Origin of the sequence: Butyrivibrio sp. AE3006 (assembly GCF_000424165.1) — a bacterium.
GTDB lineage: Bacteria > Bacillota > Clostridia > Lachnospirales > Lachnospiraceae > Butyrivibrio.
The window spans coordinates 57,672-115,342 of sequence record NZ_AUJJ01000008.1 but is presented as its reverse complement, the minus strand read 5'-3'; the positions used below and the strand labels follow the sequence as shown (position 1 = coordinate 115,342).

49 protein-coding genes and 1 other RNA gene (2 of these 50 cut by a window edge) are annotated in these 57,671 nt (G+C 43.0%); 7 read left to right on the top strand and 43 right to left on the bottom strand.

What is annotated here, in order from left to right:
- The 11 genes from G603_RS0104865 to G603_RS19270 all read right to left on the bottom strand — a co-directional run.
- Positions 1-42: the beginning of a substrate-binding domain-containing protein gene (locus tag G603_RS0104865; RefSeq protein ID WP_026523757.1), read on the bottom strand. It extends 1,050 nt beyond the left edge of the window; 42 of the gene's 1,092 nt are visible here — the first part of the coding sequence; it begins with the start codon at positions 40-42; its stop codon lies beyond the left edge, outside the window.
- A 31-nt stretch (positions 43-73) separates the two neighbouring features.
- Positions 74-1,468: a GGDEF domain-containing protein gene (locus G603_RS0104860; RefSeq protein WP_026523756.1), complete on the bottom strand. Its 1,395-nt coding sequence runs from the start codon at positions 1,466-1,468 to the stop codon at positions 74-76.
- 134 nt (positions 1,469-1,602) lie between these two features.
- The gene (locus G603_RS0104855) at positions 1,603-2,709 is read right to left on the bottom strand and encodes an acyltransferase (RefSeq protein ID WP_026523755.1); all 1,107 of its coding nucleotides are present in this window, start codon (positions 2,707-2,709) and stop codon (positions 1,603-1,605) included.
- 181 nt (positions 2,710-2,890) lie between these two features.
- Complete coding sequence (gene mmsB / locus G603_RS0104850; RefSeq protein ID WP_026523754.1) at positions 2,891-4,081, bottom strand: multiple monosaccharide ABC transporter permease; 1,191 nt, start codon at positions 4,079-4,081, stop codon at positions 2,891-2,893.
- Positions 4,074-5,630, bottom strand: coding sequence for a multiple monosaccharide ABC transporter ATP-binding protein (gene mmsA, locus G603_RS0104845; RefSeq protein ID WP_026669485.1), 1,557 nt, complete (start codon positions 5,628-5,630; stop codon positions 4,074-4,076). The genes mmsB and mmsA overlap by 8 nt, the downstream gene beginning before the upstream one ends.
- 116 nt (positions 5,631-5,746) lie before the next feature.
- Positions 5,747-6,940, bottom strand: a complete 1,194-nt coding sequence (gene chvE, locus G603_RS0104840) for a multiple monosaccharide ABC transporter substrate-binding protein (protein ID WP_026669484.1) — start codon at positions 6,938-6,940, stop codon at positions 5,747-5,749.
- A 257-nt stretch (positions 6,941-7,197) separates the two neighbouring features.
- Complete coding sequence (locus G603_RS0104835) at positions 7,198-8,301, bottom strand: substrate-binding domain-containing protein (RefSeq protein WP_026669483.1); 1,104 nt, start codon at positions 8,299-8,301, stop codon at positions 7,198-7,200.
- A gap of 85 nt (positions 8,302-8,386) precedes the next feature.
- Positions 8,387-9,988 (bottom strand): helix-turn-helix domain-containing protein, encoded by a 1,602-nt coding sequence (locus G603_RS0104830; RefSeq protein WP_026669482.1) that lies wholly within the window; start codon positions 9,986-9,988, stop codon positions 8,387-8,389.
- 74 nt (positions 9,989-10,062) lie between these two features.
- Positions 10,063-11,541, bottom strand: coding sequence for a sensor histidine kinase (locus tag G603_RS0104825; protein WP_026669481.1), 1,479 nt, complete (start codon positions 11,539-11,541; stop codon positions 10,063-10,065).
- Entirely contained in the window at positions 11,534-12,625 is a 1,092-nt protein-coding gene (locus G603_RS0104820) for a substrate-binding domain-containing protein (RefSeq protein WP_081669823.1), read from the bottom strand. Before G603_RS0104820 ends, G603_RS0104825 begins: the two co-directional genes overlap by 8 nt.
- A 60-nt stretch (positions 12,626-12,685) precedes the next feature.
- Positions 12,686-14,062 (bottom strand): MATE family efflux transporter, encoded by a 1,377-nt coding sequence (locus tag G603_RS19270; RefSeq protein WP_035792049.1) that lies wholly within the window; start codon positions 14,060-14,062, stop codon positions 12,686-12,688.
- 445 nt (positions 14,063-14,507) lie between these two features.
- Here G603_RS19270 and G603_RS0104805 point away from each other — a divergent pair, with 445 nt between their 5' ends.
- Positions 14,508-15,803: an MATE family efflux transporter gene (locus G603_RS0104805; protein WP_196808043.1), complete on the top strand. Its 1,296-nt coding sequence runs from the start codon at positions 14,508-14,510 to the stop codon at positions 15,801-15,803.
- A gap of 363 nt (positions 15,804-16,166) precedes the next feature.
- Here G603_RS0104805 and G603_RS0104800 read toward each other — a convergent pair whose 3' ends face one another.
- Both G603_RS0104800 and G603_RS0104795 read right to left on the bottom strand, forming a co-directional pair.
- Entirely contained in the window at positions 16,167-16,532 is a 366-nt protein-coding gene (locus G603_RS0104800; protein WP_026669478.1) for a PBECR2 nuclease fold domain-containing protein, read from the bottom strand.
- A 1-nt stretch (position 16,533) separates the two neighbouring features.
- On the bottom strand, positions 16,534-17,469 hold the full coding sequence (locus G603_RS0104795; RefSeq protein ID WP_026496215.1) for a hypothetical protein: 936 nt from the start codon (positions 17,467-17,469) through the stop codon (positions 16,534-16,536).
- A 107-nt stretch (positions 17,470-17,576) separates the two neighbouring features.
- Here G603_RS0104795 and G603_RS0104790 point away from each other — a divergent pair, with 107 nt between their 5' ends.
- On the top strand, positions 17,577-17,945 hold the full coding sequence (locus tag G603_RS0104790; RefSeq protein WP_026496216.1) for a helix-turn-helix domain-containing protein: 369 nt from the start codon (positions 17,577-17,579) through the stop codon (positions 17,943-17,945).
- Positions 17,946-18,180: 235 nt separating this feature from the next.
- On the opposite strand, the gene G603_RS19265 is transcribed toward G603_RS0104790, so the two are convergent.
- The 7 genes from G603_RS19265 to G603_RS0104755 all read right to left on the bottom strand — a co-directional run bounded on the left by G603_RS19265 (position 18,181) and on the right by G603_RS0104755 (position 25,766).
- Positions 18,181-18,477, bottom strand: a complete 297-nt coding sequence (locus G603_RS19265; protein ID WP_155832615.1) for a GNAT family N-acetyltransferase — start codon at positions 18,475-18,477, stop codon at positions 18,181-18,183.
- Positions 18,444-18,848, bottom strand: coding sequence for a DUF2441 domain-containing protein (locus tag G603_RS23110; RefSeq protein ID WP_155832614.1), 405 nt, complete (start codon positions 18,846-18,848; stop codon positions 18,444-18,446). Before G603_RS23110 ends, G603_RS19265 begins: the two co-directional genes overlap by 34 nt.
- Positions 18,849-18,894: 46 nt before the next feature.
- A complete protein-coding gene (locus tag G603_RS23285) occupies positions 18,895-19,170 on the bottom strand; it encodes a DUF1062 domain-containing protein (protein ID WP_050008154.1) in 276 nt (91 codons plus the stop codon).
- A gap of 219 nt (positions 19,171-19,389) precedes the next feature.
- Positions 19,390-21,216: a 23S rRNA (uracil(1939)-C(5))-methyltransferase RlmD gene (gene rlmD / locus G603_RS0104770; protein ID WP_051207474.1), complete on the bottom strand. Its 1,827-nt coding sequence runs from the start codon at positions 21,214-21,216 to the stop codon at positions 19,390-19,392.
- 63 nt (positions 21,217-21,279) lie between these two features.
- The gene (locus G603_RS0104765) at positions 21,280-21,774 is read right to left on the bottom strand and encodes a tRNA (cytidine(34)-2'-O)-methyltransferase (protein WP_026669476.1); all 495 of its coding nucleotides are present in this window, start codon (positions 21,772-21,774) and stop codon (positions 21,280-21,282) included.
- A gap of 51 nt (positions 21,775-21,825) precedes the next feature.
- Positions 21,826-23,262: a sensor histidine kinase gene (locus G603_RS0104760; protein ID WP_026669475.1), complete on the bottom strand. Its 1,437-nt coding sequence runs from the start codon at positions 23,260-23,262 to the stop codon at positions 21,826-21,828.
- Positions 23,263-23,492: 230 nt separating this feature from the next.
- On the bottom strand, positions 23,493-25,766 hold the full coding sequence (locus G603_RS0104755) for a beta-glucosidase family protein (RefSeq protein WP_026669474.1): 2,274 nt from the start codon (positions 25,764-25,766) through the stop codon (positions 23,493-23,495).
- 184 nt (positions 25,767-25,950) lie between these two features.
- Between G603_RS0104755 and G603_RS0104750 the strand changes: the two genes are divergently transcribed.
- Entirely contained in the window at positions 25,951-26,832 is an 882-nt protein-coding gene (locus G603_RS0104750; RefSeq protein WP_026669473.1) for a helix-turn-helix domain-containing protein, read from the top strand.
- Between the two features lie 54 nt (positions 26,833-26,886).
- Here the strand turns inward: G603_RS0104750 and G603_RS0104745 are convergent, their stop codons facing one another.
- The 8 genes from G603_RS0104745 to G603_RS19240 all read right to left on the bottom strand — a co-directional run bounded on the left by G603_RS0104745 (position 26,887) and on the right by G603_RS19240 (position 36,854).
- Positions 26,887-27,588, bottom strand: coding sequence for a response regulator transcription factor (locus G603_RS0104745; RefSeq protein WP_026669472.1), 702 nt, complete (start codon positions 27,586-27,588; stop codon positions 26,887-26,889).
- A gap of 41 nt (positions 27,589-27,629) precedes the next feature.
- Positions 27,630-30,011: an endonuclease MutS2 gene (locus tag G603_RS0104740; protein WP_026669471.1), complete on the bottom strand. Its 2,382-nt coding sequence runs from the start codon at positions 30,009-30,011 to the stop codon at positions 27,630-27,632.
- Positions 30,008-30,955 (bottom strand): 3'-5' exoribonuclease YhaM family protein, encoded by a 948-nt coding sequence (locus G603_RS0104735; protein ID WP_026669470.1) that lies wholly within the window; start codon positions 30,953-30,955, stop codon positions 30,008-30,010. The genes G603_RS0104740 and G603_RS0104735 overlap by 4 nt, the downstream gene beginning before the upstream one ends.
- 27 nt (positions 30,956-30,982) lie before the next feature.
- Entirely contained in the window at positions 30,983-32,356 is a 1,374-nt protein-coding gene (locus tag G603_RS19250; protein ID WP_051207472.1) for a S1C family serine protease, read from the bottom strand.
- A gap of 26 nt (positions 32,357-32,382) precedes the next feature.
- Positions 32,383-33,543, bottom strand: coding sequence for an aminotransferase class I/II-fold pyridoxal phosphate-dependent enzyme (locus tag G603_RS0104725; protein ID WP_026669469.1), 1,161 nt, complete (start codon positions 33,541-33,543; stop codon positions 32,383-32,385).
- The gene (locus G603_RS0104720) at positions 33,540-34,028 is read right to left on the bottom strand and encodes an Lrp/AsnC family transcriptional regulator (RefSeq protein ID WP_026523735.1); all 489 of its coding nucleotides are present in this window, start codon (positions 34,026-34,028) and stop codon (positions 33,540-33,542) included. Before G603_RS0104720 ends, G603_RS0104725 begins: the two co-directional genes overlap by 4 nt.
- 168 nt (positions 34,029-34,196) lie before the next feature.
- Positions 34,197-35,183 (bottom strand): AIR synthase-related protein, encoded by a 987-nt coding sequence (locus G603_RS0104715; RefSeq protein WP_026669468.1) that lies wholly within the window; start codon positions 35,181-35,183, stop codon positions 34,197-34,199.
- Between the two features lie 12 nt (positions 35,184-35,195).
- Positions 35,196-36,854: a VanW family protein gene (locus tag G603_RS19240; RefSeq protein WP_081669822.1), complete on the bottom strand. Its 1,659-nt coding sequence runs from the start codon at positions 36,852-36,854 to the stop codon at positions 35,196-35,198.
- Positions 36,855-37,041: 187 nt separating this feature from the next.
- On the opposite strand from G603_RS19240, the gene G603_RS0104700 reads away from it, so the two are divergent.
- Positions 37,042-37,662: a hypothetical protein gene (locus G603_RS0104700; RefSeq protein ID WP_026669467.1), complete on the top strand. Its 621-nt coding sequence runs from the start codon at positions 37,042-37,044 to the stop codon at positions 37,660-37,662.
- Positions 37,663-37,673: 11 nt separating this feature from the next.
- On the opposite strand, the gene G603_RS0104695 is transcribed toward G603_RS0104700, so the two are convergent.
- From G603_RS0104695 to G603_RS21315, 3 genes are all read right to left on the bottom strand, one after another.
- Positions 37,674-38,837, bottom strand: coding sequence for a galactokinase (locus G603_RS0104695; RefSeq protein WP_026669466.1), 1,164 nt, complete (start codon positions 38,835-38,837; stop codon positions 37,674-37,676).
- Positions 38,838-38,904: 67 nt separating this feature from the next.
- Entirely contained in the window at positions 38,905-40,071 is a 1,167-nt protein-coding gene (locus G603_RS0104690; RefSeq protein ID WP_026523731.1) for a toxic anion resistance protein, read from the bottom strand.
- A 104-nt stretch (positions 40,072-40,175) separates the two neighbouring features.
- Positions 40,176-41,558, bottom strand: a complete 1,383-nt coding sequence (locus G603_RS21315) for a 5-bromo-4-chloroindolyl phosphate hydrolysis family protein (RefSeq protein ID WP_051207470.1) — start codon at positions 41,556-41,558, stop codon at positions 40,176-40,178.
- A 214-nt stretch (positions 41,559-41,772) separates the two neighbouring features.
- Between G603_RS21315 and G603_RS0104680 the strand changes: the two genes are divergently transcribed.
- Positions 41,773-43,248, top strand: coding sequence for a nicotinate phosphoribosyltransferase (locus tag G603_RS0104680; RefSeq protein ID WP_026669465.1), 1,476 nt, complete (start codon positions 41,773-41,775; stop codon positions 43,246-43,248).
- Positions 43,249-43,418: 170 nt separating this feature from the next.
- Here the strand turns inward: G603_RS0104680 and ffs are convergent.
- An RNA gene (ffs, locus tag G603_RS21890) (signal recognition particle sRNA small type) lies at positions 43,419-43,518 on the bottom strand.
- Positions 43,519-43,631: 113 nt separating this feature from the next.
- Here ffs and tadA point away from each other — a divergent pair.
- A complete protein-coding gene (gene tadA, locus G603_RS0104675; RefSeq protein WP_051207468.1) occupies positions 43,632-44,189 on the top strand; it encodes a tRNA adenosine(34) deaminase TadA in 558 nt (185 codons plus the stop codon).
- A gap of 33 nt (positions 44,190-44,222) precedes the next feature.
- Positions 44,223-45,185, top strand: coding sequence for a radical SAM protein (locus G603_RS0104670; RefSeq protein ID WP_155832613.1), 963 nt, complete (start codon positions 44,223-44,225; stop codon positions 45,183-45,185).
- A gap of 59 nt (positions 45,186-45,244) precedes the next feature.
- On the opposite strand, the gene G603_RS0104665 is transcribed toward G603_RS0104670, so the two are convergent.
- The 11 genes from G603_RS0104665 to G603_RS0104615 all read right to left on the bottom strand — a co-directional run.
- Complete coding sequence (locus G603_RS0104665) at positions 45,245-46,336, bottom strand: PucR family transcriptional regulator (protein ID WP_026669462.1); 1,092 nt, start codon at positions 46,334-46,336, stop codon at positions 45,245-45,247.
- A 341-nt stretch (positions 46,337-46,677) separates the two neighbouring features.
- Complete coding sequence (locus G603_RS0104660) at positions 46,678-47,787, bottom strand: ABC transporter ATP-binding protein (RefSeq protein WP_026496236.1); 1,110 nt, start codon at positions 47,785-47,787, stop codon at positions 46,678-46,680.
- A gap of 235 nt (positions 47,788-48,022) precedes the next feature.
- Positions 48,023-48,736, bottom strand: a complete 714-nt coding sequence (locus G603_RS19230; RefSeq protein WP_051207466.1) for a YesL family protein — start codon at positions 48,734-48,736, stop codon at positions 48,023-48,025.
- A gap of 88 nt (positions 48,737-48,824) precedes the next feature.
- The gene (locus tag G603_RS0104650; protein ID WP_026669461.1) at positions 48,825-49,760 is read right to left on the bottom strand and encodes an alpha/beta fold hydrolase; all 936 of its coding nucleotides are present in this window, start codon (positions 49,758-49,760) and stop codon (positions 48,825-48,827) included.
- A 134-nt stretch (positions 49,761-49,894) separates the two neighbouring features.
- The gene (gene metG / locus G603_RS0104645; protein WP_026669460.1) at positions 49,895-51,949 is read right to left on the bottom strand and encodes a methionine--tRNA ligase; all 2,055 of its coding nucleotides are present in this window, start codon (positions 51,947-51,949) and stop codon (positions 49,895-49,897) included.
- A gap of 140 nt (positions 51,950-52,089) precedes the next feature.
- The gene (locus G603_RS0104640) at positions 52,090-52,965 is read right to left on the bottom strand and encodes a methionyl aminopeptidase (protein ID WP_026669459.1); all 876 of its coding nucleotides are present in this window, start codon (positions 52,963-52,965) and stop codon (positions 52,090-52,092) included.
- A 199-nt stretch (positions 52,966-53,164) separates the two neighbouring features.
- Positions 53,165-53,818 (bottom strand): ribulose-phosphate 3-epimerase, encoded by a 654-nt coding sequence (gene rpe, locus G603_RS0104635; protein ID WP_026669458.1) that lies wholly within the window; start codon positions 53,816-53,818, stop codon positions 53,165-53,167.
- Positions 53,819-53,955: 137 nt separating this feature from the next.
- Positions 53,956-54,897, bottom strand: coding sequence for a transketolase family protein (locus G603_RS0104630; protein ID WP_026496241.1), 942 nt, complete (start codon positions 54,895-54,897; stop codon positions 53,956-53,958).
- Positions 54,898-54,913: 16 nt separating this feature from the next.
- Complete coding sequence (locus tag G603_RS0104625; RefSeq protein ID WP_026496242.1) at positions 54,914-55,747, bottom strand: transketolase; 834 nt, start codon at positions 55,745-55,747, stop codon at positions 54,914-54,916.
- A 116-nt stretch (positions 55,748-55,863) separates the two neighbouring features.
- Positions 55,864-56,559 (bottom strand): L-ribulose-5-phosphate 4-epimerase, encoded by a 696-nt coding sequence (locus tag G603_RS0104620; protein ID WP_026669457.1) that lies wholly within the window; start codon positions 56,557-56,559, stop codon positions 55,864-55,866.
- 124 nt (positions 56,560-56,683) lie between these two features.
- A protein-coding gene (locus tag G603_RS0104615) for a xylulokinase (RefSeq protein ID WP_026669456.1) crosses the window boundary here: on the bottom strand, positions 56,684-57,671 show its 3' portion. The gene runs 608 nt beyond the window's last position; the window shows 988 of its 1,596 coding nt (coding positions 609-1,596); its start codon lies beyond the right edge, outside the window — the gene reads right to left on this strand; it ends in the stop codon at positions 56,684-56,686.

Genomic DNA, 57,671 nt, shown 5'->3' with positions numbered 1-57,671 from the left:
TATCACCCCGGCCATGAATAAACTGCCCATTTTCTTCTTCATATGCATTCCTCCTCGTGCCTAAAAGGTAGTTTTATCTCTTCTTTTCCGGATATTTCTCGTAAAAACTGTTCTTTTCCTTGCGCATCTGCTGGTAGGATTCTCTAAGGGCAGCTCTGATATCACCTGTATCCTCGTCAGTAAACCAGCCAATGGAAAGGTGAACACCCTCGGGATCGCTGCCAAGTTCCCGAAGCTTTCCAATCTTTTCTTCAAATTTCTCTTTGCTAATCCCCTCTGCAACAACAGAGAATTCTTCGCCCGCTGAGCGGAAAACCTGAGACTCCTTAAACACTCCCCTTAGAATCTCTCCTGCCTTGGCAAGAGCCTCGTTTCCGGCGTCGTGTCCACCCTCGGCGTTAAGGGCCTTAAGTCCGTTCATGGCGCATATTGCTACTCCGAAAGGAGCTTTTTGATATTTAAGTCTTGCATCCAGCTCATCAACCACTCTGTTCATGGCTGCTCTGTTGCGAACACCTGTAAGCATATCAAGGCTTGTGAGCCACTCAAGTCTCTTTAAGAACTCGCTGTTAGCCATTTCAGATGCAAGGAAAAGAGCCATAAGCTTGGCTGTTTCTTTTATTTCACTTTCTCTCTCCGCATCAAAACTGCTGATAATAAGATATCCCTTTGTCTGCTGCTCATGGGAAAGAGGAACAAGGCACACATTGCTTGCGCCTTCTGTTTTAAGAAGGTTAGCCCACTTATCGGGAATTCTGCTGTTGTTTTCAATTTCGCTCATATCCCTGATTATGAAGCTGTTACTGTCACCAATGATCTCATCCCAGGCTTCAACTATTTCAAAAGGAACCTCACTGAAAAGCTGCTCTGCTGCAATGGATCCATCTCTGATGCTCTGTCCTATGATCTCCGCCTTCTTTTTCTCGTTATCTGCAGAAACGACACAAACAGAAACAGCGTCTGCAAAATTTCGAAGATCATCCAATACTTCGTTGAGGTTAGCCTTAAAATCTGCACCTTTTTTAAGGCTTACGCTGGTTTTCATAACAAAGCCTGCGACAATGGGAGATATAGCAGAAAACTTATCCGGCTGCATCTCTTCGTCTAATCCATATATGAACTGGCAATATCCAGTTTTTCCATCTGATGAAGGTTTTAGTGGAAGAATAAGATTCTCAGACCATCCGCCATAGAGCTCCGTGGTGTCGATATACGTATGAAAACGCTCACCTTCGAAGGCAGATTTAAAGCACATGTCGTCAAACTCTGCTTCCTGTCTGATAAATTTGGTATATAGTTCGCCCTCTGTGTTTTCTCCTGTCATGCTGAATTTGTCATTAGCTGCAACAATCCTGATTTCTCCGCAGGTTCCATCAGGATTCTTCTCAACACTCATAACTGCACATGGATCAACACAGCTCTCAGCTATTATCTTAAGCTTTTCATAATCCGGATTATTAGAGCTCATTCTTCACCTCCTGGGCGGTCTGATAGATATTATTATTCTATCATAATTTGCATTATAGAAATAAAAATACGATAAACTGAGTATTTAATTTATCTAAATAATCCCGAGAGTCACTGTTTCTGCGGAAACTTAGGTTATGCTGTATACTTTCTTCCCTTTTGCCAGGTCTTATCCAAAAGTGAAATAAGGGGCTTTGTACAGAAGCTGTAGATCATATAAATCACAAAGCCTGCCACATAAATTCCTGCTGCGGATATAAGCATGGAAATAACTAAAAGCACAGGGCTTCCCTCAGCAAAAGCCTGAATATTGCAAAGAGGAAGGAACCTTACATGTACCAGATACACTGTAAATGACGCTGCCGAAAGCGTATTGATAACCTTGCTGCTTCCAATCTTCAGATTCTTGAATATAAGGAAAAGAAGCACCGCTTCTATGATCACAAGTGGATTATCGTAGTTCCAGGCTACACTTTCAAAAACGTCCTTTTTAAGAACAAGCTTATCAAAATACGTCCAAAGAATGATAATCGCCGCATCTAAGATAAACCAGACAAGAAGCTTTCCAGTAGTAATCTCCTTTGATGTGAAAGATTCGCCGTTTTTATCCATATCCCTAAGGGAGCATCCTATGAGATACATAAATACAAAGATCACAATGGTATAGCCTGACTGGGCGCCGTTTATTCCAACACTGCTAAGACCGTTCATAGTCCTTCCGGATACTGTTTTTGCAATCTCAATAAGTGTAGGATAAACCGAGAATACGATCAGCATCAGTGTCATAAGTCTCTTTTTCCCTGTCGCATCAAGGCCTTTCCAGGCAAGATTTATGTATGGTGAAAAAATATAGAGCGCACCGTAAATAAAGACGAACCAGTTTACGGGCATGAAGAATGATAAAAATACATCTGTATCAAATCCGCCGCCATTTCCAAATATAAATATTCCAAAGAAAACAAGACCCAGTATCAGGAGCTGTAAAATAAGCTCTATGGGCTTTAGCAGATCTCTCTTATTATTATCAGCAAGAAAATAACCTGATATAAGCACAAAAAGATTAACCGCACAGATAGAAAGCGCCTCAAAGAAAATCATGATGAATTCATTTACGCTGCCGGATGCTGCATAGCCAAATCCGCCGCCAATTGTAGCGTTATTGTAATGAAGCCATACAACTCCGCAGGCTGCAAGGATTCTCAATAATTCAATATTTGATTGTCTACTTTTACGATCCGCCACGTTTGGTGCTCCTATCATAGCTGTTTTGTTTCTAAATAAAACTTTAACGATTTATCAAACCTAATTATATATCTTTTCGCGCACGTTAGTCTATCGTGCTTTTTAATCATATTTACAGTACAAAAAATCCCCGGAAGAGATAACTCTTCCGAGGATAATATGCTTAAAACAATTATTTTTCTTAGTTCTTTGCGATCATCTTTCCGCCGCGCTTTGATACTACGTCGAAGATAACGGCTGCAAGAAGAACGACACCCTTTACAACCTTCTGCATGTTGGCATCAACGCCCATAAGTGACATACCAAGGTTGATAACACCCATGAGAACCGCACCAACGATAACTCCGGGAACTGTACCGATTCCGCCGTAAGCAGATGCTCCACCGATGAAGCAGGAACCGATAGCGTCCATCTCATAGTTCTGGCCGTATGTAGGCTGAGCTGATGTAAGACGTGCGATTGTGATCATACCTGCAAGTGCTGCAAGGAAGCCCATGTTGGTGTAAGCAAGGAAGTAAACCTTGTTTGTGTTGATACCGGAAAGCTTTGTAGCCTTCTCGTTACCACCTACTGCGTAGAAGTAACGTCCAACTGTTGTGTTGTTTGTAATGTAGCCATAAACAAGAACTACGATCATAACCCAGATAAGAACTGTAGGAATACCCTTGTGCTGTGCAAGCTTGTAAGCAAAGAGAATGATTACAGCTGAGATAGCGATTGTCTTTGCAAGGAATCCAGCGAAGTTCTCTACTTCGTAGTTGTTCTTTGTTCTCTTAACACGTCCTGATACTCTGAGGATTACGTAAATTGCTGTTGCAAGGATACCACCAAAGAGACATGTAAGGTTAAGTGCACCGTTTCCGAAGATGTCATGTACATAGCAGTCAGCACCGCCACCGAACAGGTTTACAAATGATGTCTTATCCTTGATAGAAACTGTAAGTCCGTTAAGAACTACGTTTGAGATACCTCTGAATGCAAGCATTCCAGCCAGTGTTACGATGAAAGGAGGAATTCTTACAAATGCGATCCAGAATCCCTGGAAAGCACCGATTGCTGTACCGATGAGGATCATGCAAATGATTGCAAGCGGGATCGGAACGTTGAGGTTAACCATAAGTGTTGCACCTACAGCGCCTACAAAGCATACAACTGATCCAACTGAAAGATCGATGTTACCACCGGTTAAGATACACAAAAGCATACCTGTTGCAAGTACGAATACGTATGCGTTCTGTGAAATCAGGTTACTTACGTTCATAGGCAGAAGAATTGCTCCGCCTGTTCTCCATGAGAAGAATGCTACTACTATGAGAAGAACAATTATCATAGTATTTTTCTTTAAAAAGCCAAGTACTTGGTTCTTATCCATTGTTTACCTCCTTATTTCCGGATGACTGTAATATCTTAGTCATTATCTTTTCCTGTGTTGCTTCTTTGCCATCGAGCTCTCCAACTATCCTACCCTCGTTCATGACATAAACTCTGTCACACATTCCCAGAATTTCCGGAAGCTCTGAAGATATCATAATAACTGATTTACCTTCAGCTACGAGCTGATTGATAATGCAGTAGATCTCATATTTAGCGCCGACATCGATACCTCTTGTAGGCTCATCAAGTATGAGAATATCGGGATCCGCAAACATCCACTTTGCAAGAAGAACCTTCTGCTGGTTACCACCTGAGAGGTTGCCAACGTTCTGTTCAACTGTGGGTGCCTTGGTCTTAAGCTTTTCTTTGTAATCAACAGCAACCTTATACTCTTTATCTTTATCGATGATCTTGTGGCTGCTGACTGCATCAAGATTAGCAAGTGTTGTATTTATCTTGATAGGATTGGAAAGGATAAGTCCGTTACCCTTTCTGTCCTCAGTAACGTAAGCAAGCTTGTGCTTGATCGCATCCTGAACAGTGTTCAGATGAACTTCCTGTCCCTTGATGAATACCTGTCCTGAGATGTTCTCGCCATAGCTCTTTCCGAATACGCTCATTGCAAGCTCAGTTCTTCCTGCGCCCATGAGTCCGGAAATACCCAGAACTTCACCTTTCTTTACCTTGATGCTTACGTTATTAACGATTTTTCTCTCATTATATAAAGGATGGTAAACATTCCAGTTCTTTACTTCCATCATGATCTCTTCGCCAACATGATGCTCTCTCTTCGGGAAACGATCTGAGAGTTCACGTCCAACCATGCCCTTGATGATTCTGTCTTCTGACAGGTCATCTACACCCTTTGTAAGGGTCTCGATTGTAGAACCATCTCGGATGACTGTGATCTTATCAGCTACATAAGAAATCTCATTGAGCTTATGAGAAATGATGATTGAAGTAAGATTACGCTCCGCTTTCAGCTTGAGAAGCAGATCAAGAAGTGCTTTTGAATCTGTCTCGTTAAGCGAAGAAGTAGGCTCGTCAAGGATAAGCAGTCTGGCATCCTTTGAAAGTGCCTTTGCTATCTCAACAAGCTGCTGTTTACCAACACCAATATCCTTAATCAGTGTCTGTGTACTGTCTTTAAGTCCGACAATATCCAGATATTTACGAGCAAGTGAACTGGTCTCGTTCCAGTTGATCTTAAATTTGGTTCCCCGTTCGTTTCCAAGGAACATATTTTCAGCGATTGTCATGTAAGGAATAAGTGCCAGCTCCTGGTGTATGATAACAATACCCTTAGCTTCACTGTCCTTAATATCGTTGAACTTACAAACCTCAGAATCGTATTTGATATCCCCTTCATAGGTTCCGTACGGATAAATACCGCTAAGTACGTTCATCAGTGTGGACTTACCAGCGCCATTCTCACCAACAAGCGCATGAATCTCGCCCTCTTCCACCTGAAGATTTACGTTATCCAGAGCTTTAACACCGGGGAAGGTTTTGGTGATATTTTTCATTTCCAATAATATCTTCGCCAAGATTACCCCTCCTTTATTCACAATAGGTTAATTATTTTTTACTGGTTTAAAAGTTTTGCATACAATGGGCGGGTCTAAAGCAGGCCCGCCCTATAAGTATTTTGTTTTAGATTAGCTTACTGAAGCTGATCCTCTGTGTAATAACCGGAGTCGATAAGGAGCTCTTTGTAGTTATTTACATCAGCGAATACGGGCTCGCAAAGGTATGAAGGAATAACACCTGTGCCGTTGTCATATGTCTCTGTATCATTTACAGGAGCATCTGAGCCCTTCATGATAGCGTCAACCATCTCAACTGTCTTAGCTGCAAGATCACGAGTATCCTTGAAGATAGACATTGACTGCTTGCCTGCGATCATGTTCTTAACGTTAGCTACGTCACAGTCCTGACCTGTGATGATTGGCCAATCACCTGTGTAGTTAGCTTCAAGTGAGTTTGTAGCACCGAGTGCTGTAGAGTCGTTTGAGCAAAGAACTGCATCAAGCTTTGTTCCGTCAGCATAGTTTGCAGAAATGATAGCATCCATTCTTGACTGTGCTGTCTCTGTTGCCCAGTTAGCTGTTGCAACGTCGTCGAACTCAACCTGTCCGGACTTAACTACAAGCTTGCCCTCGTCGATGTAAGGCTTAAGAACGTCCATTGCACCGCCGTAGAAGAATCTTGCATTGTTGTCACCGGGGTCACCTGTGAAGATCTCAAGGTTGTAAGGGCCATCTGTGTTGTCAAGATCAAGCTGATCTCTGATGTACTCACCCTGCTTTGTTCCAACCATGTAGTTATCGAATGTAGCATAGTAGCTAACAGCGTCAGAGTTCATGATAAGACGGTCATAAGCGATAACAGAAACGCCTGCTTCCTTAGCCTGCTCAAGAACTGTTCCAAGTGAATCACCATCGATAGAAGCGATTACAAGAACCTGTGCGCCTGAGCTGATCATGTTCTCAATCTGAGAAACCTGAGTAGCGATATCATTTGATGCATACTGAAGATCTACTTCATAACCTGCATCCTTGAGCATCTGCTCCATGTTTGCACCATCCTGGTTCCATCTCTGAAGATCCTTAGTGGGCATTGCTACACCAACCTTGCCGCCGCCTGCTGCTGTGTCCTCTGTAGCTGTCTCTTCAGTAGCTGTCTCCTCTGTAGCAGCTTCCTCAGTTGTCTCTTCTGCAGCAGGAGCTTCTGTAGCTGTCTCCTCAGCTGCACCTGTGTCAGTTGTTGCCGGAGCTGAGCTTCCGCCGCCGCATCCTACGAGCATTGAAGCTGCCATAGCAACTGAAAGAAAAGTACCTAAAAGTTTTCTCTTCATTTTGTTTCCCTCCCTATGAGAAATTATGAAAAATTTTACGGAATTTGTTTTCCGTTCCTTACAGTAAACAATCTATCATAAAAGCATTAGGAATAATTTACGACATTCTTCAAATTTTTATCATGGAGTGAAATAAAAAATCGATTGTGCTAGCATTTTTTTGCTATAAACAATCGATTTATTATAAAAATGTGCTATAGTTTACGGTTTTGCGTATTCTATAAAAGTGGCAAAACGCCCACAAACACTGGATTTATTTAGTTTTCAGGCATCTTTCCGGGAACGTTTAAGTAAACATCCTCTTTTAGATGGAATCCGCTCTTAATTATTACATCATTCATATTGTCAGCAGTTACGCTTACCGGCTGTATTTTCAGGTACGGTATAGTGTTACTTCCATCGTTAATTGTTGAGATTTCGCATCCCTCAGACTCAAGGCTTTCTGCATCAAGCTCTTCGCCATTTGCAAGCTTTACTGCGCATATAGCCGCTGTCTGTGCCAGCTTCTCAATAGGCTTATAAACTGTCATAAGCTGGGTTCCTTCAACGATTCTCTGGCAGGCCTCAAGGTCTGCATCCTGTCCGACTACAAGCTTTCTGCCTGCAAGTCTTTTCTCTGAAAGTGCCCTGAGGGTGTGGCTTGCAAGATCATCATTGCCGCACATTATGGCATCACATCTGATTATGGTACTTATATTATTGTAGACATAATCACCGGCAAGCTCTGCCTTCCAGCCATCTGCATAGGTTTTATCTATGATTTCGTTACCTGCTTCCTCCATGACTGCTTCAAAGCCTGTTTCCACCATGGGAACATTGGTATCATTGGGAGATCCGCAGATCATTACCACCTTTTTGTCTGTAAGACCTGCATCCACAAGAGCCTGTCCCATGAGCTCGCCGACCATTTCGTTATCAAAGGATATATACAGATCAGTTCCTGCATCAGCGATCATTCTGTCATAGGCTATGACCTTGATACCTGCGTCCTGTGCTTTTTTTACCGCATCCTTCATATGAATAGAATCTATGGCAACTATTACGATTACGTCCATTCCCTTTTTAATGAAGTAATCAATCTGCTTTTTTTGCTCATCCACATCACCGCCGGCAATCTGGATATTTACCTCTGCTCCAAGCTCCTTTGCCATTGACACAAAGACGTCTCTGTCCCTTTGCCATCTCTCGATTACAAAGGAATCAAAGCACATTCCGATCTGGATTTTTTTCTCTTCTGTCTCGCTCTCCTTTTTGCTGCTACTGCTCTCCTGATTACAGCCAGATAAGCTGCATGCCACAAGGGCCGCAATAACAAGGCATGAGGCAAGCCTCTTTAGTATTTTTTTGTAAAAATGCTTCATCGTTTAAGTCCGTCCCGGATTTTTTTAATATAAGATAGGAATCCGCAAATTTATAGTTTTCCGTCTTTCTGAGAAAAACAGGATTCTATGCTATTGGATTCTCTTTGTACTCTGTAGGTGTGACTCCCACATTTTTCTTAAAGCTTCTGCTGAAGTAGTTGGGGTCAGTGTAACCGCACATTGAGCAGATTTCCTTCATTGAATAGTCTGAGTTTGTAAGGAGCTCTTTTGCCTTATCCATGCGGATGTTGGTGAGATACTCGATAAAGCTCACTCCGCTGTCTTCCTTAAATATCTTACTAAAATAGTAGGGAGAGATGTTGACCACCTTGGATACGTCATCAAGGGATATGTCACTTGCGTACTTCTCTTCAATGTAGCGCTTGGCTGTCTTGATGATATCCGTGGATTTCTCCTCGCGTCTGTTGGCAATGTCGTGGCAGGCAGATGTAATCTTTGCTAAAAACCACTCCCTTAGAGCTTCAGGTGTATCAAGGTCCATTATCTCAGGAAGGTAGCTGTTTCTGGATGAATATCTGTAGGTCTGACCTCCGCTTTTGTACATGATGTGCTCTGCGTAAAGTGAAAACTCCAGCACCTTAAGTCTCATGGCCATGATGTCGCCTTCTTCCGCCATCTTGACCATCCAGTCTGAGTATTTATTGGCTATGGTGAGAGCACCATTCACATCTCCCTTGCCAACTGCCTCAAACAAGGGCTTTTCCAGATCGCTTGGATAGTCCTCCTCGTATGCCGGGCTAAGAGGCAGATCGTCCGCATGAGCTACGCCTCCTGTTGTGGCAATAAGAGCATTGAGAGCATCCCTGTAGGAATCTCCCAGCTCCTTTAAGGGCTTTACACCGCCTATTCCGATACGGAAGTTTACATCTGTCTTTTTCCTGAGGAACCTTACAAGGTCCCTGGTTCTCTCGATAAGAGAACTTCTCTCATCCAGTTCCATTTTATTTTTTTCATAAGGGATAAGGACAGCTATCTTGTTGGCCATTACGTTACCGATCTTGCAGTCAAAAAATTCCTTTACCCCTTCTCGGATTTCCTGATATTTGCCGGAGATTTTTACTGAGCTTCCAACGGCATTGGTCATGTGGTTTCCCTCCTGAGAGTCACCACTTACGATCGCCAGCATGTACCCGTAGTTTTCCTTGATGCCAAGAATCGTCCTGTAGCTGTCGACATCCTCTTCAAACTGTTCCTTCAAAAGAATATCGTAGATAAGTCCGTTTTCGATGATGGGTTCTACTGTCTCAAGCTTTTCCTTTATAAGAAGTTCGTTGCTTCGCTTTTCTCTCTCAGAATCAATCTGAGCCATAGCCTTTTTGATAACTGTTATGATCTTCATGCGATCCATAGGCTTATTGATATATTCGAGAACCCCGAGCTTTATGGCTTCTTTTGCATAGTCAAATTTGTCATAGGCGGACATTACTATGAAAACAGTATTCGCTGAAAACTGCTTTATCTCTTTCATGGCATCGATACCATTTATGCCGGGCATGTGGATATCCATGATGGCGATGTCAGGCCTGAAGCGCTCTGCCAGTTCTATTACGCTTCTTCCTGTTTTGGCAAACTCCACCTGGCAGGTATCACCAAATTCCTTCTCTATTATGAATTTCAGAGAATCAATTACGATTCCTTCATCATCCGCAAGCATGATTCGATACATGGCTTACTCCTCTTTTCTTAAAAGATAATTCTGTTTTGAATATCCCAATACTCCGGCAGATGTATTGATCAAGATCACTCATCAGCAGGAAGCGGCAGTCTGATAATGACTTCGCACCCTTTTCCCGGGCCTTCGCTCTTTATGTCCACAACATCCGGTCTTTCCGAAAACAGTCTGAGCCGCGAGATAACGTTGTCCATTCCGATTCCGTTGTGCTCATATTGCTCTTCTTTGTGGGCAAAGCTTCCGCCAAGGATCTTGTCGATATCCTCCTGGCTTATGCCTTTTCCGTTATCGCCGATACTGATGCAGACATTGCTGTCCTCTCTGTAGACCTTGAGCTTAATAACACCTTTATCACCCATCTCTCTGATGCCGTGATTTACTGCATTTTCAACAATAGGCTGCAGTGTCATAGAGGGCATCGCAGTCTTAAGAAGGCGCTTATCCACCTGTTTTTCATATTTGATGTCCCCTGAAAAACGGACGTTAAGGATCTGGATGTAGTTATCAACGAGGGTTACTTCCTCTTTTATGGTAACCTCCGTCTCCTGATTTTTAACATTGTATCTGAAAAAGTCAGCCACAGTCTGGACATACTCATAGGTCTTGTCCGCACCCTCCATCATGGCAAGCTGAGCTCCTGCATTTAATGTGTTAAAAAGGAAGTGTGGATTGATCTGTGCCTGCAGATATTTTAGCTGAGCATCTTTAAGGTGTGTCTCCATCATAAGCTCTTTTTCCTGGAGGTCACGCTCTTTTTCCATACTTTCCCTGAGTCGTACAATGTACTCCTTGATGCTGACCACCATCTTGTTGAAGGCACCGATAACTATACCGATCTCGTCATGGTAGAGGGGCTCGGGAAGGTCTGTATCAAAGTTACCTGTTGCGACTTCATCCGCAGAATCTGCGAGGTCCTTAAGCGGCCTTATGAGCATGCCTACGATGATTATGATGCTTATGATGTTTCCTATCATAACGAGAGTAAGAACAGCCACGCTGACCAGCTCGAAGGTTCTAAATGCGCTGGCTAGCTCGGTGTAGTGCTCTGAGTTACTGACAAACTGCTCAATATTAAGACTTGAGATATAGGCATTTATGTAGTCATAAAGCTCAGTTGACTTCTCGTAGTGGTTTCTGTATTTTTCTACATTTCGTCCGCGCTTGGCTTCAATAGTGAGAGATACTTCGCTTAAGTAATTCTCTGACATGTACTTGATATTACGTCTCATGCGGCTAAAGGACTCATCCGTAACCTGAACGCCTATGGCTTCCGACAGATTCTGGAATTTCTGCGCACTGTTATAGTAGTTTTCCAGGGAATCAGTGGTCTTGGAGCTAAGGTAACCGGTCATGGAATCCTGAACGTCCGCTATAGCCTCAGAGAGGGCATTAAGCTGTCTGTTGTCGTGATAAACCATCTCCATTTCCTGAGCCATGATATTGATCCCGAAAATCAGGAAAATATTAACTATGAAAATTAGAATATTGGCACCCATGTAGATGCCTACGATTTTTTTCTGAAGAGGGAGGTTAAAGAATCTATTCATCTATCTCCTCCTTTTTCAGGAAATCAGCCACATTGCTGCCATTAATAAGTGTTACATCCGCTGTAAAATACTGGCTGGTGGTACCAAATTCATGGTAGTCACTAAGGGCTTCCACGCAGTACTGGCCCATTTGCGCCGTATCAATTGAAATAGTGGCATAAACTATGCCCTTATCTATGGCACTTACGATTGATTCAGAGTCATAATATCCAAGGATGCTGACATCTCCAACTTTATTAAAATCAACTACCGCCTGATAAGCACAGACAGTGTTCAGCTCGTTAAGGCAGATGATCACGTCAGGGATTTTTTCATTAAGGAAAATATCTCTGATGGATTCCTCAACCGAGAAGGCATTTTTATTATCAACAGGCACAACCGAGATGTTGAACTCGGAATTCGTGGCATTTTCCTGGCTAAGAGTTTCCTGTAGCGCAGAAATGATGATGTTCTGACCGCTGTCCTGAGCGTCGGTATTAACGAGCACGGTTACCTCCATGCTCTTTCTCTGTTTCATTTTCTCAGAGTCTTTGAAGTCCTCGCGGCGTTTTTCCTTGATGATGTTGAAAACCTGTCTGCCGTACTCACGTCCGATGTTATAACTTCCGACACCCACAAAGCTTATTCTTCCTGAGTGGGTATTATCTCCGTACAGGGTTACAACCGGAATCCCCTCCTGTGTGGCTTCGTTTATTAGGTTAGTCATCTCATCCGATTCATTGGCATAAACGATGATCCCGTCAACTTTAGATGCGATGGCAATTTTCATAAGCTCCTCGCAGCTGTACTGACGATCAAGATTCTCACCAAGAAGATCTATATAAGTGTCTTGCTCCTTTGCTGCTTCAAAGGCACCTTTATATACTGACTGCCAAAAATCCGCCTTGTAGTTATCGGTGATCATGACATAGTATTTGTCATACTCGGTTACTTCGCCGGATTTTCTGAAGTCCTCCATATAAAAACGAAAAACAAGTGCTCCTACCACCAGCGTAGCTATGGTAAAAAGCACAGTCGTAAACAGCAGAAAATTGTGCCCATGCATTTTCTTATTCGATTTTTCGGAAGATGTATGTGTACTCATACTCAGAATTTTAGCAGATTTTGAGAGGTTTGTTTACTGTTTGAACTGATGCCGCACAAATTAGTGTGTGGCGACATCAGTTTTCTTTGTATTCCAAAGGGCAAGACGAATAAGGAACAGTGTTCCTCTTACGCAAAGCTCAGTGCACATGGCAATCCAGGCGCCCTTTAATCCATATCTTGCACCAAGAAAATATGCAAGAGGAATTCTGACAGCCCACACGCTTACAAGATTAAGAACACTTGAAAGAAGAGTCTCTCCCGCGCCTCTGAACACTCCGGCAGCAACAATCGATGCGCCGTAAAGAGGCTCAGCAAAGGCTTCTATTCTAAGGACCTGCGTGCCCATTCTTCTAATCTCTGCATCAGGTGTAAGGATTCCTATCATGAAAGGTGCGAACAACCACATGAGAACTGCGCTTGCTCCCATTATAAGCATTCCAAGAACAACTGCCATCCAGCCAAGTCTTTTAGCCAGTTCTTTTCTTCTGGCACCGATGCACTGACCAACGATTGTTGTGGCAGCTACGCCGATACCAAATCCCGGCATATAGCAAAGACCTTCTGCTGTAATAGAGAATGAATTGGCAGCAACGGACACGGTTCCAAAGGGTGATACTATTCTTGTAAATGCAACGTATGCAAAGCCCATTATGATGTTGTCTATGGCAACAGGTATGGCAATCTTAAGAGAAGCCGGGAGCTCTCTTTCTGCAAATCCCATAAAACCTGCCGTATCTTTTTCTTTTCTGCCGGTAAGGTGGAGCGCAGGTGACTTTACAAGAAGTATATAGAGCATTACCGCCGCAATTATCACAAAGGATAGCGCCGTACCAAGGGCTGCTCCGGTAACTCCAAGCCTGGGAATGAAAATCGCATTAAAAACAACGTCCAACGCGCACATTACCACATTCAAAATGCTGGGAACGCGAATATTTCCGCTGGACTGTATCATACCCTGAGATGCGAAAAGAAGCTCTCTTGCAGGAATTGAGAGAGCATATATCAGAAAATAGCTTGATGCATCCTTTCTTATGGCGATGTCGCCGCCCATCCATGTGGGAAGATAGCTACTTACCAGGACGCCTACAGCCATAATTACGATACTGAAAATAAGGGAGCACACAAGCCCCCATTTTACTATTACTCTGGCACCGGCTTCATCCTTAGCACCTATCCTGTGGGCAACGCATACAGAAAAGCCCATGGCCGCTGCTGTGATTATTCCTCCCACAAGCCAGGTGGTGCTGGAAACCAGTCCTATAGCTGCAGATGCATTGGCTCCAAGGTGTCCTACCATGGAAGCATCAATGTACTGCATGATTATAGAAGATATCTGCGCAAGAATGGCAGGAAGACTGAGTTTTAATATCAGCGCAGCCTCCTGCCTGGTTGTTAATTTCTGGCCATTTCTTATGGCCGCTAAAGTTTCACTCATTTTATCATCACTTATTTATCTAATATTTCCGCTGCTTCTTTCATCAGCCATGAGCTCAAAATTTTTGAAGGTTTCAAGGTTATCTTCCATCTGAGCTTCATTTGACATTCCGGACAAAATTGTCATAACCCCCGGTAAAGACCCAACAAAGCGAATTCTACTTCGGGGTGCTTATCAAGTATTTCTGAAAGTAGCTCCGGACTTCCGTGGAATGAAAATCCACTTTGGCATTTTCGTTAAATCAATAGCCATAATCCTTCTCCCTTCAAGTTTTGCCTGTTTAAGTTTTGCTAAATTTAATATGGAACAAAAAATAATAATTCGCAATAGCAAAAACGCGGTTGAATACTTTTTAACATCAATATAGAATATAAGCTTGTCAAAAGAAACTAAAAGCAAAAGGAATAAAACTTTGAAAACTAATAATATGACTTCAGGAAACAGTATGAGTCAGATAGTACTGTTTTTCCTGCCACTTCTTTTTGGAAATCTTTTCCAGCAGGTCTACAGCCTGGTGGATAGCATAATTGTAGGAAAAGGTATCGGAGACAATGCCCTTGCAGCTGTAGGCGCTTCTGGAACCTTGAATTTTCTCATATTGGGATTTGTTGTCGGCCTTACAAGAGGGTTTGGAATCAGCTTTTCTCAGTCATTTGGCAAAGGTGACCATAAGCTTCTTCGCGAATATATACTGGCTGCGCAGTTTATCAGCTCTGCCATGAGCATTGTATTTACAATACTGTGCCTGATGGCACTAAAGAGTATGCTCATTTTTCTAAAGACACCTTCAGATATTTTTGATGATGCCTATAGCTATTTTTCAGTTATTCTGATGGGAATAATTGTAACTGTGCTGAACAATCTTGCGATTACCATACTTCAGTCTCTTGGGGACAGCAAGACTCCTCTTACAGCAATGATAATCTCATCCATAACGAATATCCTTCTGGATATTTTGCTTGTGATAGGTTTTCATTTCGGAGTTGTAGGCGCTGCCATAGCCACTGTCATAGCTCAAGCTGTCTCATATATATACTGCCGTATTGGCCTTAGTAAGGTTCCTGTTCTGACAGACGAGGATAAAGCAGGTAAGGGATTCTTTGTTTTGCCGCAGTCTGGCCTGTGTGTTGAGCTTTTGAAAATAGGCCTTCCTGTCGCATTTATGAATTCTGTAACTGCTGCAGGTGGAATGATCCTACAGTATTTCGTAAACATCATGGGAAGTGCCTACGTAGCAGCTTATTCTGTCTGTATGAAGTTCGCGGGACTGTTTGAACAGTTCGGAATCTCCGTGGGTCTTGCCATTCTTACTTTTGTCGGTCAAAACAAAGGTGCCGGAAAATATGACAGAATACGAAAGGGTGTATGGCAGGGTCTTTTTCTATCCATCATCGTGAACATTCCTTTAGCCCTTATTCAGATCATAATCCCCGGATTGATCTCAAGGCTTATGCTAAGCGACCCTGTCACTATCGGATATTGCAGCGAATTCATGCCCATTCTCGGAATAAGCCTTTTCGCTCTTGGCTGGCTTTTTGTATTTCGCTACGCCGTGCAGGGACTTGGAAATACTGTTGTTCCCATGTTTTCCGGCTTTCTCGAAGTCGCACTGCGCCTCGGATTCGGTTTTACCCTGGGCAGAATGTCCTTTAGAGGAATAGCCGTATCCGAAGTCTCAGCATGGATTGGCGCCTTTATAATGCTGGCTGTGACTTATTTTGTACTGATGAGAAAAGCGTAATGAGGTCTACATGTTATACATAAAATGAAGTGATTGCTATATCAACATAGCCATCGACCTTTTCCCTACTTAAAAGAACAACCGTCTCGACATGTGTTCTAATGTACAAACCAAAGTAACAAAGAAAAAGAACGAGCAACCCGCACACTGTAACATGATCCGCGGTAAAAACTCGTTCCCAAAGAATTCTTTCTTACGCAGCAGCATCAATCAGAATCTTGACATTATCCGCTGTGAAAACATAAAAACATTTGGATGGGCGGCGTATCCATCATATCAGATTCCACTTAGGGAGCGCAGGGTGCCTTTCCTGCTCGTCAAATGTTCTTATATCCGGAGTATAACATCAGATATTTCGCGTAGTCAAGTGGTTTTAACGAGCCTTCCTGACCTTATGTAAGAATCAAGCTTTGCCTCCTTTATGTCAAACATTGTGGCTACATAATACCTATTTTTCTTTACATCAAGTTTTATAGTGATAAAAATGTTGTCCTTATAGCATTTCACCATCTCGAGTACACTTCCATTTAAGCCTATATAATCCGGGTTTGTAATAATATCCGGCAAATAATCATAATATTTCGCAGCTTGAAAATGTTGTCTCTTAATCAGATGAGCAAAAAGTCCCTTAGAGCGAAAAATAATAAAAGCATCATAATCAGTATCCAAATACCGATTAAGCTCAGTATTAAATCGAGCTACCGCAATCAACTTATCTTTCTTCCCCATGTCAAGCCCCAATTTCAGCTTTAGTCAAGATTACGTTTCGTCTCCAGTCTACTATCCCCGGTATCAACACAATTTTTGCAATATTACCATTTGATAATAGATTCATTGCTATATCCTTGTTAATTCCTAAAGACACACCTGGCTTATCACAATACAACCAATCCCCTTCATCATCAAAATCAACCTTATTGAGCGTCCATATTAAATTCTCTAATATATTGAACTTCCTAAAGTCTCTGCCAAGTTTCACATCACTAATCTTAACATTATCGAAATCTGTATCGTCACAATATTCTTTCCAATATACTTCACCCGATAACACTCCGAAATCTGTATAGATATATTCGTCATCAAATAGAATCTCTTTAATACAGTTCTCACCTATAATAAACGCTAATAAACCGACAGAACCTCTCTCACATACGGTCAAAAATTGCAATTCTAGTCCGTTTTCAGCAATGCTATTCATATTGATGAATGCCGGATCTTTTAATTCCTGAAGTTTTTTATTATAAGATTTTAAGGATGAACTCCTGCTCTCAAAAGATTTGCTGATTCTTTTAATCTCATCAGGGATATCATTTTTGTTTATGAAATCATCAATATTGCTATATCCCGATTGATATGCCTGGTGTTCAAGTAATTCCTTTGCCAGCATATACTTTATTGGGTAAAGTTTGCAATAATTGTTTATCCGACACTCTAACGTTTCGACATATGTTATCTGCATATTAACTTCCGATCTATTATGCCTGCAATTAAGAAGATTATTGTACTTGCTTTCCTCGATAAGCAGTCCATATTCATCAGATACCTCATATGCATCAGGGTTCTCTTTAATAAAGACCTGTTCTGAACTATATCCTAAGGCATTAATACAATCTGCCATTCTCAGGTAAACTGTTTCATCTTTGATAATCCTATACTTAAAATCCATACGCCTATCCATTGAAAAATTTTACCCAATGCGTTATAGTAACCATTGGATAATGGTTATTATAAGTTATCCAATGGTTACTGTCAATAAATTATTGAGGTACAAAAATGGAAAACCAATTAATTCCGGAACGTTTGAAAATGGCTCGTGAAAAACTCGGGATTACCATGGCCGAAGCATCCCGAAGACTAAACTTATCTAAAATAGGATATTGCAGATATGAATATGGAGAAAGAGTACCTTCATATCAAACAGTAGAAGTAATTGCAAGATGCTTATGCACTTCTGTCGATTATCTTGTAGGTAAAACAGATGATATGTCCCCTGATTATCTTGTAATTAGTAAAAAAGATGCGCCTTATCTGTTTGAATTGGTGCAAAATGCCTATAGCTTTGATTCTGATACCCTGAAACGATTAATAACCTATAGCACAAGAATATGTGAATCACAACTTACCTCCAAAACCGACAAATAATTTATCAGGCATGCCAACAAGCCCTGAAATATAGGCAGAATTCACCTCGCAGAATCTACTGCCTTCCATCCGAACCTGTCGGAATTTCCAACAGGTTGATTAATGTTCGCTTAATTTGTGAAATGATTAAGCACCCGGATTTTATAAATTTTCTTTCAGACACGGAAAGGCGCACTCATACCTGCCATTAGTAAGTATAGAGTGCGTCTTTTCCTAGTTGTTTATTTCAAATGTATCATCGATGAATGTACAATCTCGTCTGCTCCGGTTCATCATCCCCTTGAGCCATACAGTAAAACTCCCATCCATAACGCTCATAAAAACCAGTATGATCTGTAACAAGATAGAGCGGTGAAATTCCTTTTTTATTCATGTTCTCCACAACAAGATTAAGAAGATTTCCTGCTATCCCCTGTCCACGATGAGCCTCTTCAGTATATACAGCGCAAACATTGGGGCTTAAGTCCTTCCTGTCATGAAAATCATTATCGATTACACCTAACCCCCGACAATTTGATCTCCTAACATGCATAGGTACCAACCATTTTCGGTCTCTTTATTAAGATACGCTGTCATACATTCAAGATAAGCATCCTTGGGGACTCCCCACCTCTCAGCTTCCTCGTATGACTTAGACACATATAGCGAAGCCATTCTCGAAGGGTACTCCGAATACTTTTCTTTTCTAACTTTTTCCAACGCAAGCTCACGAAGCGCTACATCCACCTTGTGCGTCAGTTCTGTATCCTTATATTTTTCAAGATTGTTATATATATCATTTACTGTTTCGAGTTCCTCATATACACGCTTGTGGACACCGTTTGGATGCTTGTCATCCAGAATGATATGTTCACCGACCGTCTTGGGAATGTCGGATATTACGTGATAATAATATTTTTCCATTTTATTCTCCCTATAGAAACGGCTGGGCACAAGACCCAGCCGAGATTCATTTTAATTCAGCATTGTTTCTTTTTAAAAAGTCTATATCGCTACCATACTTCATGGCAGTTTCCATATCGTTATTCATAAAGCTCTCAAACAATTCTTCAGGTATCTTTCCTGGACGAGTCCTTTCATAAATTGTGAGGTTCTTGGAATGTTTACATTTCTTACATCGATATATCAGCCATACATCAACACTCTTACCGTTAGCATTTACTCTAAATCTATAGGAATTGATAAACTCCTGTTTCTTCCCACAACCTCCACATCTAAAGAACACTCTTGTTTTGGTATGATCAGACAGAAGGGGCACCTTTGCTTAAGGCCAGCCTCTGATTCCTGAGGATTCTCTGAATGCTTTTCTCCGACAAGGAAAACCTGTGTGCAAGTTCGTGTATTCCTATTCCACCTATGTAGTTTTCGTATATTTCTTCATTTCTTTCACGAAAGAAGACCTTGGCAGAATAATTATAAAAGAACTTGCGCCATAAATCAGGCCTTATATCATCTGAAAAAATTTCAAAGCCTCTTCTATAGCCTTTACCTTTTCTTCCGGGCATCCCGGTTGTCTGCTATTTTCTGATTTTGGCTTATTGTAATTCTCTCTTTCTATAATCCCATGCTTCTGCTTTACCTGAGCTATATTCAGGTTTGTCACATGGAATCCGTAGTGCTCCTGCACCCATTCTTCAATCTCTTTATATGTTGCTTTCGCTTCCGCACTTGTAAGATCAAGCTCGTCCATATCTACCTTTACGTTGATATGATGCTTTGCTTCATGAAGTTTGGACAATAAACATACTGTCTCGACATGAACCGTATTGGGGAACATATCGCAGGGGCGGACTTTCTTTAATTCGTAGCCGCCGTCTACAAGAATGCGGAGGTCTCTTGCAAGAGTGGCGGAGTCACAGCTGACATAGACGATTCTGTCCGGAGACATTTTGAGCATGGTCTCAAGGCAGGCGATGTCACAGCCCTTGCGGGGGGGATCAACTACGATTACGTCAGGATGTAAGGCTTTGGCCCTGCTGCCTGCAGCGGTATCTTCTGAGTCAGATGCTCCAAAGTCGCCATTCTGGCTCTTTTCTCCATCAAGCTTTCCGTTGTAGAAGTCAGGAAGGACTTCCTCTGCTTTGCCCACATAGAATGTGGCATTTCCGATATTATTATTCTTTGCATTATCTCTTGCGTTATCTATTGCCTGAGGTATTACCTCTACCCCGTAAACGTGTCCAGCCTTTTTCGCCATGGACAGGGTTATGGTTCCAATGCCGCAGTAAAGATCCCAAACAGTTTCTTTTCCTGTGAGCCCTGCATAGGACACTGCTGTGGTGTAGAGCTTATCTGTCTGAACAGGATTTACCTGATAGAAAGACAGGGGTGATATCCTGAAGTTAATACCGCAGAGGGTGTCGGAAATCGCTTCCTCTCCCCAAATAACATGAACCTCTCTTCCGAGGATAACATTGGTCTTTTCGTTATTTATGTTTACGGAGATGCTCTTCATTCCGCTTATTTTACTAAGTCTGCTTACAAGCTCGTCCTGTCCTTTAAGGAACTGCGCTGAAGTTTTGGCATCACTGTTATTTGCGGAAGTATTATTCTTAGCGGCTTTTCCACCCCTACCATTCACAACCAGGCAAACCATGATCTCACCGCTGGTAAATCCTTTGCGGATAAGTACGTGGCGCATCAAACCCTTGCCTGTAGTCTCATCATAGGCAGGAATGCCATTCTTTTTCATATGGTCAAGAACGATTTCGAGAATCTCTTTGTTCTCCTCAGTTCCAAGAAGGCAATCCTCAACAGGGATAATTGCATGGGTTCTTCCAGCATAAAATCCTGCAATGGGCTGTCCGTCCTTCCCTGTTCCGATGGGGAACTGGGCCTTATTGCGATATCTGAAGTGCGTGGTATCCATACCAATGATAGGCTCCATGATGCCATCGATAAAATCGCCATCGAATCCGCCAAGTCTTACGATATTGTTCCTTACCTTGTTCTGCTTGAATTCAAGCTGCTTTTCGTAGGCCATGTTCTGAATCTGACATCCGCCGCAGGCCTTTGATACAGGGCAAGGGGGCTCCACTCTGCAATCTGAAGCTTCTATTACTTCATCAAGGTGAGCGTATGCATAGTTTTTTTTGCTCTTCATCACCGAGACCTTTACAAGGTCGCCAATAACCGCATCCTTTACAAAAAGGGTATAGCCATCAACTTTGCCAATACCCTCCCCGTCGTTTCCTATATCTTCAATTTTTACAGTGAGAACATCTCCCTTTTTGTAGGGAGCATTCTCCTTTGCTGCATTTTTCTTTGCCATTTATTTCTCCTGTATATGCTTAGGAATATCTTACTATCGAACCGATAAGCCTCACTTAAAGCGTCAGTCCTTCCACTTAAGTCTGTGGAGTTCTCCCTCTTCTTCCATTCCGGGAAAACCGTTCTGTCGAAGGGCTTCATATAAAACTATCGCAACGGAATTAGATAAATTCAGGGATCTGATATCGTGTCCCATGGGAATTCTGATGCAGTCCTCTTCGTTATCCACAAGGATCTCCTCAGGGATTCCTGCGCTTTCTTTTCCAAACATTATGAAATCGTCAGGGCCAAAGGAAACCTCTGTATAGGAGCGCTTTGCCTTGGTAGTCGCAAGCCAGACCTTTGCTCCTTTATGCTTTTCCTTAAATTCTTCGTAGTTGGTGTATCTGGTGTAATCAAGCTTATCCCAGTAGTCCATGCCCGCACGCTTTATATCTTTTCCATGAAGAGCAAAGCCAAGGGGTTCAATCAAATGAAGGCTGCTGCCTGTTGCAACGCAGGTCCTTCCGATGTTGCCGGTGTTCTGTGGAATCTCCGGCTGATGCAAAACTATATGCATTAAAAATTCTCCTACTTTCGTAATTATTCAAAAAGGCACAACTTACGCCTTTTAAACCTCCTCATCGCTATCCATGGAAGCGGCTTTTGGAATGGAAAAAATGAACTCTGTGCCAACCCCATAGGTAGAGATGCAGTTTATATTTTCGCCGTGGGCCTTAATAATCTCTTTTACGATAGAAAGACCAAGGCCTGTGCCCTTCTTATCTTTTCCTCTTGAAGCATCTGATTTATAAAAACGCTCGAAGACCATCTTCTGATCTTCCTTGGGGATTCCGATACCGCTGTCTTTGACGGATACGAAAACCTTGCGCCTTTTTTCTGTGGTCTCGATCTTGATAACGGAGTCGTGATGACTGAACTTTATTGCATTATCAAGAAGGTTATAAAGAACCTGCTGAATCTTACTAAGGTCAGCGTTTACCAGCATCTTATCATCCGTCAAAACGAGCTCGATTGCAATCTTTTTCTCAAGACAGGTCATCTCAAAGGATGCCGCGGTATTCCTTATTACCTGATTTATATCAAAGTCAGCTCTTTCAAGAAGCATGCCCCTGGCGTTCAAATTATTCAGGGTAAGGAGACCGTTTGTAAGCTTGGTAAGTCTCTCTGTCTCATTTAAAACAATGCCAAGATATTTTTCATGCATCTCGGGCGGAATTGTGCCATCCAGCATTGCGGACAAATAACCTCTTATTGAAGTAAGGGGAGATCTGAAATCATGAGATACATTTGCCACGAATTTCTTCTGATCGTCCTCCTGCCTAGCAATCTCGCCTGCCATATATGAAAGCGATGCAGCAAGATATCCCATCTCATCCTCTGATTCAACGGAGAACTCGTAGTCCATATTTCCGGATGCGTACTGCTCTGTAGCCTGGGTGATCCTTCTAAGGGGTATGTATACAAGCTCTGTAAAAAAGATAAGTATTATCAGTGACAAAAGGAACATGACAACCAGCATCAGATAGGAGATGTTGAGGTATCCGTCCGCATTTTTCCTGATCTGACTGATGGGAAGATGAATTACCACGTAGGCCTGCACCTTATAATTAGCTGTAATAGGCGCAAATACGCTCATGTTGTCTTCTGTAAAACAGCCCCAGAAGGTTCCGATTGTGTAATAGCTTCCGGCTGTTACTGTGGGATCAAAGCCGTCAACAATGATTTCTTCGTTCTGGCTGATGATCTTGGACGAATCAAGAACGAGACGTCCGGAAGGGTTTACTATCCATATCTTCGCACCTGCCATGTATGCCGACAAAGCACTGAGCTGACGATGAACGGTATCAAGGGAAGTTTCGGCATTGTACAGATCGGCCGCATAGGTGTTGGCAATCTGCGTTGCTTCCGCATAGAGGGATTCCGCTTTTTCTCTCTTACAGTGCTCAAAGGTCATGTTGGATACGAAGGTTGCAACCATTATGAATCCGAAAATTCCAAAAAGCAGATATGCAATTAGAAATTTAAGATAAAGTGTACGTTTCATTATGTCCTCTGTTATTTATAGTAATCAAATCTATTTTAACATAAAATAGGATTTCGCTTGCGAAATCCTTGCGCGCGAGCAATATTGCGAAGCAATAAATTTCCTTATTGCGAGCTGCGCATAATTGCTTTTTTAAAATACAGGAAATTCAAATTTCCTGTATTTTAAAAAAGCCCCCAGAGCGGCACTTGTTACACCACCCCGAGGACCTTAGTGAGAAGCATATTTAATTATTTGCCAAGCGCAGCCTTTACAGCGCCAAGGAGCTGCTCTGCCTGCTCATCATTCATCATTCCAAAGGACTTAAGAGATTTAACAGGCATGAACTTGATCATCTCCTGCATCATCTTATCGCCGATAGCATCATTTTCCTCTGCTCCTTCGAAAGGTGAATTCTCCATGGCTTTTTTCATTATCTCACCGATGATAGGTGCAGTTGCGGCATTAGCCATAAGCTCGCCAACTGTAAGAGATCCATCAACTCTCATAGGCTTAATCTTCTTTGTCTCGAAGCTAATCTCTGTGCGAAGAGTGATGTTGTCACTTGCATTACCAACAAGAAGTTCATATTTTCCTGTGGGTGCAAACCAATCGCCAAGGCCTTCATCAAAATATGAAAGTGCTCTTGAGCAGATCTCCATCTCTACGGTCTTGGTCTCTCCGGGAGCTACCTCAACCTTTGCAAAGCCCTTAAGCTCCTTAACGGGTCTGTCGGGAGTGCCGTTCAAGTCGCCCACATAAAGCTGAACTACTTCTTTTCCTGCAACAGAGCCTGTATTCTTAACGTCTACGCAAACCTTGATCTTGGTATCATCGCTCATCTTGTCGGATGAAACCCTGAGATTTGAAAGCTCGAAGGTTGTATAGGACAGGCCATGTCCAAATGCCCAGCGTACAGGCATCATCTTCTTGTCATAATAGCGGTATCCAACATAAACGCCTTCGCTGTAGTAGCACTTCTCAGGATCTGTATTGAAATTAAGGTATGAAGGGTTATCCTGAACTCTCATGGGGAAGGTCTCAGCAAGATGTCCGCTGGGGTTCTTCTCGCCATAGAGGAGCTTATCTGTAGCTTCACCTACGCCCTGTCCGCCAAGATACATCTCAAGGATTGCTGCTACATCATCAGCCCAGGGTGTCTCAACGGGGCTTCCGTTATGAAGAACAACAACCACGTTCTCATTAACCTCTGCAACTGCCTCAATGAGCTCATTCTGAGCTGCAGGCATGTTCATATCTTCTCTGTCATAGCCTTCAGACTCGATGATGTCCGGAAGGCCTGCAAAAATAACTACTACGTCAGCATTCTTTGCTGCTGCAAGAGCTTTATCCAACTCGGCCTTATCAAGAGGCTCATCTGCCTGTGCCTGGAAACCCTTTACATACTCTACATTTCTGCCCTTTGCCTTTGCTGATTCAAGAGCACTTGTAACCTTGGATGAGTTTATATGGCTTGAGCCGCCGCCCTGATATCTGGGTGCTTCTGCATACTCACCGATGTAAACAATCTTCTTATTTGCATCAAGAGGAAGAATGCCGTTATTTTCAAGAAGTACAGCGCACTCTGCAGCAATCTCTGTTGCCTTCTCGTGATCTGCGTCTCTGTCAAATACAACGCCTTCCTTTTTGTTATCAAAATAGTCATAAACAACCTTGAGGATTCTCTCGCAGGATCTGTCCACAAGCTTCTCATCAAGCTCGCCGCTCTTAACTGCTGCAACGATCTTTGCATCATTTTCAGCTGTGTTTCCGGGCATCTCAAGCTCAAGGCCTGCGCGCACGCCCTGTACTCTGTCATCAACAGCGCCCCAGTCTGTCATTACGAAGCCTTCATATCCCCAGTCATCCCTGAGAACCTTGGTAAGAAGCCACTCATTATCTGAAGCGTAGGTTCCGTTTATCTTGTTGTAAGAGCACATAACGGTCTTTGGCTGTGACTCTCTTACTGCGATCTCAAATGCTGGGAAGTAAATCTCACGCATGGTTCTCTCAGAAGCTTCTGAAGAGTTGCTCATACGGAAAAACTCCTGGTTATTAAGCGCAAAGTGCTTAATGCTGGTTCCAACATGTCTTGACTGAACACCATTGATATATGCTGCTGCCATCTTACCTGCAAGGTAAGGGTCCTCTGAAAAGTACTCAAAGTTTCTTCCACAAAGAGGGCTTCTCTTAATGTTTACAGCGGGACCAAGTACTATGGAAAGATCCTCAGCCTGGCACTCATCGCCTATAGCTTCGCCCATTTTGCCAATCATCTCTGTATCAAAACTTGAAGCTGTAGCACATGCAGCAGGGAAACATACAGCCTTTATACTGTCGTTAACTCCCAGGTGATCCCCCTCTGTGTCCTGCTTACGAAGACCGTGAGGTCCATCTGACATCATAAACTTAGGAATACCAAGTCTCTCTACTGCCTTGGTGTGCCAGAAGTCATCGCCGCCAAGGAGGGATGCCTTTTCTTCAAGTGTCATCTCTGAAACGAGTTTCTTAATATCTGTCGCCATTTTAAATTCCTTTCCCGGTAAAACTATTTGAGTACCGAAATCACTCTTATAACCGATAAATTGATATTAACAATAATAGGGAAAAATGCTATGATATTTAACAGATAAATATAAGATTTTACAGATAAATTTTCGCCAAAATTACTTTATAACATTTATTCATATATGCTAATACGATAATGCCATGAGTGATAATAAACGACAGGAATCAAAAGAAGAACATATTAAAAAGAATATTGAAAAGATGGAAAAGCTGATAAAGGAGGAATCCAAGCAGATATTTGCTTCTGTCTCCCAGCATATTTTCATGTCCAATGACACTCCGGGCCCGGACAACGGAACCAGGCGAATTCAGGAAAAAGCCATCTACTACTATGTGGCTGCAGGAGATGTTGTAAGAATCGATGAAGTAGTATCCACCGCCTTTGACAACATTGTAAAAACCAAGACCACTGTAATAGAGCCCTATACCAAGGGTGCCTTTGCAGGTCCCGACACCGTGGGAGATGTTTCAGAGAGTCCTCTTCTTTTTGCAAAATATCTTCTTATCGCCAATGTTACTCTGGCCACAAGAGCTGCCATAGACGGAGGGCTTCCGGAGCACATTGCCTACGCCATAAGTGATGGATATCTGCGTTACATGGACAAAATAAATGACATCATGAAGATCAATCTTCTAAGCAACAAGGCTCTTCGGGACTTCACCTACGCAGTACACGACTACGCCTTTAAGGAGTGCGGTCCCATAACCAAGTCCTGCTGCGAATACATTCTTCGCCATCTTCACGATAATATCACCATGAAGACACTGTCGCAGATAAGTCACCGCTCCGCCAATTATATTTCCGACACCTTTGCAAAAGAGCTTGGCATGCGTCCCATGACATTTATCAGAAGCAGGAAGCTTGAGTACGCAAGGACACTTGTGGAGACTACATCTTTGTCAGTTTCTGCCATTTCGGACCTTTTGGCTTTTCCCAGTACCAGCAGCTTCATTACTTATTTTAAAAAAGAATACGGCCTTACACCTCTGCAGTATAAGGGCAAAGGTGTAAGCCCGCAGTAATTCATTTTTATTAGGTATACTCTGCCGTAGAGACCCTTTAGTCTTACGGCTTTTTTATACCTGAACTTCAAATTTGTATCCGATACCCCAAATAGTAGCTATGCGCCAGGTCTCGTGATCCTTTATCTTTTCCCTGAGACGCTTGATGTGAACGTCTACTGTTCTGGTGTCACCAACATATTCGTAGCCCCATATCTGATCAAGAAGCTGCTCTCTTGTGAATACTCTGTTGGGTGAAGAAGCAAGGAAATACAAAAGCTCCAGTTCCTTGGGCGGCATGTCGATTCTGGCACCCTGATAGTTTACGGAGTAGTTGGTCATATTGATCTCAAGATCCTGATATCTTACAACCTTGTCATCTGTAGGCTCGGGCTCTGTAATAACCGGCTTATATCTTCTAAGTACAGCCTTTACTCTCGCCACCAGTTCCTTGGAATCAAAAGGCTTCTCCATGTAGTCATCTGCGCCCATCTCAAGGCCAAGCACCTTATCAAAAACTTCGCCCTTTGCTGAAAGCATTATTATTGGACACTGAGACTTCATTCTGATCTCTCTGCATACCTGATATCCATCGATACCGGGAAGCATCAGATCAAGGAGAATCAGATTCGGTGCAAAGGTCTCAAAGGCCTCCAGCGCAGATTCCCCATCCCCGACAATAAGTGTCTCAAAGCATTCCTTCACAAGATAAAGTGAGATCAGCTCTGCGATATTATTGTCGTCATCAACGATCAAAATTTTCTGTTTGCTTACCATTTATCCCCCTAAATACACAGGCCTCATACCACCGGTCTGTTTTATTTTATAAAAGTAACTACCGTAACTCCTGAATCTCCTTCGCCAAATTCGCCAAGTTTAAAGGACTTAACATAAGGAGCTGATTTTAAATGCTCATGAACTGCCTGTCTCAATATACCTGAACCCTTACCGTGAACGATTCTCACAGAAGGAAGGTGTGATATATAAGCGCTGTCCAAATACTTATCAAGCTCAGCAATGGCATCTGCCGAGTTCATGCCGATAAGGTTAAGCTCTGTTCCGATGTTCTTAGCTCCGGAAATATCCATCTTGTACTTTCCGTAGAACTTTTTCATCTGCTCTTTGCCGCCCTCATCCTTTATAAGCTCCAGGTCATTAATATTTGCCCTGGACTTCATAATACCACATTGTACCACAAGATTACCGTCTTTATCAGGTTTGGAACTGATTGTTCCCTTAAGTCCCATGGAAATGATTCTTACGGAATCACCAAGCTTAATCTGAGAGGGCTTGAGGGTCTTATGTGATCCGCTCTGAGGCTTATTCTTAATAGAAAGCTTGCTGTTCTTATCGGAAATCTTCGCTCCGACATTCTGCCTTGCCTTTTCAAGCTCCTGAATAGGAATTCCTGCCTGAGCTTTTCTTACTGTTCTTATGGTCTCATCCGCTGTATCCTTAGCTTCCTGAAGGATCTGTCTTGCTTCCTCATTGGCTTTTCTAAGGATCTTGTCACGGGATTCATCAAGTCTGCTCTGCTTGCTCTTAAGCTCTTCCTTAAGCTTCTCAACTTCCTCTTTATATTTCTCGATTTCCAGGCGCTCGTTCTCAATAGTAACTCTGCTGTTTTCAAGATCTGTTAAAAGATCCTCGAATTTCCTGTTGTCCTGGCTTATCTGCTCGCCTGCAGCATCGATGATTTCCTGAGAAAGTCCAAGGCGCTTAGATATGGCAAAGGCGTTACTTTTGCCGGGGATACCGATAAGCAACCTGTATGTGGGTCTTAAGGATTCAACGTCAAACTCACAGCTCGCATTCTGTATACCTTCTGTTGTAAGGGCATAGACCTTAAGCTCGCTGTAATGTGTTGTTGCAAGGGTTCTGATACCTCTCTCATGGAGATGATTCAGTATTGAAATAGCAAGAGCCGCTCCCTCTGTGGGATCCGTTCCTGCACCAAGCTCATCAAAAAGACAAAGTGAATTCTCATCAGCATTCTCAAGAATACTTACAGTATTGGTCATATGGGATGAGAAGGTTGAAAGGCTCTGCTCTATACTCTGCTCATCACCTATATCTGCATAAATCTCCTCGAAAACAGAAAGCTCTGATCTGTCGGCCGCAGGAATAGCAAGACCTGCCTGTCCCATAAGTGTAAGAAGTCCAACTGTCTTAAGAGTAACTGTCTTACCACCTGTGTTGGGACCTGTGATGATGATCATATCAAAATCTTTTCCCGCATAAACATCAATGGGAACAGCCTTCTTTTTATCAAGAAGGGGATGTCTTCCTTTTATGATGTTGAAATAGTGCTCCTGATTGAAAATAGGAGTTATAGCTTCCTGATCAAGGGCAAGAGATGCCTTAGCAAAAATGAAATCCAGCTCTGTCATAAGCTTTGCATCATCGGAAAGAGCTGTCAGATAGTCTGCTGCCTCAGAAGATAATCTTGCAAGGATTACATCTATCTCAGCCTTCTCCATGCCTGCCAGTTCTCTGAGCTTATTGTTCAGCTCTACAATTACGCTGGGCTCAATGAAAAGTGTTGAGCCGCTTGATGACTGGTCATGGACAATTCCGCTTACCTGTCCCTTGTACTCAGCTTTTACCGGGATACAGTATCTGTCTCCGCGCATGGTTACAACAGGCTCCTGAAGATAGGATCTGTAAGAGCCCACAACCATTTTATTTAGCTGACCGTGAATTTTTTCCCCTGTAAGGGTGATATCCCTTCGGATCGACCTAAGGGTTGAACTTGCATCAGATGAAATCTCATCTTCTGAAATGATACATCTTCTGATCTCGGAAGCTACGGGAGTTAAGGGTTCAAGTCCGTCAAACATATCTGATAGAACATCCCTTGTTTCCTCGTCCTTATCTGCTCTGCCGTAGCTTTTTACTCTGTTTACGTTATCCAGAAATCCTGCGATATGTAAAAGCTGTGGCGCATCAAGTGAACTTCCGATTTTTAGTGCCTTTAGGTAACCGCTAAGTTCTCTGTTACTTCCAAAGGACACTGAGCCTTTTTTGAAAATACGCGAAATAGCCGCGTCTGTCTTTTTTAAATTTCTGTCTATCTCCCTTATGTCAGAAGATGGCAAAAGCTCACGGCACATCTTCTTTCCGGGTTCAGACGTTGCGAAAGTACTGAGTTTATCTACAATTTTGTCATACTCCAGTACGTGTAATACTTTTTCATTCATGATTCTACTCTTGTGTCAAAAAGGTTGCTCTCCATAAGCCTGTTAAAGCCGAGCCAACCTACCTCATTAGTGTTTTTCAGTATCTCTGTAAATGTTTCCATTTTGGCATCCGTATTGTCTGCAAGATGAATGGCCATAGCCTCGATGATTGCAGGCATTTTCGGAGAGCCGTATTCAAATTTGCCATGGTGGGACAAAATGCAGTGCTGCAGCTCCTGCTTAAGAAGCACCGGAAATCCCTCAATAAGTCTGATCTTCTCAGAAACCATCTCGCTTCCCATAACGATATGACCAAGAAACTGTCCCTCGTCCGTATAATCGTTGGTAGGGAAAAGAGAAATCTCTTTTATTTTTCCTATGTCATGGCACACTGCTGCCGTAATAAGCAGGTCCCTGTTAAGTGCGGGATAGCTGCCTGCAAAATAATTACACAACTTGGTAACGCTTAAGGTGTGCTCTAAAAGTCCGCCGATAAAAGCGTGGTGAACTGATTTTGCAGCAGAGGAATTCCTGAATGCCTTAATAAACTCCTGATCCTCTCTGAAAAAGAGATTAAGGAGCTTATTTAAATGCACATTCTTAACGGAATCGATGAGTGTAAGGAGTTCTTTAAACATCTCATCATTGTCCTTCTCAGAAACAGGAAGGTACATGGACTGATCATACTCGCCCTCATGACAAAGTCTTGCTCTCTTGATATTTATCTGAAGTGCTCCGTTAAAGCTTGTTACTTCACCGTACACATCAATGTAGTCAAGATCTGAAAAATCATCTATTCCTTCGCTGTAGGGTTCCCATACTTTGGCATCAACCGTTCCAGTCTTATCCTGAAGCGTAACGGAATAATAGGTCTTTCCGTTCTTGGTTGTTGCCACCTGCATATGTTTGCACAGGTAAATATCCGCAACCCTGTCGCCTGAGTTTAAATCCTTAATAAATTTCATAAAAACCTCAATTCTAAATATTACTTATCAGTCAGTTCCTGTAGAACTGCCTATTTCCATATCAATATTAAGCTCGACGTATCCGTCTGTCGCCTGTCTCATAAGTGTGAGCGTAATATCTGCACCGGGATGAAGTCTTATCAGCTCATCCACCAGTGAATCATAGCCGTTTATCTCTGTATCATTTATCCTGGTTATGATATCTCCGCTCTGTATTCCTGCAAGCATGGCAGGAGAATCCATCTCTGTGCGGGTAATGTAGGCACCTGCCGGAATGCTCTGACCTTCCTGAACAGCCTCAGGCACGCTCTGTCCATGAAGTCCAAGATAGCTTCTGCCTGTTCCGTTTGAGAGATCCTCGATAAGAGATTTAAGCTCCGTGATGCCTATTGCACAAAGTACATTGGGCAGATTATCAGAGTTGTAATCCATATCCGTAAAGCCTATAACCGCTCCCGAAAGATCGATTATGGCGCCGCTTGCATTGCTGCTTCCGTAGATATCCGTAGTAAGAAGCTTATAATTGCTGTCACAGATACCCATATCCACATTGGATGAAGTAACAAAGCCATAGCTTATGGAATCAAGAGTACCCGTCGGACTTCCGATGGCTATTACCGGCGTACCTGTCACGGATGCACCATTTGATTTACCAAGCTTTGCGGTGGCAATCCTGGTCTTGGTATCAGCTGATACAAAATTAACTTTTACAGCAATAACACTAAGTCCTGTATTCTTGTCGCTAAGCTTGAGATAAGCCTTTGCTGATGTTTCATCTGCAAATGTAACCTGCACGGATTCTGCGTCCTTTATAGCTGAGGTCTGAACCAGAATAAGATATTCTGAGCCATTGTCAGCAACTATAAGACCTGAGATATCATCAGTGCTGTTGTAGGGATCATTGATCCAGTTGGTATCCGAAGTAAGAGCAGTAACTTTAACTATGCTCTTTTCTCCCTCATATGCAATGTCCTTAAGAGCTGAGTACATATCCGCATAATCAGATGAACTGATCCTGAATGAGTTGATCTCGCGCTGCATTCTGTCAATCTCAGTGGATGCCATATCTATAGCAACACTGGCTGCCTCAGCAGCTATGGCATTATCATCAGCATACATATCCTCAGGCTGAATCTCGTCGGTTACCGTATCCTCAGTGGTAAGAGCTATAGGTGCCGGCGTCTTCTCCGGATAGAGCATATTATTTATGACCGGTGAGAGAAAAACAAAGGTGAGGCAGGCAACGGCACCAAAAACCACTGCCAGCGTCATGGTGATAAGCGTCCTTCGTAGAAGCTTTTTCTTGTTGATGGGACGCTGTTTTATTTTCTCCCTCATAAAGTCAGGTGTCGCTATAGGACTATTAACTTTATCTAATTCTTCGCTGTTCTTATTATCCATAATCCCCCCGGTATTACATAAAAACCTTATTCATACCTTGAGATAAATCTCTTAAGTCTCTCCACAGCCTTCTTAAGGTCTTCAAGCGAATATGCATAGGATATTCTTATGAAGCCCTCACCACAGTCACCAAAAGCATTTCCGGGAACAACCGCAAGCTTCTCCTCCTGAAGGAGCTTCGTTGCAAATTCGTCACTACTCATGCCAAAACGCTTGATGCTGGGGAAAATATAAAATGCTCCAAAAGGCTCAAAGCAGGGAAGCCCCATCTGTCTGAACTCATTTAAAAGATAGCGTCTTCTCTGATTGTACTGCTCACGCATCATTGCAACATCTTCATCACCGTTTTTCAACGCTTCAACAGCCGCATACTGACTGGTGGTAGGTGCACACATGATGGCATACTGATGTATCTTGGTCATCTGCTCTAAGATCTCCTTAGGTCCGCAGGCATATCCAAGTCTCCATCCTGTCATGGCATAGGCCTTGGAAAAGCCGTTGATCAGGATAGTTCTCTCATACATGCCAGGTATCTCTGTAATGGATACATGCTTATCTGTGTATGTGAGCTCAGAATAAATCTCATCAGACAAAACAAAAAGATCTTTTTCTTTGATAACCTCTGCAATGCTCTCAAGGTCTTTTCTTTCCATGATGGCACCCGTGGGGTTATTGGGGAAAGGAAGAACCAGAATCTTGGTCTTGTCTGTCACATGCTCCAAAATCTCATCAGCGGTAAGTCTGAATTCATTTTCTTCCTTAAGCTCAATAATAACAGGCTTGGCACCTGCAAGAATTGCACAGGGTTCATAGGAGACGTAGCTTGGTTGAGGTATCAGCACCTCATCTCCCGGATTTATCATGGCTCTGAAAGCAAGATCAATTGCTTCAGATCCTCCGACCGTTACAAGCACCTGAGATGACGGATCGTAGTCCAGATCATGCTTTCTTTTAAGATAATTGCAGATTTCCGCCTTGAGCTCCATCAGTCCTGAATTGGATGTATAGAAGGTTCTGCCTTTTTCAAGTGAATATATACCCTCATCTCGAATATGCCAGGGCGTGTCAAAATCAGGCTCGCCGACACCAAGTGATATAGCGCCGTCGATGGTCTTTACCACGTCGAAGAATTTACGGATTCCAGAGGGCTTTATGTCTACTATTGTATCTGCTAAAGGATTCCTCATGGCGTAATCTTCTCCCTTGTATCTTCATATTTCTTGGTGAGTATTGTTCCGTGATCCTTGTACTTCTGCAAAATGAAGTGTGTGGAACAGCTAAGTACGGTATCAAGAGGTGAAAGCTTATTAGTAACAAAGCCTGCAACCTCCTTAAGGGTCTTACCCTCTAATATAACCATAAGGTCAAAACCACCTGAAAGCAGATATACGCTGGTTACCTCAGGATATTTATAAATTCTCTCTGCAATGGAATCAAAACCGATTCCTCGCTGTGGAGTAACCTTTACCTCAATAAGTGCCATAACTTTATCTATGGATGTCTTGGACCAGTCAATCATTGTATGATATCCGCAGATTACGCCCTCTTCCTCAAGACTCTTAAGCTCATTGGCGACCTCTACCTCTTCTGCGTCTAATATAACCGCCAGTTCATCTATGCCAATACGGCTGTTCTTCTCAATTGTTCTAAGTAATTCATCTCTGTTAATCATAATTGCCTCCCCTGCAAAAATCCTGCACCGGTGCGCCTTTGCAACATCCGGCGACGACTGTGTGAAAAATACACAAAGTGAATATCATGCGCACAGCCCATACGTTTCCTATTTTACCATAAAGCGGATGTATAGCATACCTCCCCGACTTTCAATGGTATCCGCATATTAAATTCTTCGTAATTCATCTACTCTAAGTAGCTCATCCGCGGCAGGTTTATCCAAAAAACGCTTCTCACCATCGTTTATGATAAGGCGATCATTCCCTTCACAGACTCTTCCTATTATTGCTGCAGGAATTCCCGCATCCTCTAGCCTTCTCATGGCGATTTCTTCTTCATCAGTTATGAAAAGAAGAGATCCGTTGGAAGAAAGCTCGTAGGGATTGACCATAAGACAGTTGGTGACTTCAATGATCTCCTGTCTCATGGGGATATCTTTTAAATTAACCTGAAAACCGCATCCTGCCTTAGTGCCCAGTTCCCAAAGAGCCGCAAAAATACCGCCTGATGACACATCATGTATAAATGAAGCCTTAATATCCCCGGCTATAAGCGCTTCATCCTTCACTGAAATATATTTCTTAAGACCTGATGTCTCTGAAATAATGTATTCAGGAAGTCGCTCCTTAAGCCTGTCATGGCACTCATCTGCAAGAATCGCACTGCCCTCAATGCCTGCCCACTTGGTCATGATGATGGCATCACCGGCTTTGGCCTTCCGGAGATGATTATTAATAGAAGCTGCATCTCTACCGGTGCCCGAAATCACTGCGCTTACAAGAGGCCTTGTGAGGGCATCCGTAACCTCTGTGTGACCTCCTCTTATTGAAATGCCAAGTTCATCAGCTGCCCTTTTGCAATCCCTTGATATCTGCTTAAGCTCACTCTCCTCTGCTTCTGCCGGCAGCATAATATTTATCATGGCCATTTGAGGAGTGATACCGTCTGCATAAAGGTTATTTATTGCATTATATACAGCATAGTATCCAACATTTTGGACAGGTGCCGTAATGGTACTGATGGCACTTGCCAGGATTTCTTCGCCATCTATAGAATAAGCGCAGTTTGAAACTGCGCTTTTCTTATTTTTATCTCTTATAAGCTTTAATACGGATCTGTTAAGTATGCTTTCTGTAGCCTTACCTATTCTCATTCCTTATCTCCATCAGCCTTCCGGTGTCTCTACAGGAACCTCTGTCGTTACTGCTTCCGGATCCGCTTCTGCGGGTGCCTCTGCAGGTGCTTCCGCCGGAGCTTCTGCAGGAGTCTCACCTGCTGCCGCTGCTGCCTGCTGAGCCGCAAGCTGTGCTTCTGCTCCTGCCGCTGCTGCCGCAGCTGCTGCCTGAGCTGCCTCTACATCAGCACCTTCTGTTGCCTGCGCTGCCTGAACCGCTGCAATGGCACCTGCCACTGCGTTAACCTGATTGATATCGCCTGTAGCAATCGCTGTAGCTATCTGCGCTGCTGCAGTAGGATCACCGGTAGCTGTTCCAACTGTAACGATCTTGGGAACCATCTTATAATTACTGGTGTTGATAACTTCTCTTCCTGTCTCCACGCCATCTTCATAAGTGATCTTCCAAAGCTGAGCCTTATAACCTATATGAGCTGCCTGTGAAGAAATGGACCCGATGGGCTGACTTGCATCCGCAACAATCTGATCAGCGCCTGCAGGTATTGTCTCAAGGACTTCGCTCTTATACTCAACCTTGTGTGAAGAAGGTCTTGTCTCAACGCCGTATATGGTAAATGTAATATGCTTGTCTGAAGTAGTACTTCCTTCTATATAAATAGGATATTCCGAGCTGTTAACAAACTTAAAGTTCTTACCGCCTGACTCCGCAATAGCAGCGTCCATTGAAGGCTCAACATAATTGATGATCATAGAATGATTATGTCTCTCAGTAACTTCAAGCTCTGCCTTCAGAACTGCGTTATAAAGTGTGGTCGATACCTGGCAGATTCCGCCGCCTACACTCTCTACAACAAGGCCGTTAAGATATGAGCCTGCAGGAAAATATCCATTTTCCTCTGTAAAAGGTGTGATCGTATCAAGTACAGAGAATTCCTCACCGGGATATATAGTCTTTCCATTAATAAGTGAGCATCCGTTTGCCACGTTAGCGCTTCTTGCCGAGCCGGAGGTTTTGTAGCTTGTAGTATATGTGCCAAGTACATCACCGACTTTGCTAAGTGCCTCATAGCTTCCAAGAGGAGCATCCTCTTCGATTGCTATATCTATCTCGCCATCCTCGTGATTCCACTCGTTCTGAATATAATTTTTAATATTTGCAAGTGAGCTCTTCTCATCAAGGATATATCCAACCTGACCATCTGATACCACAAATCCCGAATCAGTCTTGGTCAGTGTGTAATTTACCTTGGATACATTGAAAGATGCACAGTCAACATCAAGAATCTGATAAATAGCATCATCATTAAAAGAGTACTGGATATCATAGCGATGACCGTTATTCTGAATATCCTTCATGGCCTTATAGCGCTGAATGATATTACCTTCTTTTCCAAGGCCGTAAGCTTCATCCACAACCTCAGGGTTCGCAAAACCAATCCCAAAGGCACTTGCCTGAACTGTCACTCTCTGGGTCTCATCCTTACCCTTCAGAGTGATATTTTTCTGCCCAATCTCTTCGATGTAGGAATTTACTGCAGCAGTGGCCTCTTCTTTGGTCATTCCGGATACATCAACATCACCTATGAAGATTCCATTTGCGATTGTATCAGAAGAAGCCTTTGCACTTCCCATTGGAACAAAAAGTGCAAAAGCTAACACCATTACAAAGCCATAAATAAATTTTTTCATAACTTCTCCATTTCGCCTCTATCCGGTATGTGCTATTATCAGAATGAAAGCGCACTACTTGCAAGAGGAATAACGAGTGCAAGGATAAGTACGATAATAATAATTGCTGAAATAAGCTTTTTATTTTTACCGGAATTAAAAAACTTTAACATAATTTATCTCCTCATTTTCTGAAAGGATATTATATATGAAGATGCCTTTTTTTACAAGCTTTATACTGCTGGTTCTGATCACGCAGATCGCCATCAGAAGAACCAGTTATAAGATAGAATCCAAGGAAGCTGACTTCTGGGAAAAGGAGCGTAAAGCGAATTTCACAAGAAGAAAACCACTTGATAATCTTAATTATATAAAGATTCCTATAGAAGCTCTTCCCTTCGGAGCGCTTGATGATGATGAATCCAGGTACTGCGAGAAGGTCATCAAATCCCTAGCAGATCAAAAGATCGTTAATCTTACAGGCTTTACCAATACGGACCTTAAACTTGAATACGGAGCTCCAAACATTACAGAGCTGACGAGATACGATCAGAATTACACAACCCTTGTTACAAACCTGCAAAAATGGGGCAAGCTCCTGTATGATGCAGAATTATATAAGGAAGCAACTACTGTTCTTGAATTCGCAACGGACACCGGAACCGATGTGACTGCCACTTATAAGCTTTTAACCGATCTGTATCAGAATAAGCTTGAGCTGTCAGATTCAGAGAGAAAAGAAAAAATCTCTGCTCTTTTACCTGTGGCAGAGGAGCTTCGTTCTCTTAGCAAAGACCAAATTAAAAGACTCCTTACAGAATCTCTGTAAGGAGTTTCTTTTTAGAGTATTGTCGGGCCATCACCGATTTCTACAGTGTAGAAGGCAGCTTCATATCCGATCTTATCAAGATACGCTTTTCCAACCTTCTCTTTGAATTCTTCAACTGCTTCGTCCTTAACAATAGAAACTGTGCAGCCGCCAAATCCGCCGCCTGTCATACGTGAACCGATGACACCGGGTATCTTCCATGCTTCCTCAGCAAGGGTATCAAGCTCAATGCCTGTAACATCATAGTCATCACGAAGTGATACGTGAGATTCATTCATAAGCTGACCAAATTTTGTAAGATCTCCTGCCTTAAGAGCTGCTACAGCATCAATTGTGCGCTGGTTCTCATATACCGCATGCTTAGCCTTGATCCTGCGATCATCATCCTTGATGGCATCCTTATGTGCCTCAAATTCCTCAGGTGAAAGATCTCCCAGTCCCTTTATATCGCATACTGTCTGAAGCTCTGAAAGTGCCTTCTCGCAGGCGCTTCTTCTAGCATTGTACTGAGAATCAGTGAGCTTATGCTTCTTATTGGTATTTGCTATTATAATCTTGGCACCCTTAAGGCTTATGGGTGCATATTCAAATGAAAGATCAGCTGTATCAAGGAAAATAGCATTGTCCTCTTTACCCATAGCTACTGCAAACTGATCCATGATACCACAGTTGCAACCGTTGAAGTTGTTCTCGGAATACTGTCCTATAAGAGCAAGGTCCTGATTGGTTACATCAAAGCCGTAAAGGTCTCTTAAGATAAAGCCTGTAAGAACCTCTAAGGATGCTGATGATGAAAGGCCTGATCCGTTGGGAATATTTCCATAGATGCAAAGGTCAAAACCTGTATCAAGCTTAAGACCTCTCTGCTCAAAAGCCCAAACCACACCTACAGGATAAGCTGTCCAGCCTGCCTTCTTTGAACTCTCGATATCGTCAAGTGAGCCTTCGATTACCTTTGAGTTCTCAAAGTTCATTGAAAAGAAACGCATTTTTCTGTCATTTCTCTTGGCTGCTGCTCCGTAAGTACCGATAGTAAGTGCACAGGGGAAAACGTGACCTCCGTTGTAATCGGTATGCTCGCCGATAAGATTAACTCTTCCGGGTGCAAAGTATGCCTTAACGCCTTCTGTCTCCCCGAATACCTTGCCAAAACCGGCAAGGACTTCTTCCTTCATTTTCTGTTCCATTGTAAAAACACCTTCCTAATATTGCCTAAATTTATGCGCTTTGCGCCTTATTATGTCAGTTCTTTGATGCCTGAAGAAGCTTTTCACGAAGCTGTCCTTCGATCTGAGTAAGCTCAGCTTCTGCTGCCTTACGCTTCTCCTTACCCTCTGTCTGAATCTTCATAACTTCATCAAGAGTAGTGATGAGAGTCTCATTGGTGTGCTTAAGGGTCTCGATATCTACGATACCTCTCTCAGATTCCTTAGCTGCCTCAATAGATGCAACCTTAAGAGCATCGGCATTCTTTCTAAGAAGCTCGTTTGTCATGTTGTTAACTTCACGCTCTGCCTTAGCAGCTTGTGCTGAGTGCTCGATACCGATAGCGATAACCATCTGGTTCTTCCAAAGCGGAATAGTGTTAACAAGTGTGGACTGGATCTTCTCAGCCATTGTGGTGTCAGCGCTCTGTACCATACGGATCTGAGGACCTGTCTGCATAGCGATTGTACGTGTAAGCTCAAGGTCATAGATCTTCTTCTCAAATCTGTCGCAAAGAGATGCAAGATCTCTTGCTGCCTGAGCATCTTCAGGAAGTCCTGACTGCTCTGCCTTCTTCTGAGCTTCAACAAGATCAGTAGCTCGAACCTGCTCAAGCTTCTTCTTACCTGCAATGATGTACATTGAAAGCTCTTTGTAATAGTTGAGATTCAGATCATACATATTATCGAGAACCGCAACGTCCTTCATGAGCTGCTGCTCATGACGCTCAAGCTCGCGGCTGATGGTCTCAACGTTTGTCTCAACCTTGGCATATTTTGCCTTCATAACGTTGAGCTTGTTTGATCCCTTTTTGAAAAGAGCGATGATTCCCTTCTCATCCTCTTCAACATCAAAGTTCTTAAGCTCAGTAACAAGACCGGCGATCATGTCACCTACCTGTCCCATGTCCTTTGTGCGAACATTGTCGATGGCCTTCTCTGAGAAATCTGCCATCTTCTTCTGAGTACCTGCGCCGTAGTTCATTACAGCCTGAGAATTCTTAAGATCGATCTGATCTACAAAAGCATCTACCTGCTTCATCTCTTCTTCACTGAGGTTAGCTTCTTTTGCCATAGCCTCAATAGGTGATACAGGTGCTGCCTGTGCCTCTGCTGCGGCCGGTGCCGGTGCGGGCTCCTCTGCTGCTGCCCCAAATGATAATGTCGGTGCCGAGTTCTCAAACTCTTTGAATTCGTCTGCCATTTATAAATCCTCCTCCATAAACAATATTTTTTTCTGACCGAATCCGTTCGGATACGGGGTCCGTAACTCGCTGCTTCGCAACTTCGAACGGTCCCCAGCTCCCCTTAGAATTTTAATTCTACTTTTGTCTGTTCCTGTGCCGCAGGTGCTACTGCCTGCGCTGTCTGTGCAGCTTGAGCCATGGCTGTCTCCATCTGCATGGTTGATGCAGGTGCTGCCTTGGCTGCTGCCATAGGAGCTGCCTGAGCTGCTGTAGCTGTCTGCGCTACCGGAGTCTCTGATCCGGAATTCTGCAAAGCGCTTCTAAGACCGTCCTCTGTAAGACCATCCTGTGCCATCATTGTCTTCATAACAGATATGTCTGATGAAATATCCCATGCCATATCCTGGAAAAGACTATCCAGCAAATTCTCAAAAGCACTGTTTATAACATCTATCGCATCCTCAATCTCTCGCTTTGTCTGAGCTATGTTGTTACCAACCTCAGGCTGCTTATCAAGATCAACGTATGCGTTTAGAAGCTTTGTAGTGGTGGGCAGATAATAATTCATGAATTTCCTGAGATCATCTGCGCACTCAGGCTGTTTCTCAACCTGTGAGAAAATCCTGCTCATAATATTTTCAAGCTGATAGAGCTTAGAACTCATCTCATCGCCGGGTATTGCTTCATTTATTTTCCTGATCTGATTAAGGTAATCGTTACCTTCCTTCATGATTCCGGAAAGTCCGCCATCTGCAGGCTGCTCTGTCTGATTCCTCTGAAGTGAACCCTGCATCTCTTCCTGTCTCTGTCTGCGTTCTCTCTCCTGTCTGTCCACCTCAGCATTGAGATATCTGTCATAAGCTCTCTGTGTAAGCATTACAGTGGTCTCAGCGCTGTCGAGACGGGCCTGAGGAAGGAAGCCTTTTTTCATCATGTTCTTTATATTCTTAAGAACTGAATCTGACATCTCTCCTGCTGCAACCGCAAGATCTCGTACTGCAAAATACTCTGAATTACCAAGGATGTTACCGTATTTTTTATATGCCTTGGCAAGCTTATTATCCTTAACACCTCTGGAAATAAGAAAAACATTAAGAGCTGTAAGAAGAGCGAATACCAAAAAAGGAATAAAAGTGCTCTCGACGTTCAGCAGCGCTCCAAGCATGAACAGAAGTCCCCATGTTCCAAAGAAAAATGAGCCTATGGAACCGGCAATTATCTTACCTATGCCCTTGGACTTTGAAGCCATTGATGAAAAGAACGGTGTACTGAAAACACGTCCACGCATTGGAACTACTTTTCCGCTTGAATATGTAACTGTCCTCGGAGCAGAAGCTCTGCCCTGGAAGTTCTGGCCCTGATTCTCTGTTGCCTTCCTGACTGCGTCCTGAACCTGGACTCTGATCGTATCCCCAAGACTGCTATAATCTCCGGTACTTATGGCCTTATTGACCTCTTTAACTATCTCATTACCGGTATTTAGTAAGTTATCGTATTCTCCCATATCAAAACCTCATGATTAATCAGACTAAACCACTATCTGACATTATATCAAAAGCCTATTAATTTTAATATAACTACAATGAAAAAACAATGACAGTTAATGCATTCTGGTAGTATTATTGTATTTGGATATTTTATCCGAAAAATCAAATTAAAAAAGGATTTGCGAATATCACATCAAAATCTTAAGATGCATTTCGCAAACGGGGGTAATTATGGACAGACAGAATCTGACTCTACTCACTGACCTGTACGAACTCACAATGATGCAGGGCTACTTCAAGAACAAGTCTCAGAACGAGACTGTTATCTTTGATGCTTTTTTCAGAAACAATCCCTTTGGCGGCGGCTATTCAATCATGGCCGGTTTAGAGCAGCTTATCAAATATATTAAGGAGCTTCACTTCGATGATGAGGATATCGAATATCTTAGAAGTGTTGGTATTTTTGATGAAGATTTCCTGGACTACTTAAGAGATTTCAAGTTCAGCGGAGATATTTATTCAATTCCCGAGGGAACAATCATTTTCCCCAGAGAGCCCCTTGTAAAGGTTATAGCTCCCATCATGGAAGCTCAGCTCATTGAGACCGCTATCCTTAACATAATAAATCACCAGTCACTTATCGCCACAAAGTCAGCACGTATCTGCTATGCTGCACAGGGCGACGGAATAATGGAATTTGGTTTAAGACGCGCACAGGGTCCCGATGCAGGTACCTATGGCGCAAGAGCTGCAGTTATCGGCGGATGCGTTGGAACAAGTAACGTTCTTTGCGGTCAGCTTTTTGATGTTCCGGTTAAAGGAACACACGCTCACAGCTGGATCATGAGTTTCCCTGATGAGTACACAGCATTTAAGACTTATGCAAAGCTTTATCCTTCAGCATGTATCCTTCTTGTTGACACCTATGACACATTAAAATCAGGTGTACCCAATGCTATCAGAGTATTTAAGGAGATGAAGGAAGAGGGAATCGACCTTAGCTTCTACGGAATCCGTCTCGACAGCGGCGACCTTGCTTATCTTTCAAAGGAAGCAAGAAAAATGCTGGATGAAGCAGGCTTCCCTGATGCTGTTATCTCTGCATCCAATGACCTTGATGAGTATCTTATCACTTCACTTAAGACTCAGGGCGCAGCAATCACATCCTGGGGCGTAGGTACTCACCTTATCACAGCTAAGGATAATCCGTCATTTGGCGGCGTTTATAAGCTTGCTGCAGTTATGGGTGAAGATGGCAATTTTGAGCCCAAGATCAAGCTTTCAGAGAATTCCGAGAAGATCACAAATCCCGGTAACAAGAAGATCTACAGAGTTTATGAGAAGGCAAACGGCAAGGTTAAGGCTGACCTCATCTGTCTTGAGCACGAGACATTTACCGAGGATAAGCAGCTTCTCCTCTTCGATCCCCTTGAGCCCTGGAAAAAGACACTTCTTCCCGCAGGTTCATTTACTCTTCGCGAGATCATGGTTCCTATTTTCAAAAATGGTGAATGTGTATATGAATCTCCCAAGACAATGGATATTCGTAAGTACTGCCTCGAGGAGCAGGAAACCTTATGGGATGCCACAAGACGTCTTTTCAATCCTCACTCAGTGCATGTAGATCTCTCCAAGAGACTCTATGATACAAAGATGAAGCTTCTCGATCAGATGAGTGGCGTCGACATGACAGACGTAGAAAGATAAATCGGAGCAGGATTGTCAAATAATAGAATCGAATTTCGCTTGCGAAATTCGTGCGCGCGAGTGGTATTGCGCAGCAATAAATTTCATCTCCGTTCGCTGCGCATCCTCACGGATTGTTTCCATAAAGGCTTGTCCTTTAAGAAAAACGATCCTGTAAAGGATGCATGCGGCGAACCCAGGCTACCTTACAACACATGAGAAATTCCTCTTAGTGCTGCTTCGTTCCCGACCTGACACGGTTCGTGGGTTCTCATTGCATAAGACCCAAATCCGCACGGATGCATGCACCCATTACAAGACCGTCATTTTTAAATAATACGCAAACCTTACCCGATTGTCAATTATTTATGTTGAATCCGGGTATGTTACAGGAGCAATTCTTTATGGCTGATAAGAACCTCTCTGATGAACTTCTCAGAGAAAAGCTTGATAAAAAGTACATGAAAGCTGCCCTTGCCCAGGCAAGAAAGGCTATAGAACTTGGTGAAGTGCCAATCGGCTGCGTCATCGTCTATGAAGGCAAGATCATTGGCCGCGGCTACAACAGGCGAAACACCGATAAATCCGTACTTTGTCACGCTGAGATAACAGCCATAAAAAAGGCTTGCAAGAAAATGGGGGACTGGAGACTTGAGGACTGTACCCTATATGTTACATTAGAACCCTGTCAGATGTGCGCAGGCGCAATTGTTCAGTCCCGAATCCCCAGAGTTGTTATGGGCGCATTGAGTCCCAAGGCAGGCTCAGGCGGAACTGTCATTAATATTCTTGATAACCCGGAGTTTAACCACCAGGTTGAGATCACAAAGGGCGTCCTCGAGGAAGATTGCAGTGCTATCCTTAAGGAATTTTTCACTGAGCTCAGGAAAAGAAACAAAGCTGAAAAAGAAGCCAAAAAGGCTGCTATGGCTTTAGAAGAATCTGAAAGCTCCGATCTCTGATCATTTTCACAAATTTCTGAGGTACATCTCTTAATGTCAGATATTCTCTCACTTGAAAACTGCATACTATGTCCAAGAAAATGCGGCGTGAACAGAGCTGCCGGCATAAAGGGCTACTGCGGTCAGGGCGGCGTCCTTACTGCAGCAAGAGCCTACCTTCATATGTGGGAAGAGCCCTGCATTTCAGGCACGAACGGGTCAGGTACAGTATTTTTCTCAGGTTGCAACATGCGATGTGTCTTTTGTCAAAACAGCGAGATTGCATCAGGCGGCGTTTCAAAGGAGATTTCCACAGACCGCTTAGCTGAGATTTTCTTAGAGCTTCAGGATAAAAAGGCTTCCAATATAAATCTCGTGACACCCACGCATTTTGTGCCTCTTATAATACCCGCGCTGGAAAAAGCAAAATCGCAAGGGCTGTCCATTCCTATTGTCTATAACACAAGCGCCTATGAAAATGTAGAGACAATAAAGGCTCTCGAGGGCCTTATCGATATCTATCTGCCAGATTGCAAATATTACTCCGACGAACTGGCTATAAGATACAGTCATGCTCCTTCGTATTTTAAGGTCTCCATGGCTGCAATATCCGAGATGCTCAGGCAGGTTGGAGAACCATTATTTAACGAAGGTTTGGGAGCTTTTGCCTATAATGATCTTATGGAAAACAGCGAAGATGATTACTGTGGTCCTCTTATGAAATCAGGAGTCATTGTGCGACATCTGATGCTTCCGGGGCAACTGGAAGATTCCATGAATGTGGTAAGAGAGCTTTTATGCACGTTCTCGGACAGGGTATATCTAAGCATCATGAATCAGTTTACGCCCCACGGCGATCTGTCTGAATTCCCGGAGCTTCTTTCCGGCGTAAATGAGGAAGATTATGATAAGCTTATTGATTACTGCATAGATCTTGGAATAGAAAATGGATTTTTCCAGGGAATCGGCACGGATTCAGAAAGCTTTATACCAGCCTTTGATTTTGAAGGAATTTAAAACGCCAGATAGCTAAAGGTTGCTATCTGGCGAATTTTTTATAAAGTCATATGCTAATCTTAGAAATCACTTTTATCTACATATCTCATGTAGTTTAGAACCATCATTGCGATCTTAAAGGTAAGAGCTTCATCAAAGGTTCTTACATCAAGGCCTGTTGCCTTCTGCAGCTTCTCAATTCTGTAAACAAGAGTATTTCTGTGTACAAAGAGCTGTCTTGAAGTCTCTGATACGTTAAGGTTGTTCTCAAAAAACTTGTTAACGGTGTTAAGTGTCTCTTCGTCAAGATTCTCAGGGACCACTCTGTCACCGAATATCTCATCGATGAAAATCCTGCAGAGGTTGATAGGAAGCTGATAAATAAGTCTGCCTATTCCAAGGGTATTATATGCTGTCACATGTCTCTCAGCGTAGAAGATTTTTCCTACATCAAGAGCCATCTTAGCTTCTTTATAGGATTTACTGAGGTCCTTGATCTCCCCAACTATTGTGCCGTAGGATACGCGAACATCAAGCATAGCCTCGGTGTTCATCATGTCTACAATAGTATTAGCTATATCATCAATATCCTCGTAGCTCTCACCTGCTTTTACAGATTTTACAAGGATAACGCTGTTTTCATCAACTGCTGTTACATAATCTCCTGCCTGAGATGTGAACATGCTGGACAAAAGCTCTGCTGCGCCGCTGTCTCTCTCTGCCCTTGTCTCAACAAGAATGATTACTCTTGGCACATTTACATCAATTCTGAGCTTCTTTGCACGGTTGTAGATATCGATAAGAAGGAGATTGTCCAAAAGAAGATTCTGGAAAAAGTTGTTTCTGTCGTATTTTTCCTTATAGGCGATTATAAGGTTCTGAAGCTGGCTTACGCAGATTTTTCCTACCATGTAAGCATCTTCGCCCTGACCTGACGCGATAAGGATATATAGAAGCTCGCCCTCATCAAAAATCTTAAGGAGATGAACTCCGCCTATAACCTGGGAATCAACGGCAGAACTTGCAAAATCCGAGATAAAAGCGCTGTCAAATGAAGGCGCCTCAGCTGTAGCAGCAACAATTTTACCCTTTAAGTCCAGGACGCTTAGCTGAACTCTGGTTATTGCTGATAATTCGTCAATACTGGTCTGTACAATCTGAGCTGAAATCATGATATCTCTGCCTCCGTGAATTTTATATAATGATGTAGGTGTCAAAAGTAAATTTTGACACCATATGATATACGAATTGCTCCGTTTCTTCGAAACTCTCGCAATTCTACAAATATTCGGAAACCGCTAATTTACTGCGTAAATTGCTAATTCCTCATATTTGTTCGGGTCATAAAGTCAAAATGCTTAACATGCAAGCATGTACGCATTTTTGACTTTTGACACCTATATCATATAATTAATTCTAAAATAATTTTAGCACGTTGTATATAGAAAAAAAGCTGTGCCTTACGAATTTACGTAAAGCACAGCTTATTATTCTTGCATATCATTCGTATCGATTAGTTGGTAATAACCTTCTCTGTCTCTTTGTCGAATACATGAATCTTCTCAACATCGAAAGCAAACTTAACCTTATCGCCAGGTCTTGCTGTTGTACGAGAATCAACTCTAGCTGTTACAGGGAAGCCTGCAAGATCAAAGTACAGATAAACTTCTGCACCAAGAAGCTCGTATACGTTGATTGTTGACTCGAATACAGCCTTAGATGTGCTAACAACCATCTCAGAATCATCAACATCCTCAGGACGGATACCGAATGTTACAGTCTTTCCAGCGTAACCACCATCGATAACCTTCTTAGCCTTTGCCGGAGGAAGCTCGATTGACTGGCCAGCGATCTTGAGGCAAGCCTTGTCGCCTGATACTTCTACTTCTGCATCAAGGAAGTTCATCTGAGGTGATCCCATGAATCCAGCAACGAAGAGGTTGCAAGGCTTATCATAGAGGTTCTGAGGTGTATCTACCTGCTGAACAACACCGTCCTTCATAACAACGATTCTTGTACCAAGTGTCATAGCCTCGGTCTGATCGTGTGTAACGTAGATGATTGTGGTACCAAGTCTCTGGTGAAGCTTAGCGATCTCTGTTCTCATCTGAACACGGAGCTTAGCATCGAGGTTGGAAAGAGGCTCATCCATAAGGAATACCTTAGGATTACGAACGATAGCACGTCCCATAGCAACACGCTGTCTCTGTCCACCTGAAAGAGCCTTAGGCTTACGATCAAGAAGGTTTGTAAGGTCGAGGATCTTAGCTGCATCCTTAACCATCTTATCGATCTCCTGCTTCGGAACTTTACGAAGCTTAAGACCAAATGCCATGTTATCATAAACTGTCATGTGAGGATAAAGAGCGTAGTTCTGGAATACCATTGCGATATCTCTGTCCTTAGGCTCTACATCGTTAACTACACGGTCACCAATTTTAAGTGTACCGGAAGAGATGTCCTCAAGACCTGCGATCATACGAAGTGTTGTTGACTTACCACATCCTGAAGGTCCTACGAAGATGATGAACTCCTTATCCTGGATATCAAGATTGAAATTCTTAACAGCTTCGAAACCGTTAGGATAAACTTTGCATACATTTTCAAGTGTTAAACTTGCCATTTTTAGTTTCCCTCCTATTTCTCAAAAAAAGAGCTTTCCGCTCCTGACAAATAAAAGTATAGCCAAAGCACTATGCTTTGGCTATGCAACAATTATACAAAGATTTGACCATTCGTTGTAAGAATTGCCATTTAATAATTTTTTTATAAATTGGTCAGGAATTATTGCACAAAGAAATTAAAATCTTATGTACAATGTGACAAATCACCTTAAATCCTGCTTGAATTATTGGCTTTTATTTCCTGTCTCTGGCTTCCTGCATGCGCTTGATTGCTGCCTGAAGTTCTTCGTCATCTTCGTCATTCACAGGCTCTTTGGCCTCTTCCTCTTCTACCTTGGGCTCAAATCTCTTGAAAAGTCCGTTGTACATAAGCGCCATAAGAAATGAAGGTCCTGTTACTCCAAAAAGGATGAGAATAGGAAGGATCTGCATATCAAAAAAGTAAAGCAGCACAATAGGAATAAGTGAAACAAGTGTCATTCCAACTGTTCTCGGAAGACCAAGTATGGCAAACATCACTGAATTCTTCAGAGTGCGCTTGATTGGATTATCGAATCTTGACTGCAGCGGGAATATGTAAAGTGAAACCATATAAAGCAGGATGCTGACACCAAACATTATATAGGTATAAGCAGCCGGAACCTTATCAGCGTTGTAATATATCCATGCAAAGTCCACACCGATAATAGCGCCTACAACAAAAACGATGATCCACAAAACAGTGGCCTGCTTAAAGTTCAACTTAAAGGATTTCCAGAAGCCCTTTATAATGTAGCTCTCTTCATCTCTTACCATTTTAAGAAGCACATAGTGCATTCCTGTAAGAGCAGCGCCGCCTGTAAAAGGAACAACTAAAAAGAATAATACGACAAGATTGAGCAGCATAAGATCTGCGATTTTGTTAAGTGCCCTCATAAAAGGACTGTCTAAGTCAAATAATTTTCCCATTATAAATAACTCCTATATCAAGAAACTACTAAAAATGCCTGAGCACAATACATAATATCATGCTCAGGCATATAAATCATTAAATATTTTATCCGATGGTCTTCTTGATCCATGCAAGCTGATCAGCAAATACTGTCTCTCTGCCGATTTCCTGCTGAAGCTCATGTCTCATTCCGTCGTAGAGTTTAAGTTCGACATTGGTAAGGCCTATCTGCTCTGTCCATACCTTGTAAAGCTGCTCAACACCGGAACCATACTCACCAACGGGATCTTCTTTTCCTGCTGTGAGAAGGATAGGAAGCTTCTTGGGAATATCTTCCATTTTACCAGTATCCTGAACTCTTGAAAGAAGCTCAAACAGTGTCTCAAAGCCGTTAACTGTGAATACAAAATTATCTCTGGGATCATTTATGTATTTATTGATACTCTCTTCATTGTGTGAGAGCCAGTCAAACTTGGTCTTGGGACTGGATATACGACTAAGGTATCCCTTAAATGCTGTGTTATTAAGGAATCCTGATCTGTGCTTTTCACCAAGCATAGCGCCGATGAAAGCAGCCATTCCCTTGCCGGCCTTGATTGTGCCTATAGACATATAGCCTGTTCCCTGAATGATGGCACCCTGAATACCTGTGCCGTATCTTGTAAGATACTCTCTGGCAACAAAGGATCCAAAGCTATGTCCCATAAGGATTACCGGGATGCCGGGATAATCTTCCTGAGTCATCTTCTTAAGTCTGTGTGCATCTCTAAGAAGCACTGTGGCAGGATCATTCTTACAAAAATATCCGTAAGGAACTCTCTCTGAAACAGATCCGCCATGGCCAAGATGATCATTACCGATTACGAGAATGCCATTGTCTGCCATATATCTTGCAAATTCATCATAGCGGTCTATAAACTCCTGCATACCATGAATTATCTGCAATATTGCGATCGGCTTCTCCTCAGGAATCCATCTTATTGCATGAATCGTGGTTTCACGGTCTCTTGATTTGTAGGTAAGCTCCTCTTTTCGTGCCATAATAACCCCCTTAATAGTAATGCCAAAATTTTCAATACCATCCACTTTTTTGACAGTTTTTCTAAATACTATTTTACCACAATTTCGTAATGTGCATTCTTAAAAATTCGTAAATTATGTCACAAAATAATTATTTATGCTATCTCAGCACCCGAAGGCATTGCCTTCTCGGGAGTCATAAGTGCAAGATTGCCTTCTGCATCCTCTGCACAAAGAAGCATTCCCTCTGATTTAACGCCTGCAAGCATAGCGGGTTTGAGGTTTACAAGAACCATTACCTTCTTACCAACCATCTCCTCGGGAGTATAGTATTTGCGGATTCCTGATACGATCTGCTTAACCTGACTTCCGATCTTAACCTGTGAGCAAAGAAGCTTTTTGGACTTCGGAACTGCTTCACATGCGATGATCTCACCAACCTGGAACTGAAGCTTCATGAAATCATCAAAAGTGATCTCATCCTTTGCGGGAATATCGATACCTTCGGAAGCGCCTTCCTCTGCTGCGCTGTCAGCACCGCCAATCACGATAGCGTTTGCTTCTCTGAGCATTCCAGCCTTTGTGAGGTTTTCTTTTGCTTTCTTCTGAGACTCGATATAATCTGCCTTCTGCTTCTCTGTGATCTTTGCTGCTTCTGCAAGAACCTCGTTGAGATCCTTTCTTGCAAAGCACTGCTCAGGTGCATCTGTCACCTTCGTGCCGCTCTCGTACTTACCAAACTCAGAGAGTGTATCGAAATCACGGCTCTTTGTATTAAGCATGTTGAAGATCTTCTCAGCAGTTCTGGGCATGAAGGGTTCAAGAAGACTTGTGCCGATTGTAATACCTTCTACAAGGTTGTAAAGAACGGTTGCAAGTCTGTCTGACTGTGCCTCGTCCTTTGCCAGGTTCCAGGGCTCAGTCTCATCAATATATTTGTTGCAGCGCTTAAATACTGTGAAAATCTCGGTAAGAGCATCAGCTACGCGAAGCTCATCCATCTTTTTCTCAACCTTTACATAAGCACCTGTGCAAACAGCCTTGAGATCTGCATCTACGCCGCCTTCAACGCCCTTATCGGCTACTACGCCACCAAAGTACTTGTTGGACATAGCAATTGTACGGTTTACAAGGTTACCGAGGGTATTAGCAAGGTCAGAGTTGTATCTTTCAACCATGAGTTCCCAAGAAATAACACCATCATTATCATAAGGCATCTCGTGAAGCACGAAATACTTAACAGGATCTACATCAAAGATACTTACAAGGTCATCAGCATAGATAACGTTACCCTTGGACTTACTCATCTTCTCGCCGCCCTGAAGGAGCCAGGGATGTCCGAAAATCTGCTTCGGAAGAGGCTCGCCAAGGGCAAGAAGGAAAATAGGCCAATAGATTGTATGGAATCTGATAATATCCTTACCGATAAGGTGAAGGTCCGCAGGCCACCACTTTTTGTAGGACTCACTGCTGTTATCTACATCAAAACCGATACCTGTTATATAGTTTGAAAGTGCATCAAGCCATACATAAACAACATGCTTCTCATCAAAGGTTACAGGAATTCCCCACTTAAATGAGGTTCTTGATACGCAAAGATCCTGAAGACCGGGAAGAAGGAAATTGTTCATCATCTCGTTCTTACGAGAAACAGGTTGAATGAATTCAGGATGACTGTTGATGTGATCAATAAGCTGCTGTGCATACTTACTCATTTTGAAGAAATATGCTTCCTCTTCAGCGGGATGTACATCTGATCCGCACTCAGGACATTTTCCGTCCACAAGCTGAGACTCTGTATAGAATGCCTCACACTCTGTACAGTACATTCCCTTGTAGGAACCCTTGTAGATATCGCCCTGATCATAGAACTTCTTGAAAATCTTCTGAACCTGCTGTACATGGTCCTCGTCTGTTGTACGGATGAAACGGTCATAGGAAGTATCCATCATATCCCAAAGGCCCTTGATAACGCCTGCCACATCGTCTACAAATGCCTTAGGGCTATCAAATCCTGCCTCAATAGCTCTTGTCTCGATTTTCTGGCCATGCTCATCAGAACCAGTCTGGAAATGAACATCATAACCATCTTTTCTCTTGTATCTGGCAATTGCATCTGCAAGGACTATCTCATAGCTGTTTCCGATATGAGGTTTTCCTGATGTATAGGCAATTGCCGTTGTTATATAATATTTACCTTTGTTCTGCATTATATCTCCTTCTCCCTCATCCGGCACTTCGTGCCACCTTCCCCCTAAAGGGGGAAGGCATCAAATGAGGTGATATATATTTTTGTTTTTTGCCTTCTCCCTTCCAGGGAGAAGGTGTCAGCGAAGCTGACAGATGAGGGTTACCAGCAAAGAAGCTCGCAGCCGTCTTCTGTGACCAGAAGCTCTACTTCCCACTGAGCTGACGGTGCACCGTCTTCTGTGTAAACTGTCCAGTCATTCTCTTCATCAACAAAGATTCTGTCAGTTCCCATATTGATCATGGGCTCAATCGTAAATACCATGCCGGGTACCATGAGCATCTCAGTGCCGGGCTTACTTACGAAGCTTACAAAAGGCTCCTCATGGAATTCATTGCCGCATCCGTGTCCGCCAATCTCGCGAACCACTGTATAGCCATGCTTAAGCGCATGCTGGTGTACTGCATCACCCATATCTCCTAAGGGAGTCCAGGGCTTTACAGCTTTAATACCTATCTCCATAGCTTCCTTGGTCACATCAACCAGCTTCTTCCACTCAGGATCCACATCACCGATGCAGAACATTCGGGAAGAATCTGCATAGTAGCCATTTAATATAGTAGAACAATCAACATTAATAATGTCGCCATCCTTAAGAATATCGTCTTTGGAAGGTATGCCGTGGCAAACCATGTCATTAATGGATGTGCAGACACTTTTGGGGAAGCCCTCATAATTAAGAGGTGCTGCTATTCCGCCCATTTTCTTTGTAACATCTGCTACGATGTCATCAATATCCTGAGTTGACATTCCTGCCTTGATTTTGTCAGCAACTTCGTCAAGACATGCCATATTAATCTTGGCGCTCTCTTTGATTCCAAGGATATCTTTTTCTGTTTTAATAAGTGATCTCTTCGGGACGATATGTCCCATTCGCTCGTAACCTATGATCTTATCATCAAAGGCCTCGTGGCAGCTCTTATACTTCTTACCGCTGCCGCACCAGCAAGGTGCATTTCTTTCAATTTTCTTGTACATCTTCTGCCTTTCTTTAGCCAAAAACTTCTTTGTATAGTCAGAAATCCATACCTACAGCTAGTTAGCCAATTTCTAGTATGCCTTTTTGCGCCGCTATTGTCAACAAAAGCCACCTTATGGCATAAAAAACGGCAGCATCTCTGCCACCGCTTCCTGTTAGTAATCTCCAATTTGTTAAAACCTGATATATCCGTAAATATCACTTTGAGAGCTTTTCCATTAAAAGCTTTGTATTCTCAGTTATATCACCGTTAAATACCGCAGAGCCGGCTACAATTACGTTGGCGCCTGCCTCTAAGGGAATATGAACATTGTCAATTGTAACGCCGCCGTCTATCTCAACATCTGTTGAAAGTCCTGCGTCAGTGATAAGTTTTCTCACTTCAGTTATTTTGGCTGTGCATTCATCCATGTATTTCTGTCCGCCAAATCCCGGTTCAACTGTCATGACAAGAACCATATCCACGTGCTCAAGATAAGGCTTTAATGCATCCACCGGTGTCTTTGGTTTTATGGAAATACCTGCCTTTTTACCACAGCTCTTTATTTTCTCTATTACTTCTCTTGGGTCTGATGCAGCTTCAAGATGAAAAGTTATGATATCCGCTCCTGCTTTGGCAAATTCCTCAATGTATCTGATGGGTTCCTCTATCATAAGGTGTACATCATATACCTGATTTGATGCCTTGCGAATAGACTTTAAAACAGGAAGTCCAAAGGATATGGAAGGAACAAATATGCCGTCCATTACATCAAAGTGAAGGTACTTTGCGCCTGCTGCCTCTGTTTCCTTGATCTGCTCTCCAAGGATAGTAAAATCTGCTGATAAAATTGATGGTGCAAGAATGTTCATATTTCTCTGATTCCTTTTTATATTTCTTTAGTTCGCTTAAGTAATATATTATTTCTGTCAAAATTCAATATTTAAAAAATTGAACAGCCCACATATATCACATATGTGGGCTGAGAGTCAAATCATTATTGCATAAATTACTTAAGGAATTCCTTAACTGAGTTGTATACACCCTCACCATCGAGACCATACTTCTTAACAAGATCTCCTGCACTTCCGGACTCACCATAGCGATCCTGCATACCGATCTTCTTAACAACTGTAGGGCACTCTTCTGAAAGTACATCACATACAGCACTTCCAAGACCGCCGATTACGGAATGCTCTTCAACTGTAACAACCTTGCCTGTCTTCTTTGCAGTTGCTACAACAAGCTCTCTGTCGATGGGCTTGATTGTGCAGATGTTTACAACCTCTGCGCTGATGCCGTCTGCAGCAAGCTTTTCAGCTGCTTCAAGAGCAGAACCAACACCGATACCTGTAGCGATGATGGATACATCTGTTCCCTCACGGAGAACTGTTCCCTTACCAAGTTCAAACTTGTAATCAGGTCTGTCATTAACTACAGGACAAGCTGCACGTCCAAAACGGATGTAAACAGGGCCCTCGTGCTCAGCTGCTGCGCGTACGCAAGCTCTTGCCTCGATATCATCTGCAGGGCACATAACTACCATTCCGGGAATTGTGCGCATAAGAGCAAGGTCCTCATTACACTGGTGGCTTGCTCCGTCCTCACCTACTGTGATACCGGCATGTGTTCCGCCGATTTTAACGTTGAGATGGGGATATCCGATTGAATTACGAACCTGCTCGAAAGCACGTCCTGTTGCAAACATAGCAAATGTGCTGACAAAAGGAATCTTACCTGTTGTTGCAAGACCTGCAGCGATACCCATCATGTTGCACTCTGCAATACCGCAGTCGATATGTCTCTCAGGAAACTCCTTTTTAAACCAGCCTGTTCTTGTTGCTGCAGCAAGGTCAGCATCGAGAACTACAACCTTATCATTAACCTTAGCCAGCTCGATAAGCTCTTTACCATAGCTGTCTCTGGTAGCAATTTTCTTAACTTCGCTCATTTTGTAACCTCCACTTTTATGCTTCTAATGCTTCGCCAATCTTATTAAGATCTTCCATTGCCTGTGCGTACTCTTCATCGTTAGGTGCAACACCGTGCCATGAAACCTGGTTCTCCATGAAGGATACACCCTTACCCTTTATGGAATGAGCAATGATAGCTGTGGGCTGACCCTTAGTCTCTCTTGCTTCCTTGAAGGCTGCTCTGATCGCATCAAAATCATGAGCATCAATATTGATTACATGGAAGTTAAATGCCTCAAACTTCTTGTCGATGGGATAAGGTGAGCAAACCTGATCAATAGGTCCGTCAATCTGAAGGCCGTTGTTATCAACGATGACTACAAGGTTATCAAGCTTACGGAAGCCTGCAAACATAGCTGCCTCCCATACCTGACCCTCTTCGATCTCACCATCACCAAGGAGTGTGTAAGTTCTGAAATCCTTATTATCAAGCTTTGCAGAAAGTGCCATACCGCATGCTACTGAAATACCCTGTCCAAGTGAACCTGAAGACATATCAAGTCCAGGAAGGTACTGCATGCTGGGATGTCCCTGAAGTCTTGATCCAAGCTTACGAAGAGTTGTAAGCTCCTCAACAGGGAAATAACCACGCTGAGCCATTACTGAGTAAAGGCCGGGTGCTGTATGTCCTTTGGAAAGAACAAAACGATCACGATTCTCAGCCTTAGGATCCTTGGGATCGATGTTCATCTCCTCAAAATACAGATATGTATAGATATCTGCTGCTGAAAGTGATCCGCCGGGATGTCCTGCTTTTGCTGCATGAACAGCCGTAACAATGCCCTTGCGGACTTCGTTTGCAATTTTCTGCAATTCTTTATTTGTCATAATTCCTCCACTTCCTTTGCTTTAATAGCGCGAAAAATCTTCACATAAAATTTAGCACACTTAGAAATATGCGTCTATCGTATTTTTTGCGGTATTTTTAATAAATTGTGCGGTTCTCAGCGCTGACCATAATACGCATTAGCGCCGTGTTTTCTGTAGTAGTGCTTATCCTGAAGCTCCTGAGGTGCGGGCATTACTCTGGGATTGATAACCTCGCATCTGTATGCCATCTTGGCAACCTCTTCTGTTACTACTGCGTTATGAACGGCTTCATGAGCATCCTTACCCCATGAGAATACGCCGTGGTTCTTGCAAAGAACTGCAGGAACAGCAACAGGGTCTTTTCCCATGGCATTAAACTCATTTACGATAAGATGACCTGTGTTCTCCTCATAGGCATCCTCTATCTCTTCCTTGGTAAGACATCTTACGCAGGGAATCTCGCCATAAAAATAATCTGCATGGGTTGTGCCGTAGCAGGGAATGGATCTTCCTGCCTGAGCCCAGCTTGTGGCATAGGATGAATGTGTGTGAACAACGCCGCCCACTTCTTTAAATGCCTTGTAAATCTCTACGTGAGTAGGTGTGTCGGAAGAGGGATTAAGCTTTCCCTCAACCTTATTACCATCAAGATCCATAACAACCATATCGTCGGGAGTCATGGTCTCATAGTCTACGCCGCTTGGCTTAATTACGAAAAGCCCTGATTCTCTGTCAATCTCACTGACATTGCCCCATGTGAAGGTTACAAGTCCATACTTGGGAAGCAGAATATTGGCTTCGTATACTTTCTGTTTAAGTTCTTCTAACATGATTTGCTCCTTTTCTACCCTCATCCGTCGCCTACGGCGCCACCTTCTCCCAAGGGAGAAGGCTCATAATTTTGCCTTCCCCCTCTGGGGGGAAGGTGGCACGAAGTGCCGGATGAGGGGCACATTACTTCAATGTATCAACAGCAGCTCTCTCGATTGCGAGACCTGCATTGTAATCCTTCATGAACTCATCAAAGCCCTTAACGTCATCAGCAACAGGCTCGCAGGTCTCAACCTTGCCATCCTTAAATACCTTGTTGTTAAGGTAGTTCTCAAGAGTCTCTCCATCTTCCTTATTCAGCATGAAGCCTGCAAGGATTGCCTGACCCCAAGGGCCGCCTTCTCCTGCTGTCTCCATAAGCTTAATGGGTGTATCGAGGGCTGCTGCCATTACTCTGTCACCAACGCCTCTGATCTTGAAGAATCCGCCCTGGCCGAAGAAGAAGTCAGCTTTTACATTCTCTTCCTTCATAAGGATATCGTTACCAACCTTAAGAGCACCAAGTGCTGTGTAAAGGTGTGTTCTCATGAAGTTGGCAAGATTCATCTTTGCATCAGGTCTTCTTACGAAAAGAGGTCTTCCTTCGTTGAAGCCTGTAATGCTCTCACCTGAGAAATAGTTATATGCAAGAAGTCCGCCGCAATCTGCGTCGCCTTCCATAGCTTTTCTGTAAAGTGTTCCGTAAAGTGTATCATCATCAACATCAGCGCCGACAGCCTGCGCAAACTCTCTGAAAAGGCCCACATAAGCGTTGAGGTCAGATGTGCAGTTGTTGCAGTGAACCATAGCAACCTGCTCACCTGAAGGTGTTGTAACAAGGTCAAGCTCAGGATATGCCTTTGAAAGGTCATGCTCAAGAACAACCATTGAAAATACTGATGTTCCTGCTGAGATGTTACCTGTTCTTACGCCAACTGAGTTTGTGGCAACCATGCCGGTTCCTGCATCGCCCTCGGGAGGACATACAGGGATACCTGCCTGAAGTGTTCCTGTAGGATCAAGCTTCTTAGCACCTTCTGCTGTAAGCTTTCCTGCATCAGCACCTGCGGGAAGAGACTTAGGAATAATGTTGCGAAGCTTGAATGAAAAGCCCTTCTCCTCTGTAAGCTTA

What these genes read in the sequence shown, in the direction of transcription:
- G603_RS0104700 (WP_026669467.1), top strand. Translation starts at nt 37,042, where the DNA reads ATGAAGATGCCTTTTTTTACAAGCTTTATACTGCTGGTTCTGATCACG.
- rpe (WP_026669458.1), bottom strand. Translation starts at nt 53,818, where the DNA reads ATGAACATTCTTGCACCATCAATTTTATCAGCAGATTTTACTATCCTT.
- G603_RS0104745 (WP_026669472.1), bottom strand. Translation starts at nt 27,588, where the DNA reads ATGGTAAGCAAACAGAAAATTTTGATCGTTGATGACGACAATAATATC.
- G603_RS0104765 (WP_026669476.1), bottom strand. Translation starts at nt 21,774, where the DNA reads ATGCATATAGTTTTGCATCAGCCGGAGATTCCACAGAACACCGGCAAC.
- G603_RS0104665 (WP_026669462.1), bottom strand. Translation starts at nt 46,336, where the DNA reads ATGATTTCAGCTCAGATTGTACAGACCAGTATTGACGAATTATCAGCA.
- tadA (WP_051207468.1), top strand. Translation starts at nt 43,632, where the DNA reads ATGGCTGATAAGAACCTCTCTGATGAACTTCTCAGAGAAAAGCTTGAT.
- G603_RS0104800 (WP_026669478.1), bottom strand. Translation starts at nt 16,532, where the DNA reads ATGGGGAAGAAAGATAAGTTGATTGCGGTAGCTCGATTTAATACTGAG.
- G603_RS0104790 (WP_026496216.1), top strand. Translation starts at nt 17,577, where the DNA reads ATGGAAAACCAATTAATTCCGGAACGTTTGAAAATGGCTCGTGAAAAA.
- G603_RS0104720 (WP_026523735.1), bottom strand. Translation starts at nt 34,028, where the DNA reads ATGATTAACAGAGATGAATTACTTAGAACAATTGAGAAGAACAGCCGT.
- metG (WP_026669460.1), bottom strand. Translation starts at nt 51,949, where the DNA reads ATGCAGAACAAAGGTAAATATTATATAACAACGGCAATTGCCTATACA.
- G603_RS0104695 (WP_026669466.1), bottom strand. Translation starts at nt 38,837, where the DNA reads ATGAAGGAAGAAGTCCTTGCCGGTTTTGGCAAGGTATTCGGGGAGACA.
- G603_RS0104630 (WP_026496241.1), bottom strand. Translation starts at nt 54,897, where the DNA reads ATGAGCGAAGTTAAGAAAATTGCTACCAGAGACAGCTATGGTAAAGAG.
- G603_RS0104725 (WP_026669469.1), bottom strand. Translation starts at nt 33,543, where the DNA reads ATGAGGAATCCTTTAGCAGATACAATAGTAGACATAAAGCCCTCTGGA.
- G603_RS0104820 (WP_081669823.1), bottom strand. Translation starts at nt 12,625, where the DNA reads ATGAGTACACATACATCTTCCGAAAAATCGAATAAGAAAATGCATGGG.
- G603_RS0104740 (WP_026669471.1), bottom strand. Translation starts at nt 30,011, where the DNA reads ATGAATGAAAAAGTATTACACGTACTGGAGTATGACAAAATTGTAGAT.
- G603_RS19230 (WP_051207466.1), bottom strand. Translation starts at nt 48,736, where the DNA reads ATGGGAAAATTATTTGACTTAGACAGTCCTTTTATGAGGGCACTTAAC.
- G603_RS19270 (WP_035792049.1), bottom strand. Translation starts at nt 14,062, where the DNA reads ATGAGTGAAACTTTAGCGGCCATAAGAAATGGCCAGAAATTAACAACC.
- G603_RS0104860 (WP_026523756.1), bottom strand. Translation starts at nt 1,468, where the DNA reads ATGAGCTCTAATAATCCGGATTATGAAAAGCTTAAGATAATAGCTGAG.
- G603_RS0104805 (WP_196808043.1), top strand. Translation starts at nt 14,508, where the DNA reads ATGAGTCAGATAGTACTGTTTTTCCTGCCACTTCTTTTTGGAAATCTT.
- G603_RS0104750 (WP_026669473.1), top strand. Translation starts at nt 25,951, where the DNA reads ATGAGTGATAATAAACGACAGGAATCAAAAGAAGAACATATTAAAAAG.
- G603_RS0104830 (WP_026669482.1), bottom strand. Translation starts at nt 9,988, where the DNA reads ATGTATCGAATCATGCTTGCGGATGATGAAGGAATCGTAATTGATTCT.
- G603_RS0104650 (WP_026669461.1), bottom strand. Translation starts at nt 49,760, where the DNA reads ATGGCACGAAAAGAGGAGCTTACCTACAAATCAAGAGACCGTGAAACC.
- G603_RS19265 (WP_155832615.1), bottom strand. Translation starts at nt 18,477, where the DNA reads ATGCATGTTAGGAGATCAAATTGTCGGGGGTTAGGTGTAATCGATAAT.
- G603_RS0104670 (WP_155832613.1), top strand. Translation starts at nt 44,223, where the DNA reads ATGTCAGATATTCTCTCACTTGAAAACTGCATACTATGTCCAAGAAAA.
- G603_RS0104835 (WP_026669483.1), bottom strand. Translation starts at nt 8,301, where the DNA reads ATGAAGCATTTTTACAAAAAAATACTAAAGAGGCTTGCCTCATGCCTT.
- G603_RS0104620 (WP_026669457.1), bottom strand. Translation starts at nt 56,559, where the DNA reads ATGTTAGAAGAACTTAAACAGAAAGTATACGAAGCCAATATTCTGCTT.
- G603_RS0104640 (WP_026669459.1), bottom strand. Translation starts at nt 52,965, where the DNA reads ATGTACAAGAAAATTGAAAGAAATGCACCTTGCTGGTGCGGCAGCGGT.
- G603_RS23110 (WP_155832614.1), bottom strand. Translation starts at nt 18,848, where the DNA reads ATGGAAAAATATTATTATCACGTAATATCCGACATTCCCAAGACGGTC.
- G603_RS0104660 (WP_026496236.1), bottom strand. Translation starts at nt 47,787, where the DNA reads ATGGCAAGTTTAACACTTGAAAATGTATGCAAAGTTTATCCTAACGGT.
- G603_RS0104795 (WP_026496215.1), bottom strand. Translation starts at nt 17,469, where the DNA reads ATGGATTTTAAGTATAGGATTATCAAAGATGAAACAGTTTACCTGAGA.
- G603_RS0104715 (WP_026669468.1), bottom strand. Translation starts at nt 35,183, where the DNA reads ATGAGAATAGGTAAGGCTACAGAAAGCATACTTAACAGATCCGTATTA.
- G603_RS0104825 (WP_026669481.1), bottom strand. Translation starts at nt 11,541, where the DNA reads ATGAATAGATTCTTTAACCTCCCTCTTCAGAAAAAAATCGTAGGCATC.
- G603_RS0104760 (WP_026669475.1), bottom strand. Translation starts at nt 23,262, where the DNA reads ATGAAACGTACACTTTATCTTAAATTTCTAATTGCATATCTGCTTTTT.
- rlmD (WP_051207474.1), bottom strand. Translation starts at nt 21,216, where the DNA reads ATGGCAAAGAAAAATGCAGCAAAGGAGAATGCTCCCTACAAAAAGGGA.
- chvE (WP_026669484.1), bottom strand. Translation starts at nt 6,940, where the DNA reads ATGAAGAGAAAACTTTTAGGTACTTTTCTTTCAGTTGCTATGGCAGCT.
- G603_RS19250 (WP_051207472.1), bottom strand. Translation starts at nt 32,356, where the DNA reads ATGGATAATAAGAACAGCGAAGAATTAGATAAAGTTAATAGTCCTATA.
- G603_RS21315 (WP_051207470.1), bottom strand. Translation starts at nt 41,558, where the DNA reads ATGGGAGAATACGATAACTTACTAAATACCGGTAATGAGATAGTTAAA.
- G603_RS0104735 (WP_026669470.1), bottom strand. Translation starts at nt 30,955, where the DNA reads ATGAAATTTATTAAGGATTTAAACTCAGGCGACAGGGTTGCGGATATT.
- G603_RS0104755 (WP_026669474.1), bottom strand. Translation starts at nt 25,766, where the DNA reads ATGGCGACAGATATTAAGAAACTCGTTTCAGAGATGACACTTGAAGAA.
- G603_RS0104690 (WP_026523731.1), bottom strand. Translation starts at nt 40,071, where the DNA reads ATGGCAGACGAATTCAAAGAGTTTGAGAACTCGGCACCGACATTATCA.
- G603_RS19240 (WP_081669822.1), bottom strand. Translation starts at nt 36,854, where the DNA reads ATGAAAAAATTTATTTATGGCTTTGTAATGGTGTTAGCTTTTGCACTT.
- mmsB (WP_026523754.1), bottom strand. Translation starts at nt 4,081, where the DNA reads ATGGATAAGAACCAAGTACTTGGCTTTTTAAAGAAAAATACTATGATA.
- G603_RS0104680 (WP_026669465.1), top strand. Translation starts at nt 41,773, where the DNA reads ATGGACAGACAGAATCTGACTCTACTCACTGACCTGTACGAACTCACA.
- G603_RS0104625 (WP_026496242.1), bottom strand. Translation starts at nt 55,747, where the DNA reads ATGACAAATAAAGAATTGCAGAAAATTGCAAACGAAGTCCGCAAGGGC.